Below are 57,671 nucleotides of genomic sequence, written 5' to 3' on the forward strand. Positions count from 1 at the left end.
AGAGAGAGAGTCTATTTCGAAAGAGATAGGCTCTTTTTTTGTTTACAGAAAGAGGGAGAGGGGAGTTAACGATTAACGGTTAACGATTAACGAAGAGTGGTTAGTGTTTAGTGATTAGTGTTTAGTGATTAGTGGTGGTCGCAGGCGACCAGGGGGGGATGGAAGCTTGACCCATTGTTTGGATATCAAAATGTAGAGTCCAAATTAATCGTTAAACGTTAATCATTAATCGTTAATCACTAATCACTAACCACTAATCACTAATCACTAGTAACTTTTCGTTAAACGTTAATCACTGATTAACATATCTATTCTTTACATTGTTATATAAATAATGTGAAGTAAAAAGAGATGAATACAATAAAATCATCTTTTTTACGCTTTATGTTATTAGATTTTGGTTTATAACAGAAAAAAGATAGGTAATGGTTGTAAAAAGGTTACGAAAAGAATGCCTGATAGGGTTTGTTCTTTTATTGTTTGTTATTGGGTGTAAGAAAAAGGAAGAGGTTCAACTACCCATTGTGATTGTGGATAAGCCTGCCAAAGAGGATGTGTATATTTACGGTGAGTATATGGGGCGCATACGGGCAGCCAGTTATGTTGAGATACATGCGCGGGTAGAAGGTTATCTGGAAAGCATGCTTTTTGAAGAAGGAAAGCATGTGAAGCGCAATGATCCTTTGTTTATGATCAATCCGGCTCCTTATAAAGCCCGTGTAGAAAAAGCGAAGGCGCAATTGAAGAAAGACGAAGCTCAGGCGGCCAAAGCCCGGCGTGATGTAGATCGTCTGCGTCCGCTTTACGAGCAGCATGCTGCCAGTCAGTTGGATCTGGATAATGCCACCGCTGCTTTAGAGAATGCCGAAGCCAATATTGCCATGAGTAAGGCTGACCTCGATCAGGCTCAACTGGAGTTAGGTTATACGACTGTAACTTCTCCTTTGTCCGGTTATATCAGTGAACGTTTTGTGGATATCGGCGCCCTGGTTGGACCGGGTGTCAATTCCAAATTGGCTGCTGTTGTGAAGAGTGATACCGTTTTGGTTGACTTTAAAATGACTGCATTAGACTATTTGCGTGCCGAACGGCGGAATATCCGCTTTGGGGAACAGGATTCTACGCGTTCCTGGCAGCCTACGGTCACTATTACATTAGCCGATGATACGGAATACCCCATCAAAGGCGTGGTCGATTTTGCTGATCCGTTGGTCGATCCGCAGAGTGGCACCTTCGGTGTGCGTGCCGAATTAGCTAACCCCAACCAGCGATTGTTGCCCGGGCAGTTCACTCGTGTCAAACTCCTCCTGGATGTGCGTGAGCGGGCGATTGTTGTTCCCCGTAAAGCCTTGTCGATAGAGAGTGGCGGAGCTTTTATCTATATTATCCGTCGCGATGGTATTGCGGAGAAGCGTTTTGTGCAAACAGGACCGGAGATAGGAAATAATATTGTTGTCGAGCGAGGTCTCGGTGACAATGAAGATGTGGTTATTGAAGGTTACCATAAACTGACACCAGGTTTGCAGGTTCGTCCTGTCCGTGCCGGGGATGAAGAAGCTGTTCAACTAATGAAAGAGGAGGACACATTATGAAGCCGGGATTCTTTATCGATCGTCCGGTCTTCTCTACGGTTCTTTCTATCCTGATTGTTATTGTAGGGATTATCGGATTGATTATGCTGCCGATCGATCAGTATCCGCAGATTACTCCTCCGGTAGTGCGTATCAACGCGTCGTATTCGGGGGCAAGTGCATTGACGGTATCACAGGCTGTGGCCACTCCGATCGAGCAGGAATTAAACGGAACGCCGGGAATGATTTATATGCAAAGCAGCAGTTCCAACTCGGGAGGTCTGGGCATCACCGTTACTTTCGATGTGTCTACCAATGCCGATTTGGCGGCTGTAGAGATCCAGAACCGGGTGAAACTGGCCGAGAGTCGTTTGCCTGCCGAGGTGGTACAGAATGGTATCACGATTGAGAAGCAGGCGCCTAGCCAGTTGATGACCTTGAGTTTGATGTCCGACGACCCGAAGTTTGATGAGATATACCTGAGTAACTTTGCCACGGTGAATGTATTGGACGTCTTGCGTCGTATCCCGGGTGTCGGTCGGGTCTCGAATGTAGGCAGCCGCTATTACGGTATGCAGATCTGGGTTTATCCCGACCGTTTGGCGAATATGGGGCTGACCGTAAAAGATTTGCAGGATGCCTTAAAAGACCAGAACCGCGAATCGGCAGCCGGAGAATTGGGAAAACAGCCTGTATTGGATGTCGATATCACTCTGCCGATTACTGCTCCCGGTCGTCTTTCGACGGTAAAAGAGTTTGAAGATATAGTGGTTCGTGCCAATTCCGACGGGACCGTAGTTCGTCTGCGCGATGTGGCTCGTGTCTCTCTGGAGGCTTCTTCTTATTCCACCGAAAGTGGGATAAACGGAAAGAACGCAGCTATCATGAGTATCTATATGTTGCCGGGAGCCAATGCAATGGAGGTAGCGGAAGATGTCAAACAAGCCATGGGCGAGATCAGCCAGAACTTCCCGGAGGGATTGGAATACAATATCCCATTTGATATGACCGAATATATTTCACAGTCTATTCATGAGGTGTATAAAACTTTGTTCGAGGCTCTTTTATTAGTTATTCTGGTTGTGTTTCTGTCGTTGCAGAACTGGCGGGCTGCATTGATTCCGACTATTGCCGTGCCTATTTCATTGATCGGAACCTTTGGTTTTATGCTTGTTATGGGATTTTCCCTAAATATGCTAACCCTATTGGGATTGATTCTGGCCATTGGGATTGTGGTGGACGATGCGATTGTGGTAGTCGAGAATGTGGAACGGCTCATGGAAGTAGAGAAGCTCTCTGCCCGGGAAGCGACACATAAAGCGATGAAAGAGTTGTCGGGTGCGCTGATCGCCACATCGATGGTATTGGCAGCCGTATTTGTGCCGGTAAGTTTCCTGGGAGGGATTACCGGGTTGTTGTACCGGCAGTTCTCGGTAACGATCGTTGTATCCGTATTATTATCTACGGTAGTCGCCTTGACATTGAGCCCGGCGATGTGCGCCATACTGCTTAAACCTTCGAGTGGCCGGAAGAATATCGTTTTTCAGAAGATAAATATCTGGCTATCCAGAGGAAACGGAAAGTACACGCAGATCTTACAAAAGGCTATCGCCCATCCACGCCGTATATTAGCCGGGTTTGGTGTTGCGCTTGTTTGTATTTTCGTGTTAAACAGGGCTTTGCCTACCAGCTTTATTCCCGAGGAAGACCAAGGCTTTTTTACTGTTGAGCTTGAGATGCCGGAAGGGACAACCTTGGAACGTACCCGTGTGGTGACGGAGCGAGCCGTTCAGTATCTAATGACACAACCAGCCGTAGCTTATGTACAGAATGTGACCGGCAGTAGTTCGCGTGTCGGGACCTCTCAGGGACGAGCTGTCCTGACTGTGATCCTTAAACCCTGGGAAGAGCGCAAGTCTTCGGGTATGAAAGTTGGGGATGTGATGGATGCTGCCCGGAAGGAGTTTTATTATTATCCGGAGATAAAGGCTTACCTCAATCGTCCGCCGGTTATTCCCGGCCTGGGAGAAAGTGGCGGATTGGAGATGCAATTGGAAGCCCGTGGCAACGCGACCTGGGATAATCTGGTCAGCGCCCGGGATACTTTCCTTTATTATGCTTCGCGAGCTCCGGAGATTCAGAGTATTTCTTCTGCTATGCAAGCGGAAATACCTCAGCTCTACTTCGATGTCGATCGCGACCGTGCCAAAGCACTGGGTATTCCTTTGTCGGATATATTCTCGACGATGAAGGCTTATCTGGGAGCGGTCTATGTGAACGACTTTAATATGTTGAACCGTATCTACCGCGTTTATATCCAGGCCGAAGCACCCTATCGGGCAACGCAGGACAATATCGGATTGTTCTTCGTTCGTGCATCCAACGGGGCGATGGTGCCATTGACCGCTTTGGGTACAACATCTTATACGACCGGACCGGGAACGATCAAGCGTTTCAATATGTTTAATACCGCCTCGGTCAATGCCGTTGCTGCTGCGGGTCATAGTACCGGTGATGCAATGGCCGCATTGGAGCGTATCGCCCGGGAGCATTTGCCCGAGAATATTGGGGTTGAATGGAGCGGACTTTCTTATCAGGAAAAGAAAGCCGGAGGTCAGACCGGGTTTATTCTGGCATTGGTTTTTCTTTTTGTCTTCCTTTTCCTGGCTGCTCAGTATGAAAGTTGGATTGTGCCGATTGCCGTATTGCTATCGTTGCCGATCGCGGCTTTGGGTGCTTATCTGGGTGTTTGGATTACCGGCTTGGAAAACGATGTGTATTTTCAGATCGGTTTGGTTACCCTGATCGGTCTGGCTGCGAAGAATGCGATCCTGATTGTGGAGTTTGCCAAGGTGCAGGTCGACGATGGTGTGGACGTGGTAAAGGCTGCTATTCAAGCGGCACAGCTTCGTTTTCGTCCGATCCTGATGACTTCGTTGGCATTTGTATTGGGGATGCTGCCGTTGGTATTAGCCAGTGGTCCGGGATCCGCTTCGCGTCATAGCATCGGTACGGGAGTATTCTTTGGTATGTTGGTGGCTATCACTGTAGGTATTGTGATGGTTCCTTTCTTCTTTGTCTTGATTTATAAGATGAAAAGAAAGATACGGATCACTAAATTATATAAAACCGGGATTGTTATTCTTGTTGCCGTTTCTTTTTCTTCGTGTAAAGTCGGTAAAAGTTATAATCGCCCAGAGTTGGGAATTCCTGCAGATACCGTATGGAGTGCCGACAGTTCTTCCGTTTCCGATCTTCCGTGGCAGAGTCTGTATAGGGATACTGTTTTGCAGGGATTGATTCACCAAGCACTGGAAAATAATAAAGACATGCGGATGGCAGCGGCAAAAATCAAAGAGATGCTGGCTACCAAACGGATCTCGTTTGCCAACCAATTTCCGGAGGTGAATGCCAAACTGAATGCGCAGAAAGAAGAATTGAATTATGGCGGAGATAATCGGAAATCCAGTCAGGAGTTTTCCGGTAAGCTGACCTTGTCGTGGGAACTGGACTTCTGGGGCCGGTTGCGTTGGGCCAGTGAAGCGGATATTGCTGTGTATATGCAATCGGTAGAGGCGCAACGTGCTCTGCAGCTCACCCTTGTGGCCGAGGTAGCAACCAAATATTATGAACTGGCTGCCCTTGATCAGGAATTATCTATTGTCGAGCAAACATTGGATGCGCGTCAGGAGGCGGTACATTTGGCTAAATTGCGTTATGAAGGCGGCCTGACTTCGCAGACGGCTTACAACCAGGCGCAGGTCGAACTGGCGCGTACCGAAACACTTATCCCGGCTTTGCAACGTGATATCCAGATCAAAGAAAACGATCTTTCTTTCTTACTGGGCGAATATGACGGAACAATACCCCGGAGTTATACCTTGGCTTATGAAAACCTGCCCGATACATTGCCGATGGGGCTTTCTTCCGATCTCTTGGAACGCCGCCCTGATGTCCGTATAGCCGAGCAAAAATTGCGCGCAGCCAATGCCCGGGTAGGAGTGGCTCAGGCCGATCTCTTTCCCCGGATCGCTTTGACGGGTAATTTGGGAGGAGAGAGCAACGAATTGAGTAATTTATTGAAAAGCCCTGCCTGGTTTATTGCCGGCGACCTGTTGCAACCTCTTTTTGCTATGGGAAAGAATCGTGCCCGGGTGAAGGCTGCTAAGGCGCGTTACGAGCAGGAGGTATATAGTTATCAGAAAAGTGTACTGGAGGCTTTTCGGGAAGTGAACAATGCCTTGGTCACCAGTCGCAAAGTGAAAGAGATTCGTCGTTCACGAACTGCTTTGTTGGACGCTGCGGGCAACTATATGCATATGGCTCAGTTGCAATATATCAATGGAATTACGAACTATATCGACGTTTTAGATGCCCAACGTGGACTCTTTGATGCTCAAATAGGCCTTAATAATGCTGTGCTCGACGAGCAATTAGCCATTATTCGTTTGTATAAGGCATTGGGAGGAGGGTATGAGTAAATGAAGGATGAAGAACTAGGAATGATGAATGAAGAATTAAAAGCTTTCTTCATTCATCATTCCTTATTCTTCATTTCTCTTTCCTATCTTTGTGGAAGAATAAAAACTCATACAGCTATGCCATTAAACGTACAAGAGAATATACCCGCTATCGATCTATTGAAAGAGGAACATATCTTTGTGATGGATTCCCTGCGGGCAACGACACAGGATATTCGTCCACTCAAAGTGGTTGTACTCAATCTGATGCCACTAAAGATCACAACGGAAACCGATCTGATCCGGTTATTGAGCAATACACCGCTTCAGGTAGAGATGGAATTTATGAAGATCAAAGGACATACATCGAAGAATACGCCTATCGAACATATGCAGGCGTTCTACAAAAACTTCGAAGATATGGCTGACGATTATTATGATGGCATGATTATCACCGGGGCACCGGTGGAGCTTTATTCTTTTGAAGAGGTTCATTATTGGGAAGAATTACAAACTATATTCAACTGGGCACGGACCCATGTAACTTCCACCTTATACATCTGTTGGGCAGCACAGGCGGGACTTTATCATTTCTACGGTGTACCGAAATATGAATTACCGGCCAAGATGTTCGGTGTCTTCCGTCATACATTGTATGAACCTCATTTGCCTATCTTCCGGGGATTTGATGAAGAATTCTTTGTGCCACACAGCCGGCATACGGAAGTCCGGAAGGCAGATATATTAAAAGTGCCGGAACTGACGTTGCTTGCAGAGAGCGAAGAGGCGGGTGTGGCTATCGTGATGTCGCGGGGTGGAAGGGAGTTTTATGTTACGGGACATTCCGAATACTCTCCTTATACCTTGCATGATGAATATATGCGTGATGTAAATAAAGGACTTCCTATTCAGATACCTCTGAATTACTATCGGAATGACGATCCGGCAGCGGGACCTGTCGTGCGTTGGCGCGGGCATGCCAATCTGTTGTTCACCAACTGGCTGAACTACTATGTATATCAGGAGACACCGTTTAATAGAGAGGATATAAAAGACTTAGGAGAATTAGGAGTGGCATTGTTCCATTGAGTGAATTTTCTTTGTGAGTTTCAATAAACTGCGTGATATTATTCCTTCTCTATTTAGTTATAACTAATCTTTTTTTTCGTGATCAAACAAAAAAAAATAGAACTTCTTTCTCCGGCCAAAGACCTTATCACTGGCCGGGAAGCCATCCTGCATGGAGCGGATGCCGTGTATATCGGTGCCCCTCGATTTAGTGCGCGCTCGGCTGCCGGTAACTCGATAGATGATATCCGCGCGCTTTGTGATTTTGCCCATCTCTATGATGTTCGGATATATGTAGCACTTAATACCATTCTTTTCGATGAAGAGATGGAGGAAACCGAACATTTGATATGGGACTTGTATCGGGTGGGTGTGGATGCACTGATCGTACAGGATATGGGGATTTCCCGCTTGAATCTGCCCCCCATACCGTTGCATGCCAGTACACAGACCGATAACCGGACACCGGAAAAGGTTAAGTTTCTGGAAGAGGTAGGATTTCGTCAGGTTGTATTGGCACGTGAACTTTCTTTAGATCAGATCCGTCAGATTCGTGCAAACACATCCGTCGCATTGGAAGCCTTTGTGCATGGTGCCTTATGTGTGAGTTATAGCGGACAATGTTATCTGAGTGCTGCCGTCGGTGGGCGAAGTGCCAACCGGGGGGAATGTGCGCAATATTGCCGATTGCCTTATACGATGGTTGATGCTGATGGGAAAGTGATCGTTTCCGGAAAACATCTGTTGTCACTGAAAGATATGAATCGTTCCGGGAATTTGGAAGATTTATTGGATGCCGGCATCACTTCGTTGAAGATTGAAGGACGCTTGAAAGATGTTGCTTATGTGAAAAATATAACTGCCTGGTACCGAAAGCGTTTGGATGATATCATGCAGCGGCGACCGGAGTACGGACGGGCTTCGACCGGACGGTCCACTTTTACTTTTCAACCGGTTCCCGAAAAGAGTTTCAACCGTGGATTTACCTCTTACCTATTATATGGGCGCGAGCAGAATATCACTTCGTTTGATACCCCCAAGTCGTTGGGCGAGCCGGTTGGGCGGGTGAAGGAGATCCGCGGCAATTCATTTACTGTTGCAGGAACTCAATCGATTCATAATGGCGATGGCTTAGCCTTTTTTAATACCCAGAGGGAACTTGAAGGTTTCCGGGTAAACCGGGCGGAGATAAACCGAATCTATCCATCCGAAATGCCTCGTATTCAACCGAAAACAAATCTTTACCGGAATCTGGATTATACATTTGATAAACTCTTAGGCAAGGCTTCCGCTGAGCGCAAAATAGCCCTCTCCATCGAACTATTGGATAACCCGACGGGCTTTACCCTGGTCATGACAGACGAGACCGATGCCCGGATTATGTTGACTAAGTCATTGGATAAAGAGCTTGCCAACCGCGATCAGCAAGAAAATATCCGTACACAACTTTCCAAATTCGGAAATACTCCCTTTGAAGCAACAGAAGTAAAGATACATTTATCAGCGAATTGGTTTATTCCTTCTTCACTCTTAGCTAAAATGCGGCAGACAGGAGTCGAGATGTTATTGAAAAATAGAAAGATACGTTACCGAAGAGAACTTGTTCATTGGCAAGAACCAAAGGAGGAAATCAAATATCCGGAAAAAGAATTGACCTATTTAGGTAATGTATCTAATGATAAAGCCCTCTTGTTTTACAAGAAACATGGGGTAGAGAAGGTAGATGTTGCATTTGAGCAGGCGCGACCTTCTCGTGTCCCTCTTATGTTTACCAAGCACTGTCTGCGGTATAGTATGGGTTGGTGCCCTGTTTTTCAAAAGCAGCAGTCTCCTTTTAAGGAACCCTTTTTTCTCTTGTACAAGGAAACTCGTTTGCAGTTGGATTTCCATTGTAAGCGATGTGAGATGCAGGTCTATTTACTTGCTCCCTAAAAAGTGACTGATTTCAATAATAGTTTTTCTACATTCATTTTTCTGTCTATGCTGAAAGAATCTGTTCGTATCATTCGTTTTATAATCATTGGTTCACTGAATGCATTAATAACCGCCGTTGTTATTTGGGTGATGATGGTATTGTTAGGTTTCAATTATATATGGGCGAATGTGGCAGGTTATATTGCGGCATTGATAAATAACTTTTTCTGGAGTAAATATTGGGTGTTTTCATCCGGCGGCGGGCGCTTCTGGCAGGAGGTGCCTCTTTTCTTGTTGGCTTTCGGATGCGCCTATGCTGTTCAGTTTATCTCTTTATTGTTTATGGTAGAAACCTTGGGGATACATGCCAACCTGGCTCAATTTTTAGGATTGTTTGTCTATGGTGCCGTTAATTTTGTGATGAACAGAAAGGTGACTTTCCGCAATTAACCACCCCCACTTTTCTCTCTCTTCTTTAGCCCTTTCCGGTATAGTGATATAACGTTAAAAGATTCTATCAAATGTTCCATTTTTCTCTTTCTGAAAGCCTATTGAAAGAAGAGGGGTGGATTAATGTTTTGTTTTTTAATGCTTTATGTATTTTAAAGCGTTTAATTGTTGATATAAAATGTAAAAAGAAGAACAAAAGGAATGAAAACATAAATTATCTTTGTATACTATAAAGATAAAGGAAATAAGGATGGATTTATTACATAAACAGGAGCACTTTTCCTGTTTTAACTATGAAAAAGGACAAAACGCCCAGCTAGAAATACTTAAACGCCCGGCTGGTATGATTTTTGAACGTAACTTGGTTGATACCGAAATAGTCTTTCCCATGAAAGGACGTTTCAGGTTGTCATATGGTGCATTTATCCGAGAAGAAATAGATAAGGGGAATATTATGCTATTCCCTCCCGGCAGTCATATAAAAGTGGAAGCCCTGGAAGATGTGCATCTGATCATATGTCGTTTGCGTGATGTGGTGCAGTTATGCGAGTGTATCTCTTTGGAACGTTTATATGATGAATTTGGTGTCACGAAAGGATTCCATATGTTGGAGATGAATGAGCGTATCTATACCTATATCGATCTTTTTGTCAATTGTGTGAATGACGGGCTTCAATGCAGTTACTATTTTGCTACGAAGATGAGAGAATTGTTTTTTATGCTGCGGGGGTATTATACCAAAGAGCAGTTAGCCGCTTTCTTTTCGCCGATGTTAGGGAAAGATGCACAGTTTATGAATCTGATGTACAAAAGTTATCGTCAGGTGAAAAGTGTACAGGAGCTGGCGGAAATATCCAATTACAGTTTGTCCGGTTTTAAAAAGCAATTCCAACGGGTGTTTGGTACGTCTGCCTCTGAATGGATGAGTGCGCAGAAGGCTACCCGTGTGTTTCAAGATCTCAACAACTCTCCGTTGAGCATAAAGGAACTGGCCGAAAGGCATAATTTTGCTTCGGTATCTGCTTTCAGTACATTTTGTCAGAATAAATTCGGTATGCCCCCGGGAAAAATCCGGTTGAATATAGAAAAAATAGAGCAGGAGAGGCTAAAAGTAGCCAAAGTGTAAAAACAAGGAGCTTTACAGGTAATCCTTAAGAAAGAACCTTTGTTTAATTTTGTCCTATCAATAATTCACATGAAAAATCAAATCCTCGTGTAAGCGTTTTATTATAAGTATACTAAATATCAAATATCATTACAAATTGTTTACATTGATACCTGCTTTGGCCCGTGAGGGTAGAAGCAGGTTTTTTATGTCAACCCATTGTGTATCGGCAACCTCTCCCAGAGCCATTGAGGTATCATCCGCCAGAAAAATACCAATATCTTGTATCGTCCATCAATAACGATCCTTCTCTTTTTCCGGCTGAGCCCTTTCACAATAGCCGCAGCTACTTCCTGGGGTTTCATTAAAAGGGGATACCTCTCTTCTTTCAAAAGAGCGGTAGCGACAAACCCCGGACGGATATCGGTAAAGGTAATAGGTGTTTTATTCATCCGGCTCAACTGTGCCAGGGAATCTATATAGGTGTTTTGAAACCTTTTGCTGGCTGAATAGGCGGGAGCAACTCCCAAACCTTTGGTGCCGGCAATGGAGCTGATAACAGCCAGGTGCCCACCTCCCTGTTGTTGGAAATAATGATAGGCCGCTGTCACCAGACGGGTAAAGCCCTGCACATTGGTGTGGACAGTCGATAATTCGATGGCTGGAGTTAAAGACGTATTCTGGTAGCCGATCCCCGAACTTAACAGGAAGAGATCCATTCCTCCCAGCTTCTCAATCAAGAGCTGTAGCTCTTCGGTAGCCTTTTCCGTAGTGACATCCATTGGTTGCACTTCTATCTGATGGGGAGCCGTTTTTTGTAAGTCCTCCAATCGTTCTGCCCGTCTGCCGGCAATACCTACCCGCCAGCCTTGTTGTGTATATATGCGTGCCACTTCTTCTCCTATGCCCGAAGTGGCACCTATGATGATGATGCGTTTCATTTTATTTTATGGACTGATTCGGAGTAGTGGGTCCGTGTACCACCAATAGACCGTCGTCGGTTATTTCCATGCGATCGATGAAGACCACGCGTTCGTCCCCCGTTTTTGTCGTGCGTGCATGGTAGACATTGAACATCTGACCGTCTTCGAGAGAGAATACCATGCAATGTCCTGTTCCGGTTACATCTCCTCCTTTTTCTATGTTCTTTTCCAATACCGGGTTGTTTATTGCTTTTTGGAAAGGGCCTAACGGATTTTTACTTGTTGCGTATCCAACGGCATAGTTGGCACCCCCAAAGTAATTGGCCGAATACAACATATAATAGGTATCGCCTTTTTTGATCAGGTAAGAACCTTCTGTCCAGCGCCGATTCACTTCTTTCGAAGTCACCGAGCGGCTTTCCCATTCGGCTTGCCGATCATCCATCCTCACCGGTGGGCGGAGCAGTAGTACAGGTTCGCCGATCACTCCCGTGAAATCCGGTTTGATCTCGACGCCGTATATCCAACTCTCCTCGATTTCATCAAACCAACCTTTCGCTTTCGCCCAGTCGGCCACTTCACTTTCCACCGGATGTTTATAGCAGCAGCGGGAATAATAAAGATAGACTTTGCCGTTTTCATCGTCGAAATACAGGTTGGCGTCGATGATGGGATAACCCGGATCAAAGAGAGGGCCACCGTTCATCTCGCGGAAGGGGCCGGTGGGTTTGTCGGCAACAGCAACTCCGATGCGGAACATCTCCTGTTCATTCGTCGGATTCTCTTTCCAATTGGCACTGTACCATATATAATACTTACCCTTTCTTTCGTAAACCTCCGGAGCCCAGAAGCAGTCGACCGTCCAGGAGTCTGCAGTAGCCCCTTCGTAAACAAGCCCTTCCTCTTTCCAGTCTTTCAGGTTATGCGAAGAGTAGGCGCGAAACCCGTTTTCACCGGAAGTACCATACATATAGAATTTACCATCGGATGCCTTCAATATAAATGGGTCGCCAAAAGCTACAGGTAAGGGATTTTGTAATGTGTCCGTTACCGTATGATGCGTTGCATTCTCTGATTTGTTTTGTTTGTTTCCGCTGCAACCTATACAAAGAATAAAAAATACACAAATGAGGATTAGTTGTTTCATAAAATAGTTCAATTATAAAAATACAATGTATGTCTATTGCATAGTTAAGAAGAGGTCGTTTGATTTCCTGCTTTTTCGATGAAGTAGGTGTTTAGCTCGTCGATAGCTTCCTGATTATTCATCAGGTCTTTAATCACGACACCTCTTTCCAACAGGATCACCCGGTCGCATATATCGGTGGTATAACCGAGGTTATGACTGGAAATGAGGACTGTTGTTCCCTGTTCTTTGTTCATTTGCCGAATGAGATTTCTTATCTCCATTTGGGATGAAGGGTCCAAAAAGTTGAAAGGTTCATCCAATATCAGTATCTGCGGATGTACCATCATGGCAGTCATGATGCCGATCTTCTGTTTGTTACCAGCAGAGAAGTTACGGATATATTTTTTTTGTCCGAGGATTTCATTATTCATGAAACGATTGAATATAGACAAGCGTTCATCGACCTTCTCTTTGTTTAAGCCATAGGTTTCACCTACAAAATAGAAATATTCTTCCGGTGTCAGGAAGTCGATGAGAAACCGGTTGTCCAGGAAAGAGCCTGTATAGGACTTCCAGTTTTCACTTTGGCTGACATCTTGTTCTTTACTCCATACATATCCTTTGTCGGCTTTCAATAGATCCAGAATCAGGCGAAACAGGGTGGTCTTACCTGCCCCGTTGTTCCCAACCAAACCGACAAGACATCCACTTTCAATCTCTAATTCGGGAATATCGATCGCTTTTTTATCCTCAAAACACTTTAAGAGATCTTTTATTTGTATATCCATTGTCTATTTATTTTATTCGTATAATTCAATCGCGTTACGCATTACTACGGAATCCTTCCATGTTTTTATGTCTTCTTTTGAGGAAGCGGTTGTAGGTCCATCTCAACCAGTATTTGGCACTCAGGGTAAAGGATAGTCCGACGACCAGCATAAACGAACAGGCTACTTCCTGAGAGAAGAGATTATGAATAATAACAATGATGATAACAGGGAAGAACATTCCGAACATAGTAACCATCAGCATATTTCCCGATGTGCCTTTCCAGTTGAACATGCCACTGTCGAAAAGATCAAAATAACTTTTGTTATAGACCGCATTCTGAAACATGAGGAAAAATAAGAATCCGACCGTATAGAAGAACACGGAGATGACAAAAAACAAAGATAATTTCCCTTGAAAAACAGGGACCATCATACAGAGAGTGGGTAATAACGCATAGGAAGTATACAGGATGTATTTCCCTTTCAACATAGGGAGCAAAGTCTGATGGCGTGCCATAATCCCGTCGAAGAACGAGGATTCGGCAGTAAACATAAACTGCGACATGATTAGTCCCAGCGAACCGATAACAAACATGCTGAAGAAGATCAGCATAAAGGGACTTTGATGGAATACCGCATTGCTTGAATAGAGCATCACGAAATAATAGATAAAAAAGAATCCGACAGCATACATCTGTTGTTTTAACCGTTTGGAACGGAATATCATTTTCAGCTCCAGGTTAATAAACTCACCGGTTTCCCCCAGTCGATCCAGGAAGGAGATATGGGAGAAGTTGACGGTGTCTGTGATTTTCTTTCCTTGTAATTCCCTGTATAATGCTTCACGCATCATGCGTTGGTTGACCAGCCATAAGCCGGTCAGTATCAGGATTTGTACCAGCCAGACAAAAGGATTGCCATGCAATACCCATTCCCCTATTTGCACCGTATATTCCCCGAACGTCACCCCCGGAAGAAACGACAGGACTCCGATAAACACCAGGATTACAATCGGCAGAAAGAAAAACCACCCATTGCGTTTCAACAGATTATTGGTGATGTTTACCAACAAACTATTACCTAGGCATAAAGAATAAATAAAGAGAATATACAAAAGAGTTGCTCCGAACCCAAAATCCGGCGTGGCTGATTTGAAGGCAAAAGGAGCTATAAGAAAGAAGAGATAGAGGTTCCAAATGTTTGAAAATTCTTTGGATAACAGGAAGTTGAATAACCGGTTTCGTTTAATCGGCAGGGTCAGGTAAGGGACTATTTGCATCGACTGGTTCTGCTTCATGATATATTTGATCAAAAAATCAAACATAAAGAGATACAATAAAAAGGCATTGAACGAGTCTATGGCATGGGTATAGGACCCGATTTCCATCAATACTTTATCCAAAAAGAAACTCAGAGACAATAATTGAAGTCCCATTATACCGAAAATGATGTACATAAAGATACGTACACTCATATTCCGTTCAAACATCGGATGCCTTAGGAAGGCTTTCCACTGGTGTTTCTTTAGCTCCTTTTGTAGCATAGGTAAACTGTATTTTTTATTCGAAAATAGATAGGACAGGACGTGCAATCCATACCTGTGGTTGTTCCACATCCAACAGATAGGCCATTGTTCCGGCAATGTCATAGATCATTGTACTTTCCGGTATCGTATGTCCTTTTTTAATTCCTTTGCCATAGATCACAAGCGGACGTTCCATCTCATTCATGGTCTTTCCCCCGTGTCCTTTGTCGATACCACCATGGTCGGATGTGACGATAATCACTGTCTCGTCCAGGATACCGGCTTCTTTGACAGCCTCTATAATTTGTGCCAGGCATTTATCCAGGTGGTTGATCTTTGCGTAGTACTCAGGAGAGGTCCAACCATATTTATGTCCAGTACCGTCGGGTTGGTCATAAATAACCGCCAATAAGTTCGGTTTCTTTTCTTTTATATATTTTACGGCAAAAGGAGTACATCCATCCGGATTTTCTTCATTCATAGCAACCTGTTGTTTGTAACTCATTGCTAATGTGTCGGCCAGATAATTGATGCCACCCCATTCGTATATATAACCGATTTCCGCTTCGGGCGCTTTGTCACGGAAGAGGCCGAAGATATTCGGGAAACGACCGACGCTGTTAAGAACGCGAGAAGGTAATTCCGGTACACGGGATCCCCATTCGGTATATCCGTGCAATTCCGGTCCGGCACCCATAAACATGGAAGCCCAGTTCACAGCACTGGAAGAGGGAAGTACGCTTCGGCTTTTCAAATCCGAAGAACCTTCAGCCATAAGCTGACGAACCGTTGGCATATCCGCTCCATTATTGAGGGAATGCGAACTCCAACCGTCAAATCCGACTAAGATTACATGTTTGGGAAGATTTTTCTTTTTCTCAGGAGTTTGAGATGGCGTTGTAGAACAAGCAGCAAGGCAGCCAATCAATAAGGCATACACTGCCAGTAAAAATGTTTTTTTCATGTGTGTAAAAAGTTTATTCATTAAAACCAATGCCTACAAAGGTAATAAATAATTCTACGCATATTGTATCTGAGTTTCATTTTGTAAATCTGTCATCCTTTCAAAAACAAAACCTTACTTTTTGTTGTTTCTATAGTGAATAACTTATCGAAGGGGTTCTTTATTTGTTTTTAGTCACATCTAATAAATATAACATTATGATTAACAGAGAAAAAAGTATTGAGTTATTAAACAAAGCGGTAGCAGAAGAAATGACTGCGGTAAATCAGTATATGTATTTTCATATCTTATTAGAAGACATGGGTTATGACTATTTAGCCGCTTATTTTAAACGTACTTCTATCAAAGAGATGATTCACGTAGAGAAGTTTGCCGAACGTATCCTTTACCTGAAAGGGGATTTGGATCTGAAAGCATCCAAACGCGTCGAGAAAATCAAAGAAGTCAAAGCGATGTTGGAATTAGCCAATCAAATGGAGTTGAGTTCGATCGAACACTATAACGAGTGGGCGAAGATCTGTGGAGCCGAATCCGATTCTGCCTCTAAGAAGCTTTTTGAAAGCATTATCCTGGAAGAGGAAGAGCATCAGGATCAATTCGATACGGAAATAGACAATATGAACAACTTCGGAGATAACTATCTCGCGCTTCAGTCGATTGCACATAGCAAACAGGCAGCCAAAGGGGAATAAACGTCCGGTAAGTTGGCAGAAAACAAAAAAGGCTATCCGAAACTAAAATCGGATAGCCTTTTTTGTGCCATAACAACCGGATATATTCCGGGGATCATTGCGGGATAATTTTAGTGTTGATAGCTATCGTCACTACTAACGATAGCTATCATCNAGCTATCATCAGTAGTAACGATAGTTATCATCAGTACTGACGATAGCTATCAACACTAACTTTTCCCTTTATTTTACCAATAATATTTTTCTATAATTTCTTGCATTTGGGGATAGTCCTCATCCGTATCTCCGCTTTTTTGACGTTCTTCCAAGAGATCCTTTTTCAACTGCTTGATAAGGGTCGCATACGCCGGGTTGTCGTATTGATTTTTGTTTTCATACGGATCGGTTCTCAGGTCGTAGAACTCCCAGGAGGGGGTAGAGGATTTATTGTCCGATCCTCGCGTGTTGAGTTTGTCTCCGTAGAGGAATATCAATTTGTAATCCTGTGTCCGGATCCCCATATGCGCCGGGCGGATGAGGTGTTGGGTCCAATAGCGGTAGTACATCTTGTCGCGCCAGTCTGGGGAGGTCTCTGCCCGGAGGTTGTCGCGGAAACTCTTTCCTTGGCATAAAGCGGGAGCTTCTACCCCGGCATAATCAGCCAACATAGCGGCAAAGTCAACATTGAGGATGATGTCGTTATTGCGGGATCCGGCCGGTATTTCTTTCGGATAACGGATGACAAAAGGCATACGCAAAGATTCTTCATACATCATGCGTTTATCGAAAAAGCCATGTTCTCCCAGGAAATAGCCCTGATCGGATACATACACCACGATGGTATTCTGGCTGAGTCCTTCTGCATCGAGGAAGTGCAACAAACGGCCGATATTATCGTCGATGGCTGCCCCGCACCGCAGATAGTCTTTTATCATCTTCTGGTAAATCTTTTTCCGGGCAGCGATGCTGTCCATCCCTTGGGTAGAGAAAGGCAGTTCGGGGTACTGACACCACCAGGCGGCTGGGTCCTTGGAGGCTGTTTCCCAACGCCAGCCCATATTTTCCAATTGCTGTCCGCGGAAGGTACGTCCCGATTTTACTGGGCTGAACTCCATCATATTTTCCGGTTCCGGGAATACAACATCTTCATATAAATGTTTCATCCGTTCCGGGAAGTCCCAGGGTTCATGCGTTGCCTTGAAATGGCAAAACATCATAAAAGGTTTTTCCTTGTCTCTGTTTTGTATCCATTCCATTGTTTTATCTGTCACGATATCGGTAGAGAAACCTTGAAATACTTCTCCTTGTTTCCCTTTATCATCGTCTATCCAGTTTGTATCCGTTTTCATGATCGGGTCCCAGTATTCGCCCTGGTCATGAAAGACAAGGAAGTCATCAAATCCGGTCGGCTTTTTCTTTAGATGCCATTTTCCGAAGAGAGCGGTTTGATACCCTCCAGCCTGCATGCGTTTGGCTATATTGTCTGTTTCCGGCGCGAGGGCATCTTCTAATGTATACACATTGTTTACATGACTGTATGCCCCTGTCAGAATGGCGGCCCGGCTGGGTACAGATATAGAGTTGGTGCAAAAACAATTGTTTAACACACATCCTTCCGAGGCCAGGCGGCGGATGTTTTCATTTTTCGCATAGGCACTCAAAACTCCTCCGTAGACACCCCAGGCTTGGGAGGTATGGTCGTCGGAGAGGATAAATAGAATATTGGGGCGTTCTTTTTCGTTCTTCGGGGTATGGGCGTTGCCGCACGCCGGTATACCGGCAGCCAGGATCCCGAGAGGTAAGAGATAAACTGATTTTGTCATGGATATGAATTATTTTTTGATGACCGCTTTGCCCGCTTCGCGGCGTGCGTTTCCTTTTTTTCGTGTGAGGTTGTCTCCCAACTCTTCCCGCATATTATCGGCTATATTCATTAGTTTCAAGGCTACTTCCGGATATTGAGACAATACGTCATAGCGTTCACCCGGATCCCGGCGTAGGTCATATAATTCGGCCTTTGTTAAGTCTATATTGGTTAGTTTGCCCGGTTGTCCGTCGTTTCCGGGAACATAGGCACCGTAGGTGACATAGCGGTGGGGGAATACCAGTTTGAACATGCCGTCGGTGACTGCCTCCAGATCGTTTCTGTTGAAGTAATAGACAAAAGATTCGCGTGGATTCGCCTCGTTGTCACCTTGTATCAAAGGCAATAGGCTGACACCGTCGATTTTCCGGACGGGCAGGGGAGCGCCACTGATCTCCGCCAAAGTAGGCAATAGGTCGATGTTGGAAGCCAATCGGTTGCAGGTCGTGCCTGGCAGGGTTTGTCCTTTCCAGTACATTACGCAGGGGATACGGTTTCCTCCGTCAAAGGTAGTCGCTTTGGCTTCGCGCAATCCTCCGGCCGAACCGGCATGGTTGCCGTAATTGGTCCACGGGCCATTGTCGGAAGTAAGGATAACCAATGTATTCTCTTCCAATCCTAATTCCCGCAGGGTACGCAATACTTCTCCCACACTCCAGTCGATCTCCATCATCACATCCCCGAACAATCCTTGTTCGCTTTTGCCTTTAAACTTATCGGAAACAAATAAAGGCACATGGGGCATGGAATGTGCCAGGTACACAAAGAAAGGTTCTTTTTGATGTTTTTGGATGAAATTGATGGTACGGTTTGTATAGTCGGTGGTAAAACGGGACTGATCGGTATTATATCCAACAATGGTATTGCCTTCGTAAGTGGGAAGATCCGGGAAGTTAAAAACCTCTCCCTGTTGCGGATGAAAAGGCCACATATCGTTGGAGTAGGGTAGCCCGTAATACTCGTCGAACCCATTTTGCAAAGGCAGAAACTGCGGGGCATCGCCTAAATGCCATTTCCCATAAATGGCGGTATGATATCCTTTTTGCTTCAATACTTCACCGATGGTCATCTCATCGGGATGAACCCCATAGTCAGAACCCGGTCCGGGGGCACCGGCAAAACCGATGCGGTTGGGATAACAGCCGGTCAACAATCCTGCCCGGGAGGCACCACTGATGGGTTGGGCTGCCAGGAAATGGGTGAAGCGTACGCCTTCGGAGGCCATCTTGTCGATGTTAGGTGTTTTATACCCATAGGCACTGTTAAAAGAAAAGTCTCCATAACCCACATCGTCCAGGTTGATGATGATAAAGTTTGTATGATCGGCCGCGAAGCCTGTTAGAGCAAGTGTGCTGAGAAGGGATAGAAATGGTTTTTTATTGTTCATATATACAGTGTTTTACTTTGTTTAAACAGATTAGCGCATTCTCTATGGGCAAAGATAGATAAAATTCGAAAAAACAAAGTATGTATTGGACCGTTCGCTTCATAAAACAGTCAACCGCTCTATCCATTCCCCTTCCGATGAGTGAAGGAGGAAGAGATAGAGCGGTCTGTTGAAAGAGTGGCTGCCTGCAAGCAGCCTCCGATAAAATCTGTATTATTCAAATACAGCCATGCTCATGACTGAGCCCGGTGCATTGATAATAGGCGAAGAACTAGCCTGTCCTGTCTGGTGGTTATACGAGAATACACCCGCTCCCTGGGAGGCGGTGGACAGACCGAATAAAATTTCATTCCCTTTTTTACTGACAGCCGTAGCGTATGCGCTCGTAAGAGGCAGGGACAATGGGCTTAAGGTCTGGTTATATAAGTCAATCTTTAATGCATAGAGGAAATGGTCGTTCAGGAAGTCGCCGGTGAAAAGAGCCGGGCAACTGCAGACGCCATAGGCGATTCCGTCTGCCGCATATTGTGTAGAGTAAAAGTTCGTCAACTTGCCTCCTTCAACGCCGGCAATAGTCATATCCGTGAAGTTGAAGAAATAATCCGTATCGAAATCGGTTTCTCCTTTCTTGATACGCAGGAAGCCGGCTTTCTGTCCGGGTACAAACCCATAGGAAGCCCAGCAGTTGATGTAAATGTCGCCCCGGTCATCCACAAACATCTCATTTTCCCAGAACGAAGCGGTGGATGCCCGCATATCGCTGATGAATTTTTCCGGTGTGTCGGTTGCTTCATCGATCACGATCACGTGTGCTCCATCGTTGGAGATTGGCATATCGGCATATTCGCCGCAACCGACAAACACTTTGCCGTCGCGCAACACCATTCCCATAGGATTGGGAGTGGCCTGTCCATCGCAGGATAATTCCGCTTTGGCCAGGTCTATCTCTTTGGTTTTGGTCATGGTGGTGGGATTAAACACCACAATCTTGTTTTCAATCATCAGCGAGGCATACGCCTTGGTGTCGGAGATAAAGATCACATTGGCCACCATCGCACCGGCATGGGTACTCAACTCCAGGCTTGCGTCTTTTACCAATGTGCCGTCATCTTGACGTTGGTAGCGGGAAATGACAGCCTTGTCCATTCCGGAGAAGCTAAACAGCCAATCATTGAGTGCTGCCACACGTGCACTTGAATAGACTTCGTGTGCCCGGTTTAAGGCAGCAGTCGCCCCGTTCATCTCGTTTTCCGTAACAGGGATCAAGTAACTGACATCCGATCCAAGCACTCCCATATCGCAGGCAAGCACCAGTTGAGCCTTGCCGGTTGTTGTTTCTTCTACAGGGTTATCATCATCGCAAGCGACAAAAGTCAATGCTACAAAGAGCATCGGTAGATAAAAAAATACTTTCTTCATTTGATTCTGTTATTTAATATTGTGTATATCTTACCATTTCAAAGTCGTTATCCGCACCTTCGCCTGAAAGGTTCGTCCGGCAAGGGGATAGTTTAAGTTGGTTAGTTCTTTGGTATCGAATAGATTATGGCATTCGAGAGAGAACAATAAGCGTCTGTCCATCATGGCGTACTCTATGCCTGCCGTATGAATGCACGAAGAAGGGATCACATAACTTTGATTCGCAGCCAATTTGTAGCCAAAATAATATTTATCCGTATATCCGCCTTCGTAATAAAAACGGTTGTACTGTCCTTTTCCGCCGAAGAGATTGTCTTTGCGATAGTCGAGCGACCAGTTCAAAAAGAATATCGGAATATGTGGCATCTGCATATCGTAGGTTACACTCGGTGTGTTCGTACCGGGCAGGTAACGTGTTTTGTCGATTGTTTTCTGGTAGGTAGCGTTCAGCATGACGAACCAGTTCCGGTCGATATCCCATTTCACTTCCGCATCGGCTCCATAGAGATGGGCTTTCCCTATATTGTAATTAGCCATGAATCCACTTGCCGTACGCATCATTATCATATCGGTAATATGCATCGTATATATATTGCCTTCGAATTGCAGGCGGGAGAAATTGTTGTACTGATTGTTGTACATCACACCCAGATTCAGGTTGTTGGCCTGTTCGGGCCGCAGTTGAGTGTTGGATGTTATCCAGAGGCGATCGCCCAGAAGCTCTTCGCTGCGCGGCAAGCGGTAATTGTGTTCAAAGGCAAATTTGAGTAACCAGTGCTGGGCAAAGTCGTACTTTGCCGCAATACTTCCTCCCCACGACAATCGACTCTCATCGGCATGAACCACTTCGCTGTTGCCTGCACCATAGGTTAAATCGACAGTTGCTCCTTTGACCCGGTTATAATAATTGCGGGCGGTAAGCAGTAGGTATAGTCGTTCCCAGAGGCGTTGTTCTAAATTGATTGATGATATGACATTTATCACATCGGCTTTTAGTCCACTGTTCTGGGTCTTTCTGTAATTATCGGCTACGGTATCGTTAAACTCTGTAGAAACGAAGCGGAAGTCGTTGTTGAAATTTAATTTTGTACCCGGTCGCAGGTTGTATTTGAAGTTGAGCGTATAACGATAGTCTTTCAGTTTGTCGTCTGATAGATTCGGTATGGAACCGATTTCTCCGCGATAGGTATTGGGTATTTGGCTTCCATCGAAATTATACAGATACGAAGAGGTATCGTTCAGATGGGTTCCGCTGAATCTAGCCAATCCGGAAAACTTCATATCTAATTTAGGGGTTAAAAAGCCATCCTTTTCCAAGGTCAACTCAGCACCTGTCATCCAACCCGATGTTTGGGCCTTTTGTATGTTTGTTTTGATGCCCTGTATTTGGCGATCGTTGACATAAAAAGGAACACCGATCTCGAATTCGTCGAAATAGGTACCTCTGAAATCAATGGATACCTCACCCAGGTGTTTGCGGAACCGGTCGTGGTCACGCTTGATTGTCAGTCCTTCCACATAAGGCGACTGCATTTTGTAATTGTTTCCGGCATATCCGAAGCCATACATGGCTGAGAGCATGATTTGGGATTTGGGTAACCAATGTTTGTAGGTGATGCTGCTTTCATGGGTGTTGTAGGAACTAATGCCATACCAGAGGTCATAAAACGATTCTTCCGCATCAATGGTTACGATATTGATGGCACTGCCTAATCCGTCGCCTCCGAATTCGGGGGGCACAATGCCTTTGTAAATTTCTATACGGTCGATAAACTGCAAGGGGATATCGTTAATAGAAAACGAACCGTCGGGTGAGTTTAATGCCTGACCATCAATGTAAATCTGCACACGGTTGCCTTCCAATCCGCGTACATTGACTTTGGTGTCACTGCCTACACTGCCTGTGCGACGCACCTTCACTCCGGTTTGATGGTTGATCACTTCGGTGATAGAGGTACCACGCCCTGCCAGCATTTTGCCGTCGATGACGGATACGGGCACTCCCTGTTCTCTGGCATTCTTTAATTCTTTGCGTTCGTGACGAGCGGCTACGACAACTTCCCCGAGATCGGTCACCGCATTTTCCATACACACATGGAGTGTTAGGGGGGTATCTCTGTCGAATTTTACTGTTTTTGTCACCGTCTTCATGCCCAGGCAAGAGAATTCTATTTCCCAACTCCCAGCCTCCAGGTGGTGGATCTGGTATACACCCCCTTTATCGGTGGTCGCCCCGTTGTTCGCCTTGATAATTCTTACCAAAACTCCCTGAATGGGTTGATTGTTGGCACAATCAACTACTTTCCCACTTACACTCTGCCCCCACGAAATCACCGGAAATACTACCGCCATTAATATACAAACGGCAATAAGATACTTTTTTATCATCTATTGTTATACTTGTTTTTTCGCCGGCAAAGTTCCGGCATTTGCTCTGATTGTACAATTACCGGATCTAGGTATTTTAACACAATTTGGGCTTTATTCTTTCCCTATTTCTAGGTATAATGAACCAATCGCTGATCACTCGCTTGGTGCGATGGTCTTGAAGGGTGAAATAAAAAGTGTACATTTGTTCTCTTTTTATAACCGATTTTGATTGCTGATGAAAGTATGTATTGCTGAAAAGCCGAGTGTGGCACGTGAAATAGCCGAAGTGCTGGGGGCGAAGAACCGGATGAAAGGGTATATAGAAGGGAATGGTTACCAGATAACCTGGACATTCGGTCATTTATGTACCCTGAAGGAGCCACACGAGTATGCGGAGGAATGGAAGCGTTGGAACCTGAATGCTTTGCCCATGATTCCTCCCCGTTTTGGTATCAAGCTGATCAGCAATCCGAGCTATGAAGAACAATTCCGAATCATCGAGGGACTGATGCAAAATGCCGAGATGGTGATCAATTGTGGGGATGCCGGCCAGGAAGGGGAGTTGATCCAACGTTGGGTCATGCAGAAGGCCGGATGTACATGCCCGGTGTATCGTCTTTGGATTTCTTCTTTGACGGAAGAGTCTATCCGCGATGGATTTCAGAAACTGAAAGAACAGACAGCGTTTGACAGCCTTTATCAGGCGGGTTTATCCCGGGCGATTGGCGATTGGCTGTTGGGCATGAATGCCACCCGCTTATATACGCTGCGTTATGGGCAGAACAAACAGGTGCTTTCCATCGGTCGTGTACAAACGCCCACCCTGGCACTTATTGTAAACAGACAGGCCGAAATCGATCATTTTGTCCCTGAACCCTATTGGGAATTAAAGACGGTCTACCGCCATACCACCTTTTCTTCTACCAAAGGTAAATTCACTCAGAAAGAAGAAGGAGAGAGATTTCTCCAAACAGTGCAGGAGGAGGTGTTTACTGTTACCGATACTACTGAAAAGAAAGGCAAAGAATATGCTCCCCGTTTGTTTGATCTTACCTCTCTGCAGGTGGAATGTAATAAGAAGTTTGGCTTTACGGCCGATGATACATTGAAACTGATTCAGGGCTTGTATGAAAAAAAGGTGACGACTTATCCGCGTGTGGACACGACTTTCCTAAGTGATGATATTTATCCGAAAGTACCTCATACCTTGAAAGGATTGGTTGACTATGCCGATCTGGTAGCTCCTCTTTTACAAGCCAAATTGCCTAAGAGCAAAAAGGTGTTTGATAATGCCAAGGTAACCGATCACCATGCCATTATACCTACCGGCGTGCCTGCCCGTAACCTGTCGGACAACGAACGGAAAGTATACGATCTGGTGACACGCCGTTTTATAGCCGCATTTTATCCGGATTGTGACATCTCGACAACCACAGTATTGGGGAAAGTCGGAAAGGTTGACTTTAAAGTTACCGGTAAACAAATACTAAAACCGGGCTGGCGTATTGTCTTCGGTGCTGAAGAGAAAGACCCTGATGCCGAACCGTCTGAAAATGAAGAGGGCGTATTGCCGGCTTTTACCAAAGGTGAAAGCGGTCCGCATAAACCTCTTCTGAAAGAGACCTGGACACAACCTCCCAAACCCTACACGGAGGCAACCCTGCTTCGTGCGATGGAGACGGCCGGTAAATTGGTGGATAACGATGAATTACGGGATGCCTTGAAAGAAAATGGTATTGGCCGTCCTTCCACCCGGGCAGCAATTATTGAGACTCTTTTTAAGAGGAATTATATTCGTAAACAACGTAAAAACTTGTTTCCCACACCTACAGGCATAGATCTGATTGGCAAGATACAGGAAGAACTATTAAAAAGTGCTGAGTTGACCGGATTGTGGGAAAAGAAATTGCGGCAGATCGAGAAGGGCACTTATGAGGCATCCGTCTTTCTGGAAGAACTCAAACAATTGGTGCAACAGGTTGTCTATAATGTGAAGACGAATCCCTACGGGCATATAAGCAAAGCTGTCAACGAAGTGGCACAACCGCAAACAGTCAAACCTCTTTGTCCTCTTTGTAAAAAAGGGCAGCTCTTGAGAGGTAAGACTGCCTATGGCTGTTCAGAATATAAGAACGGTTGTTCTTTCCGATTAGACTATACCACCTATGGGCAGGGATTATCGGATCAGGAGTTAATAAAAATAATTAACGGACTTGGGGGATAATAGGTCTTATATATCCCCCAGCCTTGGGGTTATCCCAGTTTTTTTAAAGCTTCCGCAAAAGGAATAAACTGGCCTTTTACTACTGTTTGGTTCAAACCGCCCTTTGAATTACTATGGGGTGTAATCCGGGGCTCATCTACTCTTTGCAACCCGTACCTTTTCAGGGATTGTTGCATGTTTACATCTTCTTGCTCTTTTCTCATCTCATTTTCATATTCAGGTTTATACGTGCAACAAAGTTAAATTTATCCTTAATATATTGATTATCTTTGCTCTTAAAAAAGAATAACAAAATATGGAAAATGTTGAATGGTTTCCCCTGGTCAATGAACGTGGAGAGGTAACCGGGAAGGCTACCCGGCAGGAATGCCATAATGGAACTAAGTTGTTACATCCGGTCGTTCATTTACATGTGTTTAATCGGGCAGGGGATCTGTATCTTCAAAAACGCTCGATGAAGAAATGTATTCAGCCGGGCAAATGGGATACAGCTGTCGGAGGACATGTGGATGTTGGAGAAAGTATAGAAGAAGCCCTCTTTCGGGAAGTGCGCGAGGAGTTGGGAATGACCGATTTCGAGCCTCAGTTCCTGACACGTTATGTTTTTGAATCTTCTGTAGAGAAGGAATTGGTGCATACGTATCGTACGGTTTACGAGGGAGAAATAAAACCCGATCCGTCTGAGCTCGATGGCGGACGCTTCTGGACTATTGCGGAGATAGAAGAGAATCTGGGACAGGATATATTTACTCCCAACTTTGAAGAAGAGTATCGACAGGTTCTTCGAAAGGATTAGGAACGAGCAATATTGAAAAAGAAAACCCTACGGAGATCGTTCTCCGTAGGGTTTTTTATATCTATAAATCTATTTATTCAGCCCTCTTTATTTCAACTGACGTGCTCCGTCGCTGATTACAACGGGGTACATTTTGGGTTCGAAGCCGAATTTCGCTTTGTAAGCGGCAAATGCTTTTGCGATGAATGCATCGAAAAGTTCGTCTTTGACTAAGTTGATCGTACAACCACCGAAGCCACCGCCCATGACGCGTGATCCGGTTACGCCACATTCTTTCGCTATGTCGTTGAGGAAGTCGAGCTCTTCGCAGCTTACCTCATACAGTTTGCTCATGCCGTGATGTGTTTCGAACATCTTTTGACCTACTGTTTCGTAATCGTCTTTTTCCAATGCGTCGCACACATCGAGTACGCGTTGTTTTTCTTCAATTACATATTTAGCGCGCATATAGTCTTCTTCACTGATTTCGGCTTTGACGCCTTCCAGCATTTCCAATGTGGCATCGCGCAAAAACTCTACATTCAATTTGGCAGCCACGCGCTCGCAAGATTCCCGACGTTTGTTATACGGAGAGTCCACTAATTCATGTTTGGCCAAAGTGTCTAACAGAACCAATTTATATCCTTTCGGATTGAATGGGAAATATTTGTATTCCAACGAACGGCAATCGAGACGAATCAAACTGCCCTTTTTTCCAAATACGGAAGCAAACTGGTCCATGATACCGCATTTCACTCCCACGTAATTGTGTTCGGTAGATTGGCCAATCTTTGCCAGTTCAAATTTATCTATACCTAACTGAAAGAGTTCATTCAGTGCAAAAGCGTAGGTGCTCTCCAAGGCTGCAGATGAAGACATACCGGCACCCAGAGGCACGTCGCCCGCAAATACCGTATCGAATCCAGCTATTTTACCTCCCCGTTTGATGATCTCCCGGCAAACACCGAAGATGTATTTGGCCCATCCCGCTTTCGGTAGATCACTCTCGTTCAAGCCGAATTCAGCATAATCTTCTAAGTCAACAGAGTATGCACGTACCTTATCTGTTCCATTGAGTTTGATCTCTGCGATCATGCCTTTGTCGATAGCCCCGGGGAATACAAATCCTCCATTATAATCGGTATGCTCACCGATCAGGTTGATACGACCCGGAGAGGCAAAGACGCTGCCTTCGGTATTGAATTTTTCCTGGAATTTAGTTCTAATTTTCTGTTGCATATACTTTTGTGTTTTTGATGTATGATAAAAAGGGAAGAAATTACCCTATACATAAAATGATATATTCGGATAATTTCTTCCTGTATGATTCTATATAACTAATTTATTCTACCGGAATATCTGTATTTACGTTTTTGTTTCCGATCAAAGCGTAATAAAGCAGGTAAATCAAACCGGCTACAATGACCCAATAACTTGTCAGATAACCTGCGCCACCTGTCATGTCAATGATTGCGTTTTGTAACAATGGCAGGATACCTCCCCCACAAACCAATACCATAAAGATACCAGATGCTTTTTCTGTATATTTACCCAATCCTTCTACGGCAAGGTTGAAAATACCACCCCACATAACAGAGGTACATAAACCAACAAGTACAAAGAGTGCAGCGGTTACGGGAACCTCTACCATGCCGAATAATCCGTCAGGAGCATTTTTGAATACAGGCAGGTCGACCATCGAACTTACCGGTGCAAACATACCCCCTAAGGTCAATACCAAACCTAAGCCGGAAGCAACTAACAACATATTTTTAGCAGATACTTTGCTACCGATAGCAGCTCCTAATAAACGACCCACCAACATGAGTAACCAATAAGTAGCCGTAACTGATCCCGCAATGGCTTCAGCTCCACCAGCAGCACCTAATTGCAATACATCCAGGTCCGGGTTTTGTAACCATTTGTTCAATACGTTCGGAACACCTACTTCCACACCTACATATACGAAGATACCGATAGCACCTAATACAAAGTGACGGAAAGATAAAGGGCTGTATTGAGACGCTCCTGAAGCTGCCGCTTGTTGTTCTTTTGATTTTTCAGGGATATTTGTCAATCCGATTACGATGAAGGCAAAAGCAAAGATAGCCAAAGCGGTATACATCAAGGGGAATACGTCGCTGATTTTGGCGTTTGTGATGCTCGGGATTAAGATACCAGTCAGGATGATAACCGCTGTACCGCAAAGAGAGTTGAACGATCCACCGATCTGAATCAACTGATTTCCTTTGTTTCCACCGCCACCCAGGCTGTTCAACATCGGGTTAACCACTGTGTTCAATAGACACATAGAGAAACCGGCAACGAAGGCTCCCAATAGATAAATACCAAAGCTTCCCATAGCACCGGAAAGAGTCTGGATACCGACACCGGCAAAACCAATCGCAATCGCAATCAAGGCAGTCTTTTTGTAACCCAGTTTCTGAAGCATATTACCTGCCGGGTAACCCATTACCGCATAAGCAATAAAGTTGGCAAACACACCCAATGTACCCATCCAGTTGGCTACGTTGAATTGGAACTTTAAGATGTCACCCATCGGTGAAGCTAAGTTTGTCACGAAGGAGATCATACCAAAAAGGAAGATCATCACAATAATAGGAAGAACAAAGTTTTTTTTAGTTGTAGATTCCATTTTTTTTAGAATTTTTTTATGAATTGATAGATTTTATTTTTCCGTAAGAAAAGCATATATCGTTTTGCTTTGGAATACTTCTCCCGGACGCAGTACGGTAGAGGGGTATTCCGGTTTGTTCGGACTGTCCGGGAAATGTTGTGTCTCCAGGCAAAGAGCCGCCCGTTCCGGATAGCGTTGTTTGTTTTTCCCTTCAAAATTACCCGTCATCCAGTTGCCGGTATACAGTTGAACACCGGGTTCGGTCGTATAGGTCTCCATGATAATCCCGGTTTTAGGGGAGGAGCAACGGGCACAGAAAGAGAGTTCGTTTCCTTCTTTATTCAGGATGTAGGTATGGTCATACCCTTTGCCAAAGATAAGCTGTTCAAAGTCATCGTTTATACGTGCGCCTACTTCAAAAGGGGTACGAAAATCCATCGGTGTTCCTTCTACCTTTTCTTTCGGACCGTAAGGAATGGCCGTATTGTCTGTCGGAAGATAATAATCGGCATTGATTTCTAAGATGTGATCGCCGATATACGGGTCTCCGGCACCGGAAAGGTTAAAATACGAATGGTTGGTCAGGTTTAATACCGTCGGTTTGTCGGTCGTCGCCTGGTAAGATATGACAACCTGATTATCCTCCGTTAAATGGTAGGTTAAGGTTGTTTTTAAGTTTCCGGGAAAACCTTCTTCTCCATCCACAGAGGTATAGGTTAATACCACGGTCTGCTCGTCTGTTTGCGTCATATCCCAAACCACGGCATTGAAGCCTTTGAGTCCCCCATGCAAACTGTTGGGACCGTTGTTGATGGCCAACTGATCGTAGGTGATCCCATCGATGGCGAATTTGCCCTGAGCGATGCGATTGCCGTACCGTCCGCAGATAGCTCCGAAGTAAGGTTCTTCTGATTGCATATAGTCTTCTATGGTTTGATGACCGGTCACTACATCGATCCAATTACCGTTTCGGTCGGGAACCATCAGTGAGACGATTTTACCTCCGTAGTTTGTTACCGTAAGTTCACACCCATTTTTGTTTGTTAATACACAGAGAGTTGTCTCTTTGCCGTCTATGAGCTTGTTAAAATCTATAATATGCAAGCCTGACAGACTGCTTTTGTTTTTCATATATTAATTATTTTAGGATCCAAATTGTGTGTAAAAGTACTTACTTCTACGTATTATAATTGGAATCAAAACATGTTATAAAGCATTGTTTTTGCTTTTCTACACTCCGTGAATTCGTTTGTACAGGCTTTTTTTTCCCTGTCTGTGGGAATAATATATCTTTGTGTTTATTTTCAATAACTACATGAGTAAAATGATCTCTTTCCTGCAACAGCCCGCGCCGGTAAATAGAAAACCCTGGATGGTTGTATGCGTGGCATCTCTGCTTGTTTTTTTTCTGTTGGCTATTTTTCAACCGTTTGGTTTGGCGAATCTGAAGGCTGGTTTCAAATGGTTGGCCATAGGTGGTTTCGCCTTGGTGACAGCCCTGGCTACCTCTATGGTCGGATTGGTTTTCCCTCGTTTCTTCCCCACTTTTTATGCCCCCTCTCATTGGACTATAGGAAAGAGCCTGATAAACAATCTGATTCTATTGTTCATTATCGGTTTGGGGAACTTTGTTTGGGATTGGAGTCTGACAAACCGTGCGCCGCATACCTTCTTGTCTGTCGGCTTGAGTTATTTGTTTATCACGGTATTGGTTGGGCTCATTCCGTCTGTTGTCAGTATGTTCATCATTCAAAATGCCGTTTTGAAACAACACCTGAAGGAGGCGCAGGCAATGAATAAAGGATTGATGCAGCGGTTGAACCATACGGAGATGATGCATCCGAAAGAAACCGATCCCCTCCTTTTATCCGGCAATACCAAAGACTGTGTGGAACTTTATCCCGAAGATATTCTTTACCTGGAAGTGTCCGGGAATTATGTAAAGATAAATTACCGACAGGGAGATGTATGTAAACAGAAACAACTGCGGGCAACGATCGGGCAGATGGAAAAAGCACTGGAAGCTTTTCCCTATATTGTCCGTTGCCACCGGGCGTTTATGGTAAATATCCGGCAGGTAATAAATGTAGAAGGTAATTCCCAGGGCTTTCAGTTGAGTTTGTCCTGTCTCAAAGAAGAAGTGCCCGTTTCCCGTACATATACGACGCTTATCCGGGAAAAAATGAATCAGATACGCTGATACATAAAATTGCTGACAATTGTCGGCACAATTGCCGATATACGTCAGCACAATTGCCGATATATGTCAGCACAATTGCCGACAATTGTCAGCAATTTTATTTGTCAGCCTTTTTTGCCTTCTTATCTGTTTAAGTCTGACAATAACAACAGGCATTTTTCTCCACCTGCAAAGAAGAAATCTGCATCGACCGGGCATCCACAATGAAGATGCGGTTGAGCAGGAGTTCCCCCAACCCCGTCAGGTATTTGATGGCTTCGGTTGCCTGTATACTTCCGATAATACCTGCGACCGCTCCCAGAATACCCACATCGGAAGAGACGGCTGCCGTACCTTCTTCGGGTGGGGAGGGGAAGACACAGCGGTAACAGGCACTTCCGGGAATCACGGTCATCACTTCCCCATACATCGCCAATACGGCACCGTGGGAATAGGGTTTTTGCTCCTGCACACAAATATCATTGATCAGGAATTTGGTTGTGTAATTGTCGCAACAGTCTATCACAAAGTCATAAGAACGTACCAGAGCTGCTGCATTCTCCTGGCTGAATTTTTCGGGATACGTATGAAGCCTTATCTCCGGGTTCAGGGCTGTCAGTTTTTCCCTGGCCGAACGGACTTTCTCCTGGCCTACATCGTTTGTATAATGCAGTATCTGGCGTTGCAGGTTGGATACGTCCACCCGGTCGTAGTCTACAATGCCCAGACATCCTACGCCTGCAGCCGCCAGATAAAGAAGCACGGGAGAGCCCAGTCCACCGGCGCCGATCACTAAGACGCTGGATTGGCCGAGCTTCTCCTGACCTTCTTTACCCAGGCCTTCTATCAGTATATTTCTATTGTATCGGTTCATGTTGTCTCAGAGGAGTTAGAGGTGTTAAAGAAGTCCCAGTCTTTCCAGATTACTTCATAGCCTTGTTCTTTTACTGCTTTTAAGACTTCTGCCGGCGAACGATCGTCGTTGATGGTGAACTGTTCCAACTCTTTCTGGTATACCGCATACCCTCCGGGATCCGTTTTGGATCCGGCACTGAGGGAGGTGACGCCCAGGGTGGTCATATGATCCCGGAAGACCTGGTCCTCGCGGGTAGAGAGGGCGATTTCTATATCGTGGTCAAAGAGGCGGTAAGCAAACAGGATCTGTGCCAACTCTTTGTCTGACATGACGACATTCGGTTGAAAGCTATTCCCCTCGTGCGGACGCATACGTGGGAAAGAGATGGAATATTTGGTTTGCCAATAGTGTTTTTGCAGGTAACGCAGATGCAAGGCCATCAGGGTACTGTCGGTACGCCAGTCTTCCAGCCCAATCAATACCCCTAAGCCCATTTTATGTATACCGGCACGTCCCATGCGGTCGAAACTATCCAATCGCCAGTCGAATTTTGATTTCATTCCTTTGGGGTGATACGTCTTGTAACGCTCTTTGTGGTAGGTTTCCTGGTAACAATAAACGGCATGCAGACCTTCCTGTTCCAACTGTTTGTACTCCTCTTCTTTCAGAGGTTGAACTTCGATGGATATAGAGGAGAAGTAAGGCTTGACCAGGCGTATGGCATTTTGAATATAATCGACACCGGCATCCCGAGGGTTCTCACCGGTAACCAACAGGATATGTTGGAAGTCGCCGATCTTTTTAATAGCCTCCACCTCCCGCAGGATTTGTTCGTCGGTCAGAATGATACGCCGGATGTCATTGGCATGGTTGAACCCACAATACACACAATGGTTCATGCAGGAGTTTGTCAGGTATAACGGGATATATAACTGGATCGTTTTACCGAACCGCTGTTGGGTATATTTGCGACTGCGTACCGCCATGGGTTCCAGGTACTGGATGGCAGCCGGTGAGATAAGTGCCATGAAATCGTCAATGCCCAATTTCTCTTTGTCTAATGCCTGTTCTACATCCCGGGCTTTTTTGGCATAAATACGGGAGTGTATATCCTGCCAGTTGTAGTTGTTTATCTCTTCAATGTATTTCATTTTCTTTTATTCGCGATTGAGATTATTGCATGCGTGCATTTCTTTGGTGAGTTTCATGGCGCAGAAATGCGGGCCACACATGGTGCAATGCCCACTTTCCTCATCCAGCTTCCCTGTTTTATAATACTCCAAGGCCCTTTCCGGATCCAGGGAAAGGTTAAACTGATCTTTCCATCGGAAGTCATAACGCGCCTTGCTCAAGGCATTATCCCGTACGTGAGCACCCGGATGTTCTTTGGCCAGGTCGGCTGCGTGAGCCGCAATTTTATAAGACACAACGCCTACGCGCACATCCTCTTTGTCGGGCAGAGCCAGGTGCTCCTTGGGGGTCACGTAACAGATCATCGCCGTACCGTACCGGGCTATTTGAGCCGCTCCGATGGCGGAGGTGATGTGATCGTATCCGGGGGCGATATCGGTGGTCAACGGCCCCAGTGTATAAAAGGGTGCCCCGTGGCAATGATTGACTTGTTCCGTCATATTCGCCCGTATCTTATGCATCGGCACATGCCCTGGACCTTCGATAAGTACCTGTACATGATGTTTCCATGCAATCTTTGTCAATTCGCCCAATACCGATAGTTCGGCAAATTGCGCCGCGTCGTTGGCATCGGCAATGGAGCCGGGACGGAGTCCGTCACCGAGAGAAACGGCTACGTCATATTGTTTCAATAAGAGACAGATATCTTCGAAATGGGTATAAAAAAGGTTTTCTTTCTGATGCAGGCTCATCCAATTGGCAATGATGGAGCCTCCGCGGGAGACAATGCCTGTGATGCGATCTTTTACCAATGGCAGATGTGCCTGCAATAAGCCGGCATGAATGGTGAAATAATCAACTCCCTGTTCGCATTGTTCGATCAGGGTGTCGCGGTATACTTCCCATGTTAGGTCGGCAATCTTTCCATTGACCTTTTCCAGGGTCTGATACAAAGGAACCGTGCCAACGGGTACCGGGGTGTTGCGGATGATCCATTCGCGTGTTTCGTGGATATGATCCCCGGTAGAAAGATCCATCAGGGTGTCGCCTCCCCATTTGCAACTCCATATGGCTTTCTCCACTTCTTCATCGATGCCGGAGGAGAGTGCCGAATTTCCGATGTTGGTATTGATCTTTACCAGGAAGTTGGTGCCGATAATCATTGGCTCGGCCTCCGGATGATTGATATTTGCCGGAATAACTGCCCTGCCGGCGGCTACTTCGCTGCGAACAAACTCCGGAGTGATATAGGTCTCGATACCCAGTTCTTCGTTCTGTTGGTTTTCGCGGATAGAGACATATTCCATTTCCGGGGTAATGATGCCTTGCTGGGCATAATACATTTGGGAGATGGCTTTTCCCGACTTTGCTTTTCTGGGTAGGTTTATTACCGGAAAACGGATGGCATCCAGACTCTTATCGTTCATGCGTTGGTTGCAATACTCCGAACTGAAAGCCGGTAATACCTCCGTGTCTTGTCGTTTTTCAACCCATTCTTCGCGGATGCGTTCCAGCCCTTTGTGTATGTCCACCGTTTTTTCGGTATCGGAATAAGGACCGCTGGTGTCGTATACAAGAACCGGATTGTTCTTTTCCACCTTCTTTTCCCCGTTGTTGATCTGTATGGTATCCACTAATGCGATGGAACGCATGCCCACTTTTATATCGTATAATTTCCCTTTTACATATATTTTGTGTGAAGAGGGATAACTGATTGTAAATTCTTTTTTCATTGTATTGATTGTGTTTAGCGTAAGAATGATGTTAATGGGCTGCTGGCTTCTGCCGTATGGGATTCTCCGGCCAGTTGGGCTTCGAAAGCCATTCGCCCACTCTCTACCGCCAGGCGGAAGGCTTCTGCCATGGCCAAAGGATCTCCTGCGATGGCTATGGCCGTATTGACCAATACGGCATCTGCCCCCAACTCCATGGCTGCTGCTGCATGGGATGGAGCCCCGATGCCGGCATCTACGACCACCGGTATATTGCTTTGTTCAATGATTATCTCCAGAAAGTCGCGCGTACGTAATCCTTTGTTTGTTCCGATGGGAGCTCCTAAAGGCATAACCGTGGCGGCACCTGCCTCTTCCAGCCGCTTGCACAATACAGGATCCGCCTGTATATAAGGTAAAACAACGAATCCGAGTGCAGCCAGTTCTTCGGTTGCTTTCAATGTTTCTACAGGATCGGGCAACAGGTAACGGGGATCGGGATGTATCTCCAGTTTGAGCCAGTTGGTTTCGAATGCTTCCCGTGCCAGTTGAGCCGCGAAGACTGCCTCTTTGGCATTGCGTACGCCCGAGGTATTCGGCAGGAGCTGGATACCTGGTTTTTGAATATGTACCAGCATATCATCTTCTTTGTTCTCCATATCCAGACGTTTCATGGCGACTGTCACCATTTGTGTTTGTGAGGCTGTGATGGCATCACGCATACTTTGGTTCGAACTGAATTTTCCTGTTCCCAGGAAGAGCCGGGAGTCAAATTCTTTTCCGGCTATTTGTAACTTTTTCATGAGCGATACGTATTTATTATATGTATGATTTTTTTTGTTTCTTCTACAGGGTCTGCGGCTGTCAGGATGGAGGAGGAGAGGGCAATACCCGATATGCCTGTTTGAAGGAGCGCGGGGATATCTTCGGCCCTGATCCCTCCAATGGCAAACAAGGGAAGGTGAATGGCGTGTTGGCGGCAGGAGGCAACGATCCGACGATATCCCTCCAGCCCCAAGATAGGACTGAGGTGCTTCTTAGTCGTCGTAAAACGAAAGGGCCCTAGTCCGATATAATCCGCTTTCATGATAACCAGCCGTTGGATATCCTCCCATGTATTGGCTGTTCCTCCGATGATATATCCTTCTCCCAATAGGACACGCGCCTTATCGACAGGCATATCCTGTTTCCCCAGATGCACACCGTCGGCTTTGAGTATTTTACATACCTCTACATGATCGTCAATATATAACTTGGCACCAGCCGACTGGCATAATTTCAAAGCATCCTTGCCGGTAGCTTCGACTTCTTCTGCAGTTGCATCTTTCATGCGTAACTGGATTTCTTTACATCCTCCTTTTAATGCTGTTTCAATGGATTCCAGATAGCTCTGCTTTTCTGTCTGGTGACTGATAAAGAGTAGTCCGTTCATTTTTCTTTGCACTTGTTTACTATTGTTTTCATTCTTTCCAATAAGGATTTTAAGTCTTTGTCTTTGTTGTAATTCCCCCATAATGCTCCCAAGACGGCAACGCCGCCAAAACCATATTCCCTTACCTGAGGGATGTTGTCCGGAGTAATTCCTCCCAAGGCTATCACTTGGCGGTTTATCCATCCCTCCGTTCTGGCTTCGATCAACTGTCTGTCGGTGAATGTTTTCTTGTAGCCCGCTTTAGAGATACTGTCAAAAAGAGGGCTGAGGAAGACATAATGGAAGCGGTCTATACATGACAACTCCTCCAGATTGTGACAGGAACGGCTTAAGGAAGAAACCGGGTTGGGCGGTGGGTATGCATTCCGTCTGTTGAGGTGCACCCCTTTCAAAGGAAATAATGCGGTTAATGGAAAATGGTCATGCAATACAATCCGGTGATAATAAGCCGGGTCAATCTGAATAAGTAATTCTTTTATACTCTGTTCAGTGGCCTGTGGCTTACGCAGGTGTAGACAAGGCAATCCCTCCTGGAAAAGGCAGTTGATCGTTTCCGCTTCTTTTTCCATCCGTTCTTCTTGGGTGATGACAATCAATTCCATCCTTTCATCCTCCCGAAACGGCGTGAATAAGCATTAACTCAAGAGAGTCGGATAAGATTGTTTCCGCCCATTTACTTCGGGGAACCACTTTGTGATCTATGGCTATAGCCATGCCTTGCGGTTTCAACCCTAGATTTTCGATAAATGCAGCCAACGAAGTGTTCTCTTCCACCTCGTATGCTTTGTCATTCAGCTTTACGATCATAATATGTATGTTTGAATACGATTGAATATCTCTTTATTGGGTTCATATAGATATAGAGTATATACCTATCAAGAGATATCCTTCTGAAAGGAGAGAATCATCTGCATCATTCCTACGGCGGCATTATCCGCATCAGGTATAAGGGTTTAATCTCAGCCCATAACGAGCACCCCTTGATAGTACAGGGCCAAAGGTAATTGTTTTTACTTAAAAGAGGTAAGTATACCCGGGAATTTTATGGCAATCATTCTGTTTATTCTTACATTTGTTTCCTTTAAAACACTAAAAAACAAGAATACCATGAATGACAACTGTTTATATTGTAATGACAATCAGGCGCAAAAAGAGTTGATGATAAAAGTGTGTAAACTGGAAAACTCAACGGTTTATCTCTTTAAAGAACAAACCTATAGAGGGCGATGCATTGTTGCTTATAAAGAGCATGCTGTTGAATTATATGCCTTGCAAGGCAAAGCTCTTTTAGATTATATGGAAGATGTGAACAAGGTGGCGAGAGCCATGAATGAAGTATTTAACCCGGTTAAAATAAACTATGGTGCTTATTCCGATAAATTCCCGCATCTGCATATGCACCTGGTGCCTAAATACGTTGATGGTCCCGATTACGGAGGTGTCTTTGTGATGAACCCTCAGAAAGTATACCTCGCGGAAGAGGAATATCAAACAATGGTAGATGCTCTGAAAAATAAATTGTCGCTTTAATAGAATAGTCAAAAAAACAAGAGGCTGTCTCGCAATCGATGTAGGAGACAGCCTCTTGCCGTTTGATTGTCTTTCTTTTTTATCTCTAAAGAAAATATCTTTCCCGACGTTTTTTTATTTCTCTTCGTTCGAAATCAAATACGTACTTCCTTTTTCCGTGTTGAAGTTTACTTCATGGAATGTCTTGTCCATGGATTCCACAGGAGAAGAACGGGCAATGATCTGGCCCTTTTTCTTTACAATCACCGGGAGCTGTGTACGCACGATGCATTTCTCTCCTGCTAATGAACGCAGTGTGGCTTCCTCTAATTGATTATGCTGCCAACGCATATGGATCTCAAAATTCCCCCGCGCCTTTAAACCGGTAATCTCTCCTGTTGCCCATACATCCGGGAGGGCCGGGAGCAATTGAATAAAACCGGCATGACTTTGCATCAGCATTTCTGTGACACCGGCGGTAAAACCGAAATTGCCGTCAATCTGAAAAGGAGGATGCGCATCAAACATATTCCGGTATAGACCTCCTCCCCGTCGTTTCTGTTCCCCAAAGCCAACGGGGTTGAATAGGTTGGTTATTATCTTATACGCACGGTTTCCATCCTGCATGCGCGCCCAGAAGTTGATCTTCCAACCCATAGACCATCCCGAAGCTTCGTCGCCGCGTAGGTTCAATGTCTTTTCAACGGCTTTAAACAACTCCGGTGTTTTGTCCGCCGTGATCTGATCACCCGGATGAAAGCCATAGAGGTGAGAGAGGTGGCGGTGGCGTGGGTCGCTCTCTTCGAAGTCGTACATCCATTCCTGCAATTGTCCCCGTTTGCCAATACGATAGGGTAGAAGAAGGCTGAGTTTCTCTTCCAACTCCTCCCGGAGATCTTTGTCTCTGTCGAGTATAACCGAGGCCTGGATGGTGCGTGAAAATGTTTCTTTGATAATGGCCATATCCATGGTGGGGCCCATACTCAGGGCTGCCCGTTCGCCTTTCTCTGTCAGGAATGTATTCTCCGGAGAGATACCTGCCGGGGTGACCAGGTGTCCTTCTCCGTCATCGATCAGCCAGTCTGCATAAAATGCAGCCGCTCCTTTCAGTATCGGATAGGCCTCCTTTTGTAAAAACTCTTTGTCGCCCGTATAGAGGTAATGCTCCCAAAGATGACTGCTTAGCCAACCTTGCACCATAGGCCAAAAAGAAGCCGTAGGCACATTGTCGTTCGGCAGTGACTCGCGCCAGATAGATGTGTTGTGATGGCCGACCCACCCCCTGCGATTATACATGGTGCGGGCGGTCTCCGCTCCGGTGACCGAGAGTTCTTTGATTAAATGGAACAACGGTTCATGACACTCCGCCAATTGCGTTGGCTCTGCCATCCAATAATTCATCTCGGTGTTGATGTTCATTGTATACCCGCTGTTCCAGGGCGGAGTTACATCTTTGTTCCATAAGCCTTGCAGGTTTAAAGGTTGTCCTCCCGGACGCGAACCGCTTATCATCAGGTAACGTCCGAACTGATACAATAAGGCGGCCAGATCCGGATCGGCTTGCTGGGCAAACTGGGTAATGCGTTCATCGGTTGGTTTCTTTAATTGTTCCTCCTCGGAAGGCAGTGTCAGTGATACCCGGTCGAATAATTCTTTGTAATCCTTTGTATGTCGTTCTTTTAACTTCGGGTAGCTACGTGTCTCTGCCTTTGAAAGTATTTCGGTCGCTTTGACTGCAGGGTCGATACCTTCCCGGCTCGGGCTTTTGTCGTATCCGTTGAAACTGGTAGCCAATGCCATAACGAGGTATACCTCCTGGGTGTTGTAAATGCGCAATCCGGATTCGGTCGTTTCATATTCCCCTTTTCCCGGAAATACCGGTTTCAGTTGTGCTTCGAACAACATACCTTTATTCTCTATCTCTTCACCGTATAATACCCGTTTGTCAAATTTGCGGTTTCCCTCTTTGTCGTATAATTCGGGATGTTTGTATTGGTCTCCCCAGGCTTCTATTTGCTCAAATGTTCTTCGTTCGACATAACCGGGAGCTTGTCCTTGCAATACCAACAGATTATCCTGTACCTCCTGTCTGGCAGTCGGATGGGGCGAGGTGAACTGAAGGGAGATATCTATTCCGTCTGCCCGATCGCTTGTGATGCGCATGACAATGACATTGTCCGGATTAGAGGCAAATACCTCTCTTTTGTATTTTATGCCGTTTTGGGTAAACTCGGTATTGGCAATCGCCTGAGAGAGGTTGAGGTCTCTCTTATAGGCTGTGATTTCTCCTTCTTTATTATTCGTAATAAAGAGATCACCCAAAGGCTGGTAGTACTGATGCAACCGTCCCAACCAGTTCTTGCATACAATCTCATTGGCTGCCACATACTCTTTCTTCTTTAACAGATCTACTACCCGTTCAAAAGTCTCCGGAGTCACTTTCACCTCTTTGAAGACATCTGCGGGTTCTCCGCTATACAAGGTGTTTTCATTCAGGGAGAGTTGTTCTTTCTCCGCTCCGCCAAAGACCATCGCTCCGGCATGTCCGTTGCCGATGGGCAATGCCTCGTCCCAGTTCGCTGCCGGTTGGTTATACCACAATGTCAGTTCTTTTTTCTTCTCACGGGGTTGACAACTTAGGAGTAAAAATAAATGAAGAAAGAGGAATAGTTGAAATTTCATAAGGTAAATAGATATAATAGATATGATAAAGTGGAGTAAAGATATAGGAATTATTCCATACCGTATATACATACGGGCTTTTTTATAACTTATCCCGAAGCTCCTAAGTGAAATAAATCAGGGCAGAGCAACAATTAAATGCCCTTATTTCCGTTCACATTGCATGTGCTTTCAAGAATGAAATACTCTTTACATCTATGAGTTTATTGTTGTATCTGTTTTTTGGACTCTTCTCCCTTGTTTTGTGCATCGGTCTGATCGGTTTATTGCTTCCGCGTGAAAGGGTGGTTACGCGTCAGTCCCGCTTTTCGTCCTGCCCGGAAAAGGTGTATAAATTGGTCACAAATAATGAAGAATATGCCTATCGCTCGGATGTACAGGAGGTGCGTATACTGGAAAGGAAGGGCGATTTTGAGGTATGGGAAGAAGTGGCTCTGCGCGGAAATGTGATGCTTTTCCGTACGAAAGAGAAGATCCCTTACACATTCTATTCTTTGAGTATGGAAGGAAACCTGTTTACCGGTTATTGGACGGCAACCTTTAAAGAAACAGAAGAGGGAGGAACCCTTTTTACCGCCACAGAATATATACGTATAAAAAACCCCTACTTAAAAGTATTGTCTTACCCCTTTTTCGATATCGGCAAATTTATGGAGAGTTATCAGGATGATCTGCGAAGCCAATTGGGAGAGAAACGTGAGATCTTCCCCTGATCGCTTATGATATGGATTCAAAAGGCTGAAAGGAGATAGGTTCTATTCTGAATGGAAATACTATCTTTGTGTTTTATAGAGTCAAATCGAATCATCTAACAAAGAGTTTGTCATGGAAAATAAAGTTTTAGGCATCGAAATATCAACTTTTTGTAGGAGAAGGGAAAAGTGAAAAAAATGAATAAGAAATGCTTCTTTCTGTTTTTCTTTTGCCTGTCTTTCTCTTTCCTGTACGCACAGGAAAATACCTATCCGACGGCAGAAAGGCTTTTTCATATTGAACGTAGCAAAAACAAGAATTTGGTTTGTTATGATGTCAATATTGTTGAGGGACGTTTGGAAAGTAAAAATCCATTATATATATATTGGGTCAACCGGGAAGAGAAACCGGGTGAAAAGAAAGCCTTGAGTATGATACAGAAAAAGCTCGCTTATGGTTATAAGTTGTTGAAGCAAGGCGAAGAGCATTGTGAAATCACCTTGAGTGCCTATCCCGACAGAAGCATGACGATCCAAAAAATAAATCAGAAATATGTTTGTCTAATACCCATCAACGGTCAACCAGCCATCCTCCATTCTCTTTATGTAAAATCCAAAGAAAGTAATTCCTTAAGCGTTGAGTATGTAGAACTTTACGGCACATCGCTTCAAACGCAACAACCCGTTTCGGAACGTGTAAAGCAATAGTTTTTGCATAAACAATCCGTTCAGTCAATAAACACCCCTCTAAACCTACAGAGTAATGAAAAAAATAAATAACCGGGTTTTCCTTTATAGCGGATTATTTCTGTTATTTATTGCATTTCTTGTCCGCTGGTTGGAGTGTCCCGGTTGGCTTTTTATTTCCCTGTTCGTAGCAGCAATTCTATTGAAAGCTGTCTTTCTATTCCATACTTTCCGTACCAAAGGATGTAAGCTGAGTTTATGGTTGGGGCTGATCCTGGCGGGAGTCATTCTGATTTTTATCTCCATCCTATTCAAGACCCTTTTCCCTGTGCCCTTCTTGCGGAATCTCCTTTTTTATACTGCTATCCTCTTGAAAGTGACAGGTCTGATCCTGATGTTGGTATCAAAAAAGGCTGATTGATATTTCATCTGTTCCCCCAGTGTCGAATGGCTGGTGGCTTGGTCATTTACTTCTTTCCACAAAGCTATATCATCGTAATCGTTTCCAGGATAATTCTATTGCCGATGGGCATCGGCAATATAGACGAAGCTGTTCAGCAATATTGACGAACATGTTCAGCAATATTGCCGATGCCCATCGGCAACAGAATTATCCCCTGATAGATGAGGCTGTTTTTTTCTCTTGTTGGGGTGTATGGGCGTCATTTTTTTGAAACTCAATAGGGGGAAAGCCAGTGAATTGTTTATTATATTTGTAGGCGAGTTGTGCAACAGGCACAAGCGGTTTGCTGTAATGCGGGGTGTATGCCCGCAGAAAGTCCTGTCGGACTTTCAAGCGTTCACACCCGCACGAACATTCGTGAAACCCTGCACTACAGCAAGCCGCCGGACGTCAAACTGTCTAAAAACCTTACTTTCTCATACCAAAAAGCTTGTCGGTCTCCTTCATGAAAATGAATTTTCTTTTCGGATTACGCTCACCTTTCACTATATTTGCACACTTGGGAAAAAAGTGTTTATGAATCAAAAATACCCTTCTGTTTTATTGGAAAATGCGGTCAATGAGTTAGCCTCTTTGCCGGGTATCGGGCGCAAGACGGCTCTTCGGTTGGCTCTTTATATGCTTCGCCGGGATGCAAGTTATACGGAAACCTTTTCGTCGGCTTTATTAAAGCTTCGGCGGGAGGTGAAATATTGCAAGGTCTGTCATAATATCTGTGACCAGGATGTGTGCACGATCTGTGCCAGCCCGCATCGCGATCATTCCCTGGTCTGTGTCGTGGAGAGTATCAAGGAGGTAATGGCTATTGAAAATACGGGACAGTTTAACGGTGTTTATCATGTATTGGGCGGACGCATTTCTCCTATAGAAGGCATAGGGCCTGGTGATTTGACCATTGACAGCCTGATAGAGCGTGTGGAACGTGGCGAGGTAAAAGAAGTATTGCTTGCCTTGAGTACAACGATGGATGGAGATACAACCAATTTTTTTATTTACCGAAGATTGGCGAAATATGACATGCAGGTGAGTGTGATTGCCCGCGGTGTCTCTATCGGGGATGAGATTGAATATGCCGATGAAGTGACTTTAGGGCGTTCGATAATCAACCGGACCCGGTTCTCTGATTCATTAAAAATGTGAAGAATAACTTATGGAGGATGTAAAACTTTCTATTGTCATTGTAAATTACAATGTTAAATATTTTCTGGAACAATGTCTTTCTTCTGTTCGGGCGGCAACAATAGGAATTGATGCCGAAATATTTGTGGTGGATAACCATTCAACCGATGGTTCGATGGATTATCTGAAGCCGAAGTTCGAAGAGGTGCATTTTATCGAGAATTTGCATAATCCGGGATTCGCTATTGCCAATAACCAGGCGTTGCAACAATGTAAGGGACAGTATGTCCTATTATTGAATCCGGATACGGTTATTGGTGAGGACAGTTTACGGTCTCTTTGTTTTTTTATGGATGAACATCCTGACGCCGGAAGCATAGGGGTGAAGATGATGGATGGGCATGGTGTTTTCTTGCCGGAGAGCAAACGCTCTTTTCCAACGCCCTGGGTCTCTTTTTGTAAATTGTTCGGTCTCTCGTCCTTTTTTCCTTATTCTCCTTTTTTGGCTCGTTATAGTTTGCTTTACCTGGATAAAGAGAAGCAGCATAAGATAGATGTCCTGTCCGGTGCTTTTATGTTTATCCGGCGGGAGGCCTTGGATAAAGTAGGGCTGTTGGATGAATCCTTCTTTATGTATGGGGAAGATATTGATTTGTCCTATCGGATTAAATTGGGAGGGTATAAAAATTATTATTTGCCTGAACGTATATTGCATTATAAAGGAGAATCGACAAAACATGGCGATATGAAGTATTTCAAAGCTTTTTATGGTGCTATGCTTATCTTTTATAAAAAATATTATGCCCGCTCAGGCTGGCTTATGGGGGGGCTTGTGCGCTTGGCTATTGCACTGAAAACCTTGATGGCGGCATTGTTTGGTACGTCTAAATCAAAAAAGAAAAAAACGAAACATTCCCGTTTACTGGTTCTCTGCCGGGAAGAACATTTTGAAAAGATAAAAAAAATATGTGTCGGGCGAATGCCGGAATTGGAGTTTGTGAACCTTTGGGATTTGGATACGGAGCGGGTGATGGATGCTATTTGCAGGCGTAATCAGATGAAAGGGTTTACGGACTATGTCTTTTGCTATCCGGATGCCCGCTATGAACAAATGCTTCTGTTTATGGATAAGATGGTAAATAAAAAAGCCTCTTTTCATATTTATACCGTGGAGAGTAATCAATTGGTATCGCCGGGAAAGTAAGACATGGAATATCTGAAGAACGAACATATTTATTTACGGGCACTAGAACCGACGGATCTGGATCTGCTTTATGCATGGGAAAATGACTCTGCCTTATGGCATGTAGGTGGTTCACTGACTCCTTATTCTCGTTATTCTCTGAAAGAGTATATCCTTGAATCTCATAGGGATATATATGATTTAAAGCAGTTGCGATTGGTTATCGTTGAGAGACGTACGGAAAAAGCCATAGGACTAATTGATTTGTATGATTTTGACCCCCACCATCGGCGGGCGGGCACGGGTATTTTGTTAGATGTGCAGTCTCAGGGCAAGGGCTGGGCGACAGAGGCACTTATGCTTTTGATCGAATATGCATTTTCTTTCTTGAAGATGCATCAGTTGTATGCCTATATCCCTGAGAAGAATATTCCCAGTAAGACTCTTTTTCAGCGGTGTGGATTTCAACTGTCCGGCACATTGAAAGATTGGATTACGGCAGAAGAAGGATATCAGAATGTATGCGTCATGCAATTGCTGCACAAGCAATGACGATGGATGTATCTTAATTCAGATTCGGATCTTTGGGGTAATTAATCCATGTTTTGTAATCTTGTCCGAGACGTTGCAGAGAATCTTTCCAGTAAGAATCACCTTCTGCCGGGATAACACTTGCATTGTTCGGCTGACTCACTACCCAGGAGTTGCTGTCGATTTCCCTACTTAATTGTCCGGCTGTCCAACCGGAATAACCCAAAAAGAATTTGACTTTCCCTTCTATCGATTGTCCCTTTGAAATATATTTCTTCAATGCATTAAAATCGCCGTCGAAATATAACTGTTCATTGATTTTAACGGCATCCGGTATGATTATATCGCCTAATGAATGGATGAAAAAGAGACGATTGGCACTGACCGGGCCTCCCAGGTAGATCGGTATGGGGGCGGTATATTCTAAGTCGGAAAAGAAGGTGTTTACATATAAATCAGTTTTTTTGTTTAGAACAAATCCCATAGAACCTTTTGCATTATGCTCCACAAGCAAAACAACAGAACGCTGGAAGTATAAATTCTGAAGAGCTGGCTCGGAGATCAGTATATTGCCCGGAGCTGGATATAGATTGTTGTGGGTTACTCGAAAAATGTTTTTATAAGTAGACATTTTACTGATTTTTGGAATTATAAAACAATGACAATATATAACAATTTATACAAAGCAACACAATAATGTGCTTTAAAAAAATGTTAATGACAGGCAGGCGAGAAAAAACAAAATAGAAGGCATTGTTTTTTTAGAAATATGTTATATTTACTGTTCAAAGAAAAAACAAATACAATAAAAATACTTTTATGAGGATCAAAAAAACAACTTCTTCTTTTTTATTTTTGTTTCTGTTGTTTTTACCTTTATCGGTCTTTGGACAGGGGCAACGTTTTTCTCCGGCTGCGGCTTCTCAACATCTTTATACGCAACTTTCAGCTTTTCCTCAGGAAAAGATTCACCTGCATACGGATCATTCGTCCTATTTGCCCGGTGAAAAGATCTGGTTTAAGGCCTATCTGACGGATGCCCAGGATTTGAGCCTTATCCCGCCAAGTCGTTATGTGTATGTAGAGTTGCATAGTCCAGACAGTCTTATCACACGGGTGAAAATTATGCCGCAGAAGAGTCTTCACTATGGTTATTTGGAAATTCCTCTCGGTCTGTCAACAGGAGACTATACCCTGTGTGCCTACACCAAAGCCATGACCAATAAAGAAGAGGCCTGTTTCTTCAAAAAAATAATATATATAGGATCTACTGCAAAGCAGGAGAAAGAGGAAGAACAGCTGATTGATTATAAAGTATCTGTCTTTCCGGAAGGGGGATACCTGCTTGAAGGAACGCTTTGTCGTGTTGCTTTTAAGGCGGTTGGCGAAGATGGGAGAGGGCAGGATATTCTTTATGCCGAACTGACGGATGAGGAAGGGGTTGTATGCAAGAAAGATATCCGTTCTTCTCACCTTGGCATGGGGTCTTTTTCTTTTATCCCGGAAAAGGGAAAAAGTTATACGCTGAATTGCCGGAATGCCTTGGACGTGTGGCAACAGGCGAAACTACCGCAGGCCCGAACAGACCTCGCTACCCTTGTCACTTACTGGAGAAACGACAATAAGTTGGCCGTTAGGGTAATGTATGCTTCTGAATGGAAGGCGTCTCCTTTATATCTTGTCATACATGGAGGCGGGAAACCTCTTCATGTGGAAGAGTGGACATCCTCCACCCCTTATAAACTATTTGCCAAAGAGCCTTTAACCGAAGGGATCCTGCATCTGCTTTTAGTTAATGGCGAAGGCAATGTGTTGAGCGAAAGGTTGGTCTTCTGTCGCAAAAAAGAAGGAAAGCCGCAGGTCTCTTTCCTCCCGGGAAAAGAGAACTATATGCCTCGGGAGAAGGTAACTGCCTCTTTTTCTTTCAAGGACAAAGAAGGCAATCCCCTGAAGGGACATTTCTCAGTAGCGGTAACCGACGATGCCGGGCTAAAGGTTGACAACTCCGTCAGCATTCAATCGAGTCTGTTGCTTACTTCGGAATTGAAAGGGTATATAGAAAATCCGGCGTATTACTTCGATAATCCTTCTGTAAATACGGACGAAGCATTGGATCATCTCTTAATGACACAGGGGTGGCGTCGTTATGATATACCGGAGGTTCTGAAAGGAAATATTAGCTTTCCGCAGATCCAACCCGAACGCACGCCTTCTGTCAGTGGCAAGGTGACTGGTTTGACTTCTTCGAAGGGATTAAAGGGTTGCCAGGTTTCTTTTATCTCTCCTAAAGATACATTGTATGCTTTGTTGGATGTGGATGACCAGGGTATGTTCAATTATACGGGCTATGAATATGCCGACAGCCTGACTTTCTTTCTTCAGGCTTATTCCAAGCGGGGAGGAGACCGCCTGCGGATAAAAGTGGATAAAGATACTTTTCCTGAGGTAAAACCTTTGCCGGAAAGATCACTGTCGCAAGGAGGAGATGCAACAAATGATATTCCGGAGGAAATCCGATACCGATATGATTCACAGGGGGTGAGAATAATTGAATTAGCAGAGGTGACTGCAAGGGTCTTTGTTAAGAAAGAGAAGGTTTTATCCCATTATACAAATTCGGCTACCAGTATTATTGACCGGGAAGAGATTGAACGTTTTCATCAACCTAATTTAAAATTGATATTGGACTATATGCCAGGGAAAAGAGGGAATTCCGGTACTGGCTCCCTCAATTTAGATGAGTCTAATGATAGGGTTTTTATGTTGGATGGCATGGAGGTTGACGATTTACCTTTGGAGTCGATTACAGCCGATATGATAGAGCAGATCGAGTTTATTCCAGCTACTATCTTCGGGAGTAAATATCCTTATGGTGTCACCAATATCATCACTCGTTATAAAGGGGTTGAATCGGAACAGTTTAATGTAGCAATAATATCCCCATTGGGCGCACAGACTCCTGTCGAATTCTATTCTCCTCAATACGAAACAGATTCCCAGCGCCGCCGTCCCGAACAGGATTACAGAAATACGGTGTACTGGAAGCCGGATCTCATTGCCAAAGAAGAGGGAGAGGCTACGGTCACATTTTATACTTCAGATGCTTATCAGACTACTTATTCGGTCGTGATAGAAGGAATAACTACCGAAGGTGAATTGATAAGACGGGTCGAAAAGTTGAAAGTGGGGAAATAAATAAATCTTCCTGGGGCTGCCGAGTCATATCCGACAGCCTCAGGAAGGGTAAAAAATCAGGAATTATTCTGCCGGAATATACGTAAGCGTTCTTCCAATAAATCATATTGATGTTCTTTAATAAAAGAGGTACAGGCACGTAATCCTTGTTGGTTGCTGCCCGTAGTGCTTAGCGATATGGCGCTGATGCCATAATAGATAAGTTCTTCCATTAACTGTCCTCCACTCATGCCTGGATAGGCAATCGTGAAATAGAAACCGTCAGCGATAGGTTCGTCCAGGTCGTGATCGTATACGATCGTAAAGCCGTAGTCAGTAAATATTTTCTTTAATCGTTGGGCACGGCGTCCATATTCTTTTACTTCAGAGATAAAGTCGAATGTGCCGTCAGAAGCCGCCTTGAACATCGCCGCTAATGCATGTTGGGCAGAATGACTGGTGCCTGAAGACAGGGCATACAAGACGCGGTGGATGTAAACACTTCCGAAAGTGCCACCTCCGTAACGTTTTGTGAGACCAGGGTAGGAGCGATGGTATAATTTGTCAGATATAACTGTTACGCCAATGCGTTGTCCGGCATAGCTGAATGCTTTGGAGCCGGATATCTGCAAGATATAGTTATCCGTATAACGAGCAACACTGGCCTGGAATGGTGCTTTGAAAGGAGTAGCCAGGTCTTTGCGGAAGTCCATTGCAAAGTAAGCCAGGTCTTCAATGACAATCACATCGTATGTATTGGCCATTTCTCCAATGATCTGTAATTCTTGTTCAGTCAAACAGAACCAGGCCGGGTTATTCGGGTTGGAGTAGATCATCGCGGCAATATTTCCTTTGGAAAGAAATTTCTCTAATTCTGCCTGTAGTTTTTCTCCCCGGTATTCGTATACATCAAATGATTCATACTTCCCTCCAATCACAGCAAGCTGTTGTTTTTGCACCGGAAATCCGGGATCAATAAAAAGAATGGTGTCTTTGCCTGGCGTACATTGTCCACTTACCAGAAAAGAGGCGTATGTTCCCTGCATAGATCCGGTTACGGGCACACAACCTTCCGGTGAAACATCTATATTGATAAACGCTTTAATGAAGCGAGCCGCTTCTTGTTTTACCTCCGGAATCCCGTTTATATTCGGATAGATAGAAGCCACTCCGTTATGTAAAGCTTCTATTTCAGCATCTATCCCCACTTGTGCCGGCTTTAAACCGGGCACCCCCATTTCCATATGGATAAATTCTGTATTTGTTTCTTTCTCCAGTTCCGTAGAAATGGCAACCACTTCGCGTATAGTAGCCTTCCCAAAATCAGGAAGACCATATTTATCTATAACTTCTTTGACTATCTGGTGATTAACAGGTGTATTCTTCATCTTTATGTCTATTTATTCGTGAACAAAAGTAAAAAAATAATCAATCTCCTCTAAATTTTTCCTCAAAACTATTGTAGAATCAAATAAACCGCCTATCTTTGCATCGCAATTCAGCGGAAGAGCAATACGAGAACAAAAATGGTGTGGTAGTTCAGCTGGTTAGAATACCTGCCTGTCACGCAGGGGGTCGCGGGTTCGAGTCCCGTCCATACCGCTTAAAAGATTGACAATCAGTCGATTATGAAGACAAAAGCCTGTAAAATAGCATTTTACAGGCTTTTTTTATATCCCTTTAGGACACACTAAAGTCATTAAAAAGGGTCAAGCTGAAAATCCGGTTGGTAGAATTATCTTTGCCTAAAAAAAGTAATGATAAGTTCCGAAGATATTCTCCGATTATTTCTTCCCTCCTGGCTTTTTGACTTCTTTGATTTATAGAAGTTCACCCAGGATTCATTTCGTATAGATGTCTATCTAAGTGAAAAGAAAGTAATGGGTCAAGCTGAAAACATTACCATAGGTTAAGTATCCAATAGCCAAGTCAGAGAGATTCGAGCCGAGCTGTGAATAAGTTTTCATAAAAATGCCCCTAATATTTTAAGAAGGAGCTTCTAAACCAGGTATAAATACTTATATTTGCCGTACCTTAAAATCTACAGTAAAGGGAAAAGGCTGATATGTGTGTGCAACAACTATTACAAAAGAAGATAGGTTTATATTTGGCAATCCTTTGCCTGATATGTTTTAATGTGTCAGCCAAACAATCACTTTTTTATGAGTTTGAACATATTTCTATCCAAGATGGACTTCCAACCAGTGAGATTAATCAGATTTATCAGGATAGCGACGGATTTATCTGGTTTGCTACCCGTAGTGGTCTGAGTCAGTATGACGGATATTCCATCCGTACCTTCAAATCGAATTTATATACTCCGGATTTACTGAACAATAATGTTATCTATTGTATGGCCGAAGACAGTAACAAATGTTTGTGGATTGGTACATCTAACGGACTGAATATACTGAATAAACGAACCGGGGAGATACAGAAGGTTACCCATGAGATTTTGAATGAGAGTTTGATTGTTAAAATACTATTTACTAAAGAAGGCTATAAACTGATAGCAACGGAAAGAGGAGTTGTTCAATACTTCCCAGAATCGAACAATTGCATTCCTTTCTTGCCGGATCGTTTAGTAGAGGCCTCTATTAAATCACTGATACAAGATTCGAAAGGTAATATCTGGGTTGGAACATGGTCCGATGGCTTATACCGGTATAACCCATCGGAGGATCAGATCTATGCTTATCCACCCCTAAGCAAAGAGAATTCAGCCTATACAATCTATGAAGACAAACAGGGACGTATCTGGGTAGGAACATGGGATGACGGGCTTCGCCGGATAGAGAACCCTTATAATATGGAAGACCTTAGAATCACCTCTTATAAATACGAAGCCCAAAACACTGATGGACTGATTGATAAATATGTCTATGATATCTCGGAAGATCTGAATACGGGAATGATTTGGGTCGGTACACGTAAAGGGTTGAGTATTTTATATGATGAGGCAAACGGAAATTTCAAAAATTATGTGCCTGATAATTCAATAAACTCTATCTCTTATAACGTCGTTCAGTCTATTCTCCGAGATAATCGAGGGATGATGTGGATCGCTACTTTAGGGGGCGGTGTTAATCTGGTGCGAACACATAAACCCGATTTTGACATGAATCGCCTGGATGATTTCTCCCATGAATTTATACATAACCCTTCTGTACGCAGCATTTTGGTAGATAAAAACGGTTTGGTATGGATTGGTTTGGGTAACCAAGGGTTTTTGATTTATAACCGTCTGACAGGTAGGTATATCCATAATACCGATTCAGAAGACTTCGGATTTATAGGACGCATTCCAACGATAAATACAATCGTTCAATCTCCTACTACCGGTAAAATATGGATCGGAACATATGATTGGGGAATTGTCGAATATGACGAGACAGCTCCCAGAGGAAAACGTGGTAAACACTACAACCGCGATTCAGTCTCCTGGATGCGGAATCAGTGTGTTTTTTCTATCTTGGAAGACTCAAAAGGAAATACATGGTTTGGTACTCGTAATGGAATAATGCTGTTAACCCCTTCATATAAGGGTATTAACCTGGATCATTGTCGTGTCGGTTCTACCTTACTATCCTATTTATCGATAGTTGCCATGACTGAAGACGCTGAAGGAAATATATGGGCTGGTGCGAGCAACGGTGGAGTTATCCGTATATCCGGCGATCCATTGGTGGAAGATGGTTTGACATTCCATAAGTATACCCCCACGGAGGGGACTATCAACAATGTAAACGTCTCCACCCTTTTTATTGACAGCAAACAACGTCTATGGGCAGGAACAGAGGGTGGGGGATTGAGCCTCTATGATCCGGCGAAAGATTGTTTCCGTCCTCTTCATCATCAGTTATCGTTACCTGGCGATGCTATCGTCAGTATACAACAGGATGCCAAAGGTAATCTCTGGATGGGGTCGAATGTAGGTCTTATACGATTGCATATACCTGATACGATAGCGGATGCTACTTACCGGTTGTATACTATATCCGACGGATTACAGGACAATGAGTTCAATCGTAATTCCTCCTTTACTGATATTAATGGCGAGATGTTTTTCGGAGGACATCATGGGTATAATTCTTTCTTTCCTGATCGTATGGTGGACGATGTGTCTTTTCCTCCTGTCGTAATTACCGATATAAAGATTTATAACCAATCTTGGGATCAGTTGGAAGTAAAGTCTAAAGAGAATATATCTCTCATGGCCCCCGGTTTCACCGATAAAATACGATTGTCATACAAACAAAACAATTTCGATATAGAATTCGCCGCATTGGGGTATACCAACCCCTCACAGATTAAATATGCTTATCGCTTAAAAGGCTTTAATACTGACTGGCAATATACAGATGCCAATCGTCGTTTTGCTTATTATAATAATCTGGATGCAGGTGACTATATCTTCGAACTGAAAGCTTCCAATACGAATGGAGTATGGAATGAAAATAACATTAAAACGATCAAGGTGCAGATCCTTCCCCCTCCCTGGAGAACCTCATGGGCATATCTGCTTTATTTTCTTTTTATCTTACCCTCTGAAGAATTCCTTACAGCTATAAGCCCTTTCTTAAAGGGTTTCAGGGAAAGACTCTTTGATGATACATATACAAGCGATACCCAAGTGGGTAATCTTACTCCTGAATGGGCAGAAAGATTAGGTTTGACTACTGAAGTAGCTGTTGGTGTTGGTGCTTTCGATTGTCATATGGGTGCAGTCGGTGCTGAAATCGGCCCCAAAACATTTGTCCGTGTAATCGGAACATCAACTTGTGATATTATGGTTGTTCCATACAAAGAAATGGAACATAAACTCATACCAGGTATTTGTGGACAAGTGGATGGTTCCGTTATTCCTGGAATGATTGGACTGGAAGCTGGACAGTCAGGGTTTGGAGATATTTAAAATTCACACAGTGGTGATCCGTATGCATCAATGGCTAAATTGGAGATTCTGGACAAAAACGGTGAAAAATTATCCCGTCAACATTGGAAATTAATTTATGCCGACAGCGAAGAAGTAGATGCCGCTAACAACGTAGCAAGCAATATATTTGATTTGCAGGAATCAACCATTTGGCATACCTCATATTCTGTTGCGCAAGATCCGTATCCGCACCAGATTGTGATCGACTTGGGCGAAGATAAAGAAATCAGTGGTTTTCAATATTTGCCCCGTATGGAAGCCAACAAACCGGGGATGATTAAAGATTACCGGATTTATTTGAAAGAAACCCCATTTAAGTTGTAATAAACAGTAAAACAGATATATAATGAAAAAACAGATAATCCTGTTGTTTGTCCTGTCTTGTATTCTTATGATCAGTTGTGGACAACAAAAAAAGTAGATAACAAAGTAGAGACAACTTCTAAATTAGTTGTCTCCGGTGAAAAATGGCTTGATACCGATGGGAATATAATTAACGCACATGGTGGAGGTATCCTCTACCATGATGGCACATATTATTGGTATGGAGAATACAAAGGCGATTCAACTTATTGGAATCCTAAGGTGCCGAGTTGGGAGTGCTATCGTACCGAGGCCGGAGGTGTTTCCTGTTACTCGTCGCAAAATTTAGTGGATTGGAAGTTCGAAGGTGTCGTATTGCCCTCTGATAAGACCAATGAAAATTCGGAATTGCACTATTCCAACGTTCTTGAACGTCCTAAAGTTATTTATAACGATAAAACAAAGAAATTTGTGATGTGGTTGCATGTAGACAGTCATGATTATGCCAAGGCGGCTGCCGGAGTAGCAATAAGTGACAAACCGAACGGCCAGTTTGAATATCTAGGGTCAATGCGTCCAAATGATGCTATGAGCCGTGATATGACATTATTTAAGGATGATGATGGCAGAGCATACCATGTATACTCCTCGGAAGAAAATAAAACCCTGTACATTAGCGAACTGACCGATGATTATTTGAAGCCTACAGGTAAATTTACCCGTAATTTTATTGACCAGTCGCGTGAAGCCCCTGCAGTGTTCAAACACAATGCAAAATATTACATTCTCTCCTCCGGATGTACAGCTTGGGATCCGAATCAGGCAGAGTATGCGATTGCAGATAGTATGCTGGGTGAATGGAAAGTGATGGGTAATCCTTGTTCAGGAAAAGATGCTGATATTACCTTTTACGGACAAAGTACATATGTTCTTAAAGTGGAAGGAAAGCAAAACGCTTATATTGCCATGTTCGATAAATGGAATAAAACGGATTTAATTAATTCCCGCTATATATGGTTACCTATTGAGTTCCAGGAAGAAGACAAAATGGATATAGCATGGCAAGATAAATGGAGCATAAATGAAATTTTTAAGAATAAGCCCTGAATAATTGCATTTTTATAGCTTTTTCAGAAGTCACGCAGCATATCATCATGCCGCAAAAGATATAGTGCAAGGTGCAAGTCTCTCTATATAGAGAAACTTGCACCTTGCAGTGTGTTTAAAAGATTGTGATTCAGAATAGTTATTTGTTTTTCTATATTTCTCTATCCGAAGATGTTGTGTGGCTTGATATAGGTATGATTTGTGTCCAGAGTCCTTTCACTTCGAATAGAGTTCCGGTTCCGATATTTTGAATAGTGAATGTATAATTGCATACCCGTTTGCAATATGTAATCTCACCACTTAAATACAGAGTAGAATGGGGAGGCATCAATATCTTATTACCCTTGGCGATGTCTTTTATATAGGGCATAGTAACCCTTCCTTCTTTATACGTACAAAGATTACTTCCTCCCCGTATTATGTCATTGATTATCAGATCAGGAGTGGTAACGTTTACCCCTTCTTTCGAAGCCCATTCAAAAGCTCCATAATCCTCACTTTCAAAGATGGATGTTTCAATAACATTTTTAAATATATCTCCTGTCGGTTCCCATTTTTCTGTAGATAATGGATTCTTTAATACGATATTTGTGCATTCTTTGTCGCTGGTATAGATACGACGCAGATCTTCAATTTCTTCATAATGTGATTTGACTAACTGATAGGCAGAGCCAGTATGTTGAATGAGGGTTATATAATCTCGTTTCCCTGCATTTTGGATACAGATCAAAAGTTTGCGTTCAAGGGATTTGTCAAAGTTTTCTTTCAGGCTTATAACAAAACTCTTTTCATTATCACGGCTTAAAGTCAACCAACCATTCGAAGCCTCTACCTTTCCATTTTCATCCAAAGTCAGTGGGTTATTGTCCTTATCTAATATATCCAATCCCGATGTTATGTCTCTTACATATTCTATGAACCAATCATCCACCAAAACCGGAATCTCGAAATCACTACCGCAAGATATTTCCAATGTTTTATAATTTGTATCAACTAAATTTACATCATCATTATCGCATGAGACTAATCCCCCTATACAGAGAGTCAATAATAAAATAGAACACCAGTTAGATATCGCTTTCATTTTTACAATTCTATTTTTGATTTTTCATTTAAAAACTATCTTTTACTATCGACAAAAATACGCTAAGTAATCTAAATGAAATTCTATTTTCTCTCTTTTTTACGGATAATTCAATCATTGAAGAAATCATTTAACTCATTTTTTCGGGGTTATTCTAGTGTTGATAGCTATCGTCACTACTGATGATAGCTATCGTTATTACTGATGATAGCTATCGTTACTACTGACGATAGCTATGGGCAGTAAAATATCTCCCCGTTTTTGAAGAGAATAAAGAGGGAAAAGTGTGTTGAGTTGCGACTATGGGGTACAAATAAAATAAGGCATCCCTTTGGGAATGCCTTATTTCTATTCAGTTTGTCAAATATGACTTAATATCTGTTACGTCCTCCGCCGTAACCACCACCTCTGTTATTATTAAAAGAGCGTGCTGGTCTTTCTTCACGCGGTCTTGCTTCTGAAACAGCAAGGGTTCTGCCTGCATATTCGGCACCGTTTAATTCTTCAATTGCTTTTGCGGCAGCTTCATTGTCTTCTATTTCAACAAAACCAAAACCTTTCGATCTGTTTGTTTGACGATCAATTACAACTTTTGCTGATGCTACAGCTCCGTACTCTTGAAAAAGTTCTGCTAAATCGGCATCGTTCACATCGTAACTCAAACCTGCAATAAAAATGTTCATTTGTAAAATAAATAAATTGTTAATAAAATTTCAGATGAGGATTATCGCAAAGATGCAGACTAAACTTAAATTCGTAAATTGAAGAAGCATGTATTCTGTTATAAACAACTCAAATGTTTGAAGCAAAGGTAAAACAATAAAGTTAATAAAATGATAAAATAGACTAAATTCTTGTTTTTCACCTGAAAAAAGGACTTTTTCATTTCGCTGAGGAGGTCTTTCGCGTATCGTTTGTCTATCGATTTTCCTGCCTGTTGAAGTACGAACGATCGTTTTTTTGATGCAAACGAAAACAGTTACTTTGCTGATAGAGGGGATCGGATTTTCCACAGGTTTATCTGACTAAGGGTAGATTCAAGGCTATATTCTTCATAAATCTCATTTTATGTTTCTATATTTGTTCTCGCGATTTTATTTGTATATCTCTGTTACATATAGATTTACCGTTTTTATTTAAATAATGTATTCCGCAATGGAAAATATGAAATATGTAAGAAAAGGCAGAAAGGGAGACAATGAGCTTATACTCCGACTTGTAAGTATACTCGCTCAAGGGCAAACGGAATACCTGATACCTTTATTACGTCAATTGAATACGACAGAAAAAAAGAAGGTAGCCGTCCTGCTTCGGGATATAGATCGATTGAAATGGGAGGATTACTCTTTTACTCCGGATGAAGGGGTGGAAGATTGTTTGGCTTACAGTCGTTTTGTTTGTTTCAGTAAATCAGATATTGAATACATAAAAAAGGATGAAGAGAGTTGGCGTTTGTTTCCCAGTCCGGAAAAGCTTCTTTCCATCCTGGAATGGTATCGTCCGAACTGGTTTACGGATTATTACAATGAATTGTTTGAACAAAACAGAATTTATATCCCTTACCTCTATCTGATCCAATGGAAAAGAGCAGGTCTTATCACTTCTACTCCGCCTGCCCGGATCGCGGATATTTTCCCTTACCTGTTCTGGATAAATGGGGATAT

Annotated in this window: 47 protein-coding genes, 1 tRNA gene and 1 riboswitch (1 of these 49 running past the window's edge); of the genes, 23 read left to right on the forward strand and 25 right to left on the reverse strand. The window is 43.8% G+C overall.

The window, feature by feature from the left end; translation table 11 throughout:
• The first annotated feature begins 425 nt into the window (after positions 1 to 425).
• The 6 genes from D0T51_RS02420 to D0T51_RS02445 all read left to right on the forward strand — a co-directional run bounded on the left by D0T51_RS02420 (position 426) and on the right by D0T51_RS02445 (position 10,589).
• Positions 426 to 1,592: an efflux RND transporter periplasmic adaptor subunit gene (locus D0T51_RS02420; protein WP_163724668.1), complete on the forward strand. Its 1,167-nt coding sequence runs from the start codon at positions 426 to 428 to the stop codon at positions 1,590 to 1,592.
• Positions 1,589 to 6,052 (forward strand): multidrug efflux RND transporter permease subunit, encoded by a 4,464-nt coding sequence (locus D0T51_RS02425; RefSeq protein WP_163724671.1) that lies wholly within the window; start codon positions 1,589 to 1,591, stop codon positions 6,050 to 6,052. The genes D0T51_RS02420 and D0T51_RS02425 overlap by 4 nt, the downstream gene beginning before the upstream one ends.
• A gap of 117 nt (positions 6,053 to 6,169) precedes the next feature.
• A complete protein-coding gene (gene metA, locus D0T51_RS02430; protein WP_163725222.1) occupies positions 6,170 to 7,120 on the forward strand; it encodes a homoserine O-succinyltransferase in 951 nt (316 codons plus the stop codon).
• A 78-nt stretch (positions 7,121 to 7,198) separates the two neighbouring features.
• Entirely contained in the window at positions 7,199 to 9,031 is a 1,833-nt protein-coding gene (locus D0T51_RS02435; protein WP_163724675.1) for a U32 family peptidase, read from the forward strand.
• Positions 9,032 to 9,082: 51 nt separating this feature from the next.
• Positions 9,083 to 9,463 carry a GtrA family protein gene (locus tag D0T51_RS02440; protein ID WP_163725225.1) on the forward strand — a complete coding sequence of 127 codons (381 nt, stop codon included), beginning with the start codon at positions 9,083 to 9,085 and terminating at the stop codon, positions 9,461 to 9,463.
• A 250-nt stretch (positions 9,464 to 9,713) separates the two neighbouring features.
• Positions 9,714 to 10,589 (forward strand): helix-turn-helix transcriptional regulator, encoded by an 876-nt coding sequence (locus D0T51_RS02445; RefSeq protein WP_163724678.1) that lies wholly within the window; start codon positions 9,714 to 9,716, stop codon positions 10,587 to 10,589.
• A gap of 185 nt (positions 10,590 to 10,774) precedes the next feature.
• On the opposite strand, the gene D0T51_RS02450 is transcribed toward D0T51_RS02445, so the two are convergent.
• The 5 genes from D0T51_RS02450 to D0T51_RS02470 are packed head-to-tail and all read right to left on the reverse strand — an operon-like array spanning position 10,775 to position 15,879.
• Positions 10,775 to 11,509, reverse strand: a complete 735-nt coding sequence (locus tag D0T51_RS02450) for an SDR family oxidoreductase (protein ID WP_163724684.1) — start codon at positions 11,507 to 11,509, stop codon at positions 10,775 to 10,777.
• Position 11,510: 1 nt separating this feature from the next.
• The gene (locus D0T51_RS02455) at positions 11,511 to 12,638 is read right to left on the reverse strand and encodes a glycoside hydrolase family 43 protein (RefSeq protein WP_163724687.1); all 1,128 of its coding nucleotides are present in this window, start codon (positions 12,636 to 12,638) and stop codon (positions 11,511 to 11,513) included.
• 44 nt (positions 12,639 to 12,682) lie between these two features.
• The gene (locus D0T51_RS02460; protein ID WP_163724690.1) at positions 12,683 to 13,408 is read right to left on the reverse strand and encodes an ABC transporter ATP-binding protein; all 726 of its coding nucleotides are present in this window, start codon (positions 13,406 to 13,408) and stop codon (positions 12,683 to 12,685) included.
• 34 nt (positions 13,409 to 13,442) lie between these two features.
• Positions 13,443 to 14,933, reverse strand: coding sequence for a DUF5687 family protein (locus tag D0T51_RS02465; protein WP_163724693.1), 1,491 nt, complete (start codon positions 14,931 to 14,933; stop codon positions 13,443 to 13,445).
• Positions 14,934 to 14,949: 16 nt separating this feature from the next.
• Entirely contained in the window at positions 14,950 to 15,879 is a 930-nt protein-coding gene (locus tag D0T51_RS02470; protein ID WP_163724696.1) for an alkaline phosphatase, read from the reverse strand.
• A 197-nt stretch (positions 15,880 to 16,076) separates the two neighbouring features.
• On the opposite strand from D0T51_RS02470, the gene D0T51_RS02475 reads away from it, so the two are divergent.
• Positions 16,077 to 16,571, forward strand: coding sequence for a ferritin-like domain-containing protein (locus tag D0T51_RS02475; RefSeq protein ID WP_163724698.1), 495 nt, complete (start codon positions 16,077 to 16,079; stop codon positions 16,569 to 16,571).
• Between the two features lie 227 nt (positions 16,572 to 16,798).
• Here the strand turns inward: D0T51_RS02475 and D0T51_RS02480 are convergent, their stop codons facing one another.
• The 4 genes from D0T51_RS02480 to D0T51_RS02495 form a co-directional block, all read right to left on the reverse strand.
• Positions 16,799 to 18,373 carry a sulfatase gene (locus D0T51_RS02480; RefSeq protein WP_163724701.1) on the reverse strand — a complete coding sequence of 525 codons (1,575 nt, stop codon included), beginning with the start codon at positions 18,371 to 18,373 and terminating at the stop codon, positions 16,799 to 16,801.
• A gap of 9 nt (positions 18,374 to 18,382) precedes the next feature.
• Entirely contained in the window at positions 18,383 to 19,801 is a 1,419-nt protein-coding gene (locus tag D0T51_RS02485) for a sulfatase (protein WP_163724704.1), read from the reverse strand.
• A 213-nt stretch (positions 19,802 to 20,014) separates the two neighbouring features.
• A complete protein-coding gene (locus tag D0T51_RS02490) occupies positions 20,015 to 21,220 on the reverse strand; it encodes a DUF4374 domain-containing protein (RefSeq protein WP_163724706.1) in 1,206 nt (401 codons plus the stop codon).
• Positions 21,221 to 21,250: 30 nt separating this feature from the next.
• Entirely contained in the window at positions 21,251 to 23,608 is a 2,358-nt protein-coding gene (locus D0T51_RS02495) for a TonB-dependent receptor (RefSeq protein ID WP_163724709.1), read from the reverse strand.
• A gap of 217 nt (positions 23,609 to 23,825) precedes the next feature.
• Between D0T51_RS02495 and D0T51_RS02500 the strand changes: the two genes are divergently transcribed.
• Positions 23,826 to 25,814 (forward strand): DNA topoisomerase 3, encoded by a 1,989-nt coding sequence (locus tag D0T51_RS02500; protein ID WP_163724712.1) that lies wholly within the window; start codon positions 23,826 to 23,828, stop codon positions 25,812 to 25,814.
• A gap of 29 nt (positions 25,815 to 25,843) precedes the next feature.
• On the opposite strand, the gene D0T51_RS02505 is transcribed toward D0T51_RS02500, so the two are convergent.
• Positions 25,844 to 26,017 (reverse strand): hypothetical protein, encoded by a 174-nt coding sequence (locus tag D0T51_RS02505; RefSeq protein ID WP_163724715.1) that lies wholly within the window; start codon positions 26,015 to 26,017, stop codon positions 25,844 to 25,846.
• A 92-nt stretch (positions 26,018 to 26,109) separates the two neighbouring features.
• Between D0T51_RS02505 and D0T51_RS02510 the strand changes: the two genes are divergently transcribed.
• Positions 26,110 to 26,610 carry an NUDIX domain-containing protein gene (locus tag D0T51_RS02510; protein ID WP_163724718.1) on the forward strand — a complete coding sequence of 167 codons (501 nt, stop codon included), beginning with the start codon at positions 26,110 to 26,112 and terminating at the stop codon, positions 26,608 to 26,610.
• Between the two features lie 87 nt (positions 26,611 to 26,697).
• Here D0T51_RS02510 and galK read toward each other — a convergent pair whose 3' ends face one another.
• The 3 genes from galK to D0T51_RS02525 form a co-directional block, all read right to left on the reverse strand.
• Positions 26,698 to 27,828, reverse strand: a complete 1,131-nt coding sequence (gene galK, locus D0T51_RS02515; protein WP_163724721.1) for a galactokinase — start codon at positions 27,826 to 27,828, stop codon at positions 26,698 to 26,700.
• Positions 27,829 to 27,931: 103 nt separating this feature from the next.
• Complete coding sequence (locus tag D0T51_RS02520; RefSeq protein WP_163724724.1) at positions 27,932 to 29,245, reverse strand: MFS transporter; 1,314 nt, start codon at positions 29,243 to 29,245, stop codon at positions 27,932 to 27,934.
• Positions 29,246 to 29,278: 33 nt separating this feature from the next.
• On the reverse strand, positions 29,279 to 30,358 hold the full coding sequence (locus D0T51_RS02525; RefSeq protein WP_163724727.1) for an aldose epimerase family protein: 1,080 nt from the start codon (positions 30,356 to 30,358) through the stop codon (positions 29,279 to 29,281).
• A 184-nt stretch (positions 30,359 to 30,542) separates the two neighbouring features.
• On the opposite strand from D0T51_RS02525, the gene D0T51_RS02530 reads away from it, so the two are divergent.
• Complete coding sequence (locus D0T51_RS02530; protein WP_163724730.1) at positions 30,543 to 31,427, forward strand: LytTR family DNA-binding domain-containing protein; 885 nt, start codon at positions 30,543 to 30,545, stop codon at positions 31,425 to 31,427.
• A gap of 130 nt (positions 31,428 to 31,557) precedes the next feature.
• Here the strand turns inward: D0T51_RS02530 and D0T51_RS02535 are convergent, their stop codons facing one another.
• Genes D0T51_RS02535 through thiS form a run of 7 tightly spaced genes read right to left on the reverse strand, consistent with a single transcriptional unit; the run spans position 31,558 to position 37,344 of the window.
• Positions 31,558 to 32,280: a HesA/MoeB/ThiF family protein gene (locus D0T51_RS02535; protein WP_163724733.1), complete on the reverse strand. Its 723-nt coding sequence runs from the start codon at positions 32,278 to 32,280 to the stop codon at positions 31,558 to 31,560.
• The gene (gene thiH, locus D0T51_RS02540) at positions 32,277 to 33,413 is read right to left on the reverse strand and encodes a 2-iminoacetate synthase ThiH (protein WP_163724736.1); all 1,137 of its coding nucleotides are present in this window, start codon (positions 33,411 to 33,413) and stop codon (positions 32,277 to 32,279) included. Before thiH ends, D0T51_RS02535 begins: the two co-directional genes overlap by 4 nt.
• 6 nt (positions 33,414 to 33,419) lie before the next feature.
• Positions 33,420 to 35,126 (reverse strand): phosphomethylpyrimidine synthase ThiC, encoded by a 1,707-nt coding sequence (gene thiC / locus D0T51_RS02545; protein WP_163724739.1) that lies wholly within the window; start codon positions 35,124 to 35,126, stop codon positions 33,420 to 33,422.
• A gap of 14 nt (positions 35,127 to 35,140) precedes the next feature.
• Entirely contained in the window at positions 35,141 to 35,908 is a 768-nt protein-coding gene (locus D0T51_RS02550; RefSeq protein ID WP_163724741.1) for a thiazole synthase, read from the reverse strand.
• On the reverse strand, positions 35,905 to 36,537 hold the full coding sequence (locus D0T51_RS02555) for a thiamine phosphate synthase (protein ID WP_163724744.1): 633 nt from the start codon (positions 36,535 to 36,537) through the stop codon (positions 35,905 to 35,907). The genes D0T51_RS02550 and D0T51_RS02555 overlap by 4 nt, the downstream gene beginning before the upstream one ends.
• Complete coding sequence (locus D0T51_RS02560; RefSeq protein ID WP_163724747.1) at positions 36,534 to 37,139, reverse strand: thiamine phosphate synthase; 606 nt, start codon at positions 37,137 to 37,139, stop codon at positions 36,534 to 36,536. Before D0T51_RS02560 ends, D0T51_RS02555 begins: the two co-directional genes overlap by 4 nt.
• Before the next feature lie 4 nt (positions 37,140 to 37,143).
• Positions 37,144 to 37,344, reverse strand: coding sequence for a sulfur carrier protein ThiS (gene thiS, locus D0T51_RS02565; protein WP_163724750.1), 201 nt, complete (start codon positions 37,342 to 37,344; stop codon positions 37,144 to 37,146).
• Positions 37,345 to 37,436: 92 nt separating this feature from the next.
• A riboswitch (TPP riboswitch) is annotated at positions 37,437 to 37,528 on the reverse strand.
• Positions 37,529 to 37,644: 116 nt separating this feature from the next.
• Here thiS and D0T51_RS02570 point away from each other — a divergent pair.
• Entirely contained in the window at positions 37,645 to 38,067 is a 423-nt protein-coding gene (locus tag D0T51_RS02570; protein ID WP_239056646.1) for an HIT family protein, read from the forward strand.
• Positions 38,068 to 38,181: 114 nt separating this feature from the next.
• On the opposite strand, the gene D0T51_RS02575 is transcribed toward D0T51_RS02570, so the two are convergent.
• Positions 38,182 to 40,728, reverse strand: coding sequence for a glycoside hydrolase N-terminal domain-containing protein (locus D0T51_RS02575; RefSeq protein ID WP_163724757.1), 2,547 nt, complete (start codon positions 40,726 to 40,728; stop codon positions 38,182 to 38,184).
• 197 nt (positions 40,729 to 40,925) lie between these two features.
• Between D0T51_RS02575 and D0T51_RS02580 the strand changes: the two genes are divergently transcribed.
• The 6 genes from D0T51_RS02580 to D0T51_RS02605 all read left to right on the forward strand — a co-directional run bounded on the left by D0T51_RS02580 (position 40,926) and on the right by D0T51_RS02605 (position 45,424).
• Positions 40,926 to 41,441, forward strand: a complete 516-nt coding sequence (locus tag D0T51_RS02580; protein WP_163724759.1) for a hypothetical protein — start codon at positions 40,926 to 40,928, stop codon at positions 41,439 to 41,441.
• 177 nt (positions 41,442 to 41,618) lie between these two features.
• Complete coding sequence (locus D0T51_RS02585) at positions 41,619 to 42,128, forward strand: DUF4833 domain-containing protein (RefSeq protein WP_163724762.1); 510 nt, start codon at positions 41,619 to 41,621, stop codon at positions 42,126 to 42,128.
• 55 nt (positions 42,129 to 42,183) lie between these two features.
• A complete protein-coding gene (locus tag D0T51_RS02590; RefSeq protein ID WP_163724764.1) occupies positions 42,184 to 42,528 on the forward strand; it encodes a hypothetical protein in 345 nt (114 codons plus the stop codon).
• 558 nt (positions 42,529 to 43,086) lie between these two features.
• Positions 43,087 to 43,710 (forward strand): recombination mediator RecR, encoded by a 624-nt coding sequence (gene recR / locus D0T51_RS02595; protein WP_163724767.1) that lies wholly within the window; start codon positions 43,087 to 43,089, stop codon positions 43,708 to 43,710.
• Between the two features lie 10 nt (positions 43,711 to 43,720).
• A complete protein-coding gene (locus D0T51_RS02600) occupies positions 43,721 to 44,893 on the forward strand; it encodes a glycosyltransferase family 2 protein (protein WP_163724768.1) in 1,173 nt (390 codons plus the stop codon).
• Between the two features lie 3 nt (positions 44,894 to 44,896).
• The gene (locus D0T51_RS02605; RefSeq protein WP_163724770.1) at positions 44,897 to 45,424 is read left to right on the forward strand and encodes a GNAT family N-acetyltransferase; all 528 of its coding nucleotides are present in this window, start codon (positions 44,897 to 44,899) and stop codon (positions 45,422 to 45,424) included.
• A 13-nt stretch (positions 45,425 to 45,437) separates the two neighbouring features.
• On the opposite strand, the gene D0T51_RS02610 is transcribed toward D0T51_RS02605, so the two are convergent.
• Complete coding sequence (locus D0T51_RS02610) at positions 45,438 to 46,034, reverse strand: YqgE/AlgH family protein (RefSeq protein ID WP_163724772.1); 597 nt, start codon at positions 46,032 to 46,034, stop codon at positions 45,438 to 45,440.
• Between the two features lie 188 nt (positions 46,035 to 46,222).
• Here D0T51_RS02610 and D0T51_RS02615 point away from each other — a divergent pair, with 188 nt between their 5' ends.
• A complete protein-coding gene (locus tag D0T51_RS02615) occupies positions 46,223 to 48,598 on the forward strand; it encodes a hypothetical protein (protein WP_163724774.1) in 2,376 nt (791 codons plus the stop codon).
• Positions 48,599 to 48,654: 56 nt separating this feature from the next.
• Here the strand turns inward: D0T51_RS02615 and D0T51_RS02620 are convergent, their stop codons facing one another.
• Positions 48,655 to 49,965 carry a pyridoxal phosphate-dependent aminotransferase gene (locus tag D0T51_RS02620; protein WP_163724776.1) on the reverse strand — a complete coding sequence of 437 codons (1,311 nt, stop codon included), beginning with the start codon at positions 49,963 to 49,965 and terminating at the stop codon, positions 48,655 to 48,657.
• A gap of 140 nt (positions 49,966 to 50,105) precedes the next feature.
• Here D0T51_RS02620 and D0T51_RS02625 point away from each other — a divergent pair.
• The 4 genes from D0T51_RS02625 (at position 50,106) to D0T51_RS02640 (ending at position 54,923) form a co-directional block, all read left to right on the forward strand.
• Positions 50,106 to 50,179 (forward strand) — tRNA-Asp (locus D0T51_RS02625).
• Between the two features lie 469 nt (positions 50,180 to 50,648).
• Positions 50,649 to 53,492, forward strand: a complete 2,844-nt coding sequence (locus D0T51_RS02630; protein ID WP_163724778.1) for a two-component regulator propeller domain-containing protein — start codon at positions 50,649 to 50,651, stop codon at positions 53,490 to 53,492.
• Positions 53,493 to 53,522: 30 nt separating this feature from the next.
• Positions 53,523 to 53,837: a discoidin domain-containing protein gene (locus tag D0T51_RS02635; protein ID WP_163724780.1), complete on the forward strand. Its 315-nt coding sequence runs from the start codon at positions 53,523 to 53,525 to the stop codon at positions 53,835 to 53,837.
• Positions 53,838 to 53,912: 75 nt separating this feature from the next.
• Positions 53,913 to 54,923: a glycoside hydrolase family 43 protein gene (locus tag D0T51_RS02640; protein ID WP_239056648.1), complete on the forward strand. Its 1,011-nt coding sequence runs from the start codon at positions 53,913 to 53,915 to the stop codon at positions 54,921 to 54,923.
• 151 nt (positions 54,924 to 55,074) lie between these two features.
• Here D0T51_RS02640 and D0T51_RS02645 read toward each other — a convergent pair whose 3' ends face one another.
• The gene (locus tag D0T51_RS02645; RefSeq protein WP_163724784.1) at positions 55,075 to 56,007 is read right to left on the reverse strand and encodes a hypothetical protein; all 933 of its coding nucleotides are present in this window, start codon (positions 56,005 to 56,007) and stop codon (positions 55,075 to 55,077) included.
• A gap of 371 nt (positions 56,008 to 56,378) precedes the next feature.
• Positions 56,379 to 56,690 (reverse strand): RNA-binding protein, encoded by a 312-nt coding sequence (locus tag D0T51_RS02650; protein WP_163724785.1) that lies wholly within the window; start codon positions 56,688 to 56,690, stop codon positions 56,379 to 56,381.
• A 472-nt stretch (positions 56,691 to 57,162) separates the two neighbouring features.
• On the opposite strand from D0T51_RS02650, the gene D0T51_RS02655 reads away from it, so the two are divergent.
• Positions 57,163 to 57,671, forward strand: partial view of a DUF6493 family protein gene (locus tag D0T51_RS02655; protein ID WP_163724787.1) — the start only. 547 nt of this gene lie beyond the right edge of the window; the window shows 509 of its 1,056 coding nt (coding positions 1-509); its start codon is at positions 57,163 to 57,165; its stop codon lies beyond the right edge, outside the window.

The sequence above is a fragment of the Parabacteroides sp. 52 genome (assembly GCF_010500925.1).
Lineage (GTDB): Bacteria > Bacteroidota > Bacteroidia > Bacteroidales > Tannerellaceae > QVMG01.

Coding starts and splice junctions, on each gene's coding strand:
- galK (WP_163724721.1), bottom strand. CDS start 27,828: ATGCAACAGAAAATTAGAACTAAATTCCAGGAAAAATTCAATACCGAA.
- D0T51_RS02635 (WP_163724780.1), top strand. CDS start 53,523: ATGGCTAAATTGGAGATTCTGGACAAAAACGGTGAAAAATTATCCCGT.
- D0T51_RS02470 (WP_163724696.1), bottom strand. CDS start 15,879: ATGAAAAAAACATTTTTACTGGCAGTGTATGCCTTATTGATTGGCTGC.
- D0T51_RS02490 (WP_163724706.1), bottom strand. CDS start 21,220: ATGAAGAAAGTATTTTTTTATCTACCGATGCTCTTTGTAGCATTGACT.
- recR (WP_163724767.1), top strand. CDS start 43,087: ATGAATCAAAAATACCCTTCTGTTTTATTGGAAAATGCGGTCAATGAG.
- D0T51_RS02520 (WP_163724724.1), bottom strand. CDS start 29,245: ATGGAATCTACAACTAAAAAAAACTTTGTTCTTCCTATTATTGTGATG.
- D0T51_RS02495 (WP_163724709.1), bottom strand. CDS start 23,608: ATGATAAAAAAGTATCTTATTGCCGTTTGTATATTAATGGCGGTAGTA.
- D0T51_RS02475 (WP_163724698.1), top strand. CDS start 16,077: ATGATTAACAGAGAAAAAAGTATTGAGTTATTAAACAAAGCGGTAGCA.
- thiC (WP_163724739.1), bottom strand. CDS start 35,126: ATGAAAAAAGAATTTACAATCAGTTATCCCTCTTCACACAAAATATAT.
- D0T51_RS02485 (WP_163724704.1), bottom strand. CDS start 19,801: ATGAACAATAAAAAACCATTTCTATCCCTTCTCAGCACACTTGCTCTA.
- D0T51_RS02535 (WP_163724733.1), bottom strand. CDS start 32,280: ATGAACCGATACAATAGAAATATACTGATAGAAGGCCTGGGTAAAGAA.
- D0T51_RS02505 (WP_163724715.1), bottom strand. CDS start 26,017: ATGAGAAAAGAGCAAGAAGATGTAAACATGCAACAATCCCTGAAAAGG.
- D0T51_RS02510 (WP_163724718.1), top strand. CDS start 26,110: ATGGAAAATGTTGAATGGTTTCCCCTGGTCAATGAACGTGGAGAGGTA.
- D0T51_RS02460 (WP_163724690.1), bottom strand. CDS start 13,408: ATGGATATACAAATAAAAGATCTCTTAAAGTGTTTTGAGGATAAAAAA.
- D0T51_RS02620 (WP_163724776.1), bottom strand. CDS start 49,965: ATGAAGAATACACCTGTTAATCACCAGATAGTCAAAGAAGTTATAGAT.
- D0T51_RS02605 (WP_163724770.1), top strand. CDS start 44,897: ATGGAATATCTGAAGAACGAACATATTTATTTACGGGCACTAGAACCG.
- D0T51_RS02580 (WP_163724759.1), top strand. CDS start 40,926: ATGAGTTTATTGTTGTATCTGTTTTTTGGACTCTTCTCCCTTGTTTTG.
- D0T51_RS02555 (WP_163724744.1), bottom strand. CDS start 36,537: ATGAACGGACTACTCTTTATCAGTCACCAGACAGAAAAGCAGAGCTAT.
- D0T51_RS02450 (WP_163724684.1), bottom strand. CDS start 11,509: ATGAAACGCATCATCATCATAGGTGCCACTTCGGGCATAGGAGAAGAA.
- D0T51_RS02530 (WP_163724730.1), top strand. CDS start 30,543: ATGAGTAAAATGATCTCTTTCCTGCAACAGCCCGCGCCGGTAAATAGA.
- D0T51_RS02570 (WP_239056646.1), top strand. CDS start 37,645: ATGAATGACAACTGTTTATATTGTAATGACAATCAGGCGCAAAAAGAG.
- D0T51_RS02590 (WP_163724764.1), top strand. CDS start 42,184: ATGAAAAAAATAAATAACCGGGTTTTCCTTTATAGCGGATTATTTCTG.
- D0T51_RS02550 (WP_163724741.1), bottom strand. CDS start 35,908: ATGAAAAAGTTACAAATAGCCGGAAAAGAATTTGACTCCCGGCTCTTC.
- D0T51_RS02525 (WP_163724727.1), bottom strand. CDS start 30,358: ATGAAAAACAAAAGCAGTCTGTCAGGCTTGCATATTATAGATTTTAAC.
- D0T51_RS02585 (WP_163724762.1), top strand. CDS start 41,619: ATGAATAAGAAATGCTTCTTTCTGTTTTTCTTTTGCCTGTCTTTCTCT.
- D0T51_RS02445 (WP_163724678.1), top strand. CDS start 9,714: ATGGATTTATTACATAAACAGGAGCACTTTTCCTGTTTTAACTATGAA.
- thiS (WP_163724750.1), bottom strand. CDS start 37,344: ATGATCGTAAAGCTGAATGACAAAGCATACGAGGTGGAAGAGAACACT.
- D0T51_RS02610 (WP_163724772.1), bottom strand. CDS start 46,034: ATGTCTACTTATAAAAACATTTTTCGAGTAACCCACAACAATCTATAT.
- D0T51_RS02500 (WP_163724712.1), top strand. CDS start 23,826: ATGAAAGTATGTATTGCTGAAAAGCCGAGTGTGGCACGTGAAATAGCC.
- thiH (WP_163724736.1), bottom strand. CDS start 33,413: ATGAAATACATTGAAGAGATAAACAACTACAACTGGCAGGATATACAC.
- D0T51_RS02480 (WP_163724701.1), bottom strand. CDS start 18,373: ATGACAAAATCAGTTTATCTCTTACCTCTCGGGATCCTGGCTGCCGGT.
- D0T51_RS02455 (WP_163724687.1), bottom strand. CDS start 12,638: ATGAAACAACTAATCCTCATTTGTGTATTTTTTATTCTTTGTATAGGT.
- D0T51_RS02575 (WP_163724757.1), bottom strand. CDS start 40,728: ATGAAATTTCAACTATTCCTCTTTCTTCATTTATTTTTACTCCTAAGT.
- D0T51_RS02645 (WP_163724784.1), bottom strand. CDS start 56,007: ATGAAAGCGATATCTAACTGGTGTTCTATTTTATTATTGACTCTCTGT.
- D0T51_RS02600 (WP_163724768.1), top strand. CDS start 43,721: ATGGAGGATGTAAAACTTTCTATTGTCATTGTAAATTACAATGTTAAA.
- D0T51_RS02420 (WP_163724668.1), top strand. CDS start 426: ATGGTTGTAAAAAGGTTACGAAAAGAATGCCTGATAGGGTTTGTTCTT.
- D0T51_RS02425 (WP_163724671.1), top strand. CDS start 1,589: ATGAAGCCGGGATTCTTTATCGATCGTCCGGTCTTCTCTACGGTTCTT.
- D0T51_RS02465 (WP_163724693.1), bottom strand. CDS start 14,933: ATGCTACAAAAGGAGCTAAAGAAACACCAGTGGAAAGCCTTCCTAAGG.
- D0T51_RS02560 (WP_163724747.1), bottom strand. CDS start 37,139: ATGGAATTGATTGTCATCACCCAAGAAGAACGGATGGAAAAAGAAGCG.
- metA (WP_163725222.1), top strand. CDS start 6,170: ATGCCATTAAACGTACAAGAGAATATACCCGCTATCGATCTATTGAAA.
- D0T51_RS02615 (WP_163724774.1), top strand. CDS start 46,223: ATGAGGATCAAAAAAACAACTTCTTCTTTTTTATTTTTGTTTCTGTTG.
- D0T51_RS02650 (WP_163724785.1), bottom strand. CDS start 56,690: ATGAACATTTTTATTGCAGGTTTGAGTTACGATGTGAACGATGCCGAT.